56 protein-coding genes and 1 tRNA gene (2 of these 57 only partly in view) are annotated in these 57,085 nt (G+C 52.3%); 31 read left to right on the top strand and 26 right to left on the bottom strand.

Annotated features, from left to right (window positions below; translation table 11 throughout):
• Nucleotides 1–491, top strand: partial view of a hypothetical protein gene (locus tag ACR0NM_RS13815; RefSeq protein ID WP_480615578.1) — the 3' end only. 724 nt of this gene lie to the left of the window's left edge; 491 of the gene's 1,215 nt are visible here — the last part of the coding sequence; the start codon falls outside the window, past its left edge; its stop codon occupies nt 489–491.
• 119 nt (nt 492–610) lie between these two features.
• Here ACR0NM_RS13815 and ACR0NM_RS13820 read toward each other — a convergent pair whose 3' ends face one another.
• Entirely contained in the window at nt 611–1,438 is an 828-nt protein-coding gene (locus ACR0NM_RS13820; RefSeq protein WP_480615238.1) for a hypothetical protein, read from the bottom strand.
• Between the two features lie 463 nt (nt 1,439–1,901).
• Between ACR0NM_RS13820 and ACR0NM_RS13825 the strand changes: the two genes are divergently transcribed.
• From ACR0NM_RS13825 to ACR0NM_RS13850, 6 genes are all read left to right on the top strand, one after another.
• On the top strand, nt 1,902–2,723 hold the full coding sequence (locus tag ACR0NM_RS13825) for a prephenate dehydrogenase (protein ID WP_331252663.1): 822 nt from the start codon (nt 1,902–1,904) through the stop codon (nt 2,721–2,723).
• Nucleotides 2,724–2,981: 258 nt separating this feature from the next.
• Complete coding sequence (locus ACR0NM_RS13830) at nt 2,982–4,724, top strand: sigma-54-dependent Fis family transcriptional regulator (protein ID WP_170790512.1); 1,743 nt, start codon at nt 2,982–2,984, stop codon at nt 4,722–4,724.
• A 148-nt stretch (nt 4,725–4,872) separates the two neighbouring features.
• Nucleotides 4,873–6,672 (top strand): NAD(P)/FAD-dependent oxidoreductase, encoded by a 1,800-nt coding sequence (locus ACR0NM_RS13835; RefSeq protein ID WP_170790466.1) that lies wholly within the window; start codon nt 4,873–4,875, stop codon nt 6,670–6,672.
• A gap of 387 nt (nt 6,673–7,059) precedes the next feature.
• Nucleotides 7,060–8,619, top strand: a complete 1,560-nt coding sequence (locus tag ACR0NM_RS13840; RefSeq protein ID WP_480615240.1) for an acetolactate synthase large subunit — start codon at nt 7,060–7,062, stop codon at nt 8,617–8,619.
• A gap of 449 nt (nt 8,620–9,068) precedes the next feature.
• A complete protein-coding gene (locus ACR0NM_RS13845; RefSeq protein ID WP_171728211.1) occupies nt 9,069–9,326 on the top strand; it encodes a YjhX family toxin in 258 nt (85 codons plus the stop codon).
• Between the two features lie 9 nt (nt 9,327–9,335).
• Nucleotides 9,336–9,869, top strand: a complete 534-nt coding sequence (locus ACR0NM_RS13850; protein ID WP_170790463.1) for a GNAT family N-acetyltransferase — start codon at nt 9,336–9,338, stop codon at nt 9,867–9,869.
• A 73-nt stretch (nt 9,870–9,942) separates the two neighbouring features.
• Here the strand turns inward: ACR0NM_RS13850 and ACR0NM_RS13855 are convergent, their stop codons facing one another.
• The 4 genes from ACR0NM_RS13855 to ACR0NM_RS13870 form a co-directional block, all read right to left on the bottom strand.
• Nucleotides 9,943–10,512 (bottom strand): carboxymuconolactone decarboxylase family protein, encoded by a 570-nt coding sequence (locus tag ACR0NM_RS13855; RefSeq protein ID WP_142639617.1) that lies wholly within the window; start codon nt 10,510–10,512, stop codon nt 9,943–9,945.
• A 137-nt stretch (nt 10,513–10,649) separates the two neighbouring features.
• The gene (locus tag ACR0NM_RS13860; RefSeq protein WP_170790462.1) at nt 10,650–11,135 is read right to left on the bottom strand and encodes a YHS domain-containing (seleno)protein; all 486 of its coding nucleotides are present in this window, start codon (nt 11,133–11,135) and stop codon (nt 10,650–10,652) included.
• Between the two features lie 48 nt (nt 11,136–11,183).
• Complete coding sequence (locus ACR0NM_RS13865) at nt 11,184–12,050, bottom strand: cysteine hydrolase family protein (RefSeq protein WP_171208668.1); 867 nt, start codon at nt 12,048–12,050, stop codon at nt 11,184–11,186.
• A gap of 161 nt (nt 12,051–12,211) precedes the next feature.
• A complete protein-coding gene (locus ACR0NM_RS13870; RefSeq protein ID WP_480615243.1) occupies nt 12,212–13,222 on the bottom strand; it encodes an AraC family transcriptional regulator in 1,011 nt (336 codons plus the stop codon).
• A gap of 194 nt (nt 13,223–13,416) precedes the next feature.
• Here ACR0NM_RS13870 and ACR0NM_RS13875 point away from each other — a divergent pair, with 194 nt between their 5' ends.
• Nucleotides 13,417–14,289, top strand: coding sequence for a bile acid:sodium symporter family protein (locus ACR0NM_RS13875; RefSeq protein WP_480615245.1), 873 nt, complete (start codon nt 13,417–13,419; stop codon nt 14,287–14,289).
• A gap of 520 nt (nt 14,290–14,809) precedes the next feature.
• On the opposite strand, the gene ACR0NM_RS13880 is transcribed toward ACR0NM_RS13875, so the two are convergent.
• Entirely contained in the window at nt 14,810–15,391 is a 582-nt protein-coding gene (locus ACR0NM_RS13880) for a TetR/AcrR family transcriptional regulator (RefSeq protein ID WP_480615246.1), read from the bottom strand.
• A 124-nt stretch (nt 15,392–15,515) separates the two neighbouring features.
• Here ACR0NM_RS13880 and ACR0NM_RS13885 point away from each other — a divergent pair, with 124 nt between their 5' ends.
• The 3 genes from ACR0NM_RS13885 to ACR0NM_RS13895 all read left to right on the top strand — a co-directional run bounded on the left by ACR0NM_RS13885 (nt 15,516) and on the right by ACR0NM_RS13895 (nt 18,554).
• The gene (locus tag ACR0NM_RS13885; protein WP_170806683.1) at nt 15,516–16,106 is read left to right on the top strand and encodes a YceI family protein; all 591 of its coding nucleotides are present in this window, start codon (nt 15,516–15,518) and stop codon (nt 16,104–16,106) included.
• Nucleotides 16,107–16,171: 65 nt separating this feature from the next.
• Nucleotides 16,172–16,711, top strand: a complete 540-nt coding sequence (locus ACR0NM_RS13890) for a luciferase domain-containing protein (RefSeq protein WP_254451568.1) — start codon at nt 16,172–16,174, stop codon at nt 16,709–16,711.
• A 478-nt stretch (nt 16,712–17,189) separates the two neighbouring features.
• A complete protein-coding gene (locus ACR0NM_RS13895) occupies nt 17,190–18,554 on the top strand; it encodes an alpha/beta fold hydrolase (RefSeq protein WP_170806685.1) in 1,365 nt (454 codons plus the stop codon).
• Between the two features lie 361 nt (nt 18,555–18,915).
• On the opposite strand, the gene ACR0NM_RS13900 is transcribed toward ACR0NM_RS13895, so the two are convergent.
• From ACR0NM_RS13900 to ACR0NM_RS13930, 7 genes are all read right to left on the bottom strand, one after another.
• Entirely contained in the window at nt 18,916–19,512 is a 597-nt protein-coding gene (locus tag ACR0NM_RS13900; RefSeq protein WP_171188030.1) for a hypothetical protein, read from the bottom strand.
• A gap of 195 nt (nt 19,513–19,707) precedes the next feature.
• Entirely contained in the window at nt 19,708–20,019 is a 312-nt protein-coding gene (locus ACR0NM_RS13905; protein ID WP_170428344.1) for a hypothetical protein, read from the bottom strand.
• 144 nt (nt 20,020–20,163) lie between these two features.
• Entirely contained in the window at nt 20,164–20,328 is a 165-nt protein-coding gene (locus tag ACR0NM_RS13910) for a hypothetical protein (RefSeq protein ID WP_170428341.1), read from the bottom strand.
• A complete protein-coding gene (locus ACR0NM_RS13915) occupies nt 20,321–21,379 on the bottom strand; it encodes a hypothetical protein (protein WP_170736793.1) in 1,059 nt (352 codons plus the stop codon). Before ACR0NM_RS13915 ends, ACR0NM_RS13910 begins: the two co-directional genes overlap by 8 nt.
• 3 nt (nt 21,380–21,382) lie before the next feature.
• Nucleotides 21,383–21,562, bottom strand: coding sequence for a hypothetical protein (locus ACR0NM_RS13920; protein WP_170408637.1), 180 nt, complete (start codon nt 21,560–21,562; stop codon nt 21,383–21,385).
• Nucleotides 21,562–22,068, bottom strand: a complete 507-nt coding sequence (locus tag ACR0NM_RS13925; RefSeq protein ID WP_170408636.1) for a eukaryotic translation initiation factor 4 gamma — start codon at nt 22,066–22,068, stop codon at nt 21,562–21,564. The genes ACR0NM_RS13920 and ACR0NM_RS13925 overlap by 1 nt, the downstream gene beginning before the upstream one ends.
• 19 nt (nt 22,069–22,087) lie before the next feature.
• Nucleotides 22,088–22,181: transfer RNA gene (locus tag ACR0NM_RS13930), tRNA-OTHER, on the bottom strand.
• A gap of 464 nt (nt 22,182–22,645) precedes the next feature.
• On the opposite strand from ACR0NM_RS13930, the gene ACR0NM_RS13935 reads away from it, so the two are divergent.
• A complete protein-coding gene (locus ACR0NM_RS13935) occupies nt 22,646–23,620 on the top strand; it encodes an adenylate/guanylate cyclase domain-containing protein (RefSeq protein WP_480615248.1) in 975 nt (324 codons plus the stop codon).
• Between the two features lie 85 nt (nt 23,621–23,705).
• Here the strand turns inward: ACR0NM_RS13935 and ACR0NM_RS13940 are convergent, their stop codons facing one another.
• On the bottom strand, nt 23,706–25,226 hold the full coding sequence (locus ACR0NM_RS13940) for a DUF2779 domain-containing protein (protein ID WP_170619612.1): 1,521 nt from the start codon (nt 25,224–25,226) through the stop codon (nt 23,706–23,708).
• A gap of 60 nt (nt 25,227–25,286) precedes the next feature.
• Nucleotides 25,287–26,063, bottom strand: coding sequence for a 2-keto-4-pentenoate hydratase (locus ACR0NM_RS13945; RefSeq protein ID WP_170408633.1), 777 nt, complete (start codon nt 26,061–26,063; stop codon nt 25,287–25,289).
• 123 nt (nt 26,064–26,186) lie between these two features.
• On the opposite strand from ACR0NM_RS13945, the gene ACR0NM_RS13950 reads away from it, so the two are divergent.
• A complete protein-coding gene (locus tag ACR0NM_RS13950) occupies nt 26,187–26,384 on the top strand; it encodes a DUF3955 domain-containing protein (protein ID WP_170408632.1) in 198 nt (65 codons plus the stop codon).
• Between the two features lie 713 nt (nt 26,385–27,097).
• Nucleotides 27,098–29,470: an autotransporter family protein gene (locus ACR0NM_RS13955; protein WP_480615250.1), complete on the top strand. Its 2,373-nt coding sequence runs from the start codon at nt 27,098–27,100 to the stop codon at nt 29,468–29,470.
• An 88-nt stretch (nt 29,471–29,558) separates the two neighbouring features.
• Here ACR0NM_RS13955 and ACR0NM_RS13960 read toward each other — a convergent pair whose 3' ends face one another.
• The gene (locus ACR0NM_RS13960; RefSeq protein ID WP_170682776.1) at nt 29,559–30,491 is read right to left on the bottom strand and encodes an SdiA-regulated domain-containing protein; all 933 of its coding nucleotides are present in this window, start codon (nt 30,489–30,491) and stop codon (nt 29,559–29,561) included.
• A 177-nt stretch (nt 30,492–30,668) separates the two neighbouring features.
• Here ACR0NM_RS13960 and ACR0NM_RS13965 point away from each other — a divergent pair, with 177 nt between their 5' ends.
• Nucleotides 30,669–31,427, top strand: a complete 759-nt coding sequence (locus tag ACR0NM_RS13965; RefSeq protein ID WP_480615252.1) for a hypothetical protein — start codon at nt 30,669–30,671, stop codon at nt 31,425–31,427.
• Here ACR0NM_RS13965 and ACR0NM_RS13970 read toward each other — a convergent pair whose 3' ends face one another.
• The 6 genes from ACR0NM_RS13970 to ACR0NM_RS13995 form a co-directional block, all read right to left on the bottom strand.
• A complete protein-coding gene (locus ACR0NM_RS13970) occupies nt 31,428–32,369 on the bottom strand; it encodes a metallophosphoesterase family protein (RefSeq protein ID WP_480615254.1) in 942 nt (313 codons plus the stop codon).
• Nucleotides 32,359–33,792, bottom strand: coding sequence for a hypothetical protein (locus tag ACR0NM_RS13975; RefSeq protein ID WP_480536390.1), 1,434 nt, complete (start codon nt 33,790–33,792; stop codon nt 32,359–32,361). The genes ACR0NM_RS13970 and ACR0NM_RS13975 overlap by 11 nt, the downstream gene beginning before the upstream one ends.
• A 784-nt stretch (nt 33,793–34,576) precedes the next feature.
• Nucleotides 34,577–34,750 carry a hypothetical protein gene (locus ACR0NM_RS13980; protein ID WP_480615256.1) on the bottom strand — a complete coding sequence of 58 codons (174 nt, stop codon included), beginning with the start codon at nt 34,748–34,750 and terminating at the stop codon, nt 34,577–34,579.
• Nucleotides 34,751–35,150: 400 nt separating this feature from the next.
• Nucleotides 35,151–35,765 carry a hypothetical protein gene (locus tag ACR0NM_RS13985; protein ID WP_480615258.1) on the bottom strand — a complete coding sequence of 205 codons (615 nt, stop codon included), beginning with the start codon at nt 35,763–35,765 and terminating at the stop codon, nt 35,151–35,153.
• Between the two features lie 55 nt (nt 35,766–35,820).
• On the bottom strand, nt 35,821–36,183 hold the full coding sequence (locus ACR0NM_RS13990) for a hypothetical protein (protein WP_170470484.1): 363 nt from the start codon (nt 36,181–36,183) through the stop codon (nt 35,821–35,823).
• Nucleotides 36,184–36,483: 300 nt separating this feature from the next.
• Nucleotides 36,484–36,783: a hypothetical protein gene (locus ACR0NM_RS13995; RefSeq protein WP_170337109.1), complete on the bottom strand. Its 300-nt coding sequence runs from the start codon at nt 36,781–36,783 to the stop codon at nt 36,484–36,486.
• A gap of 568 nt (nt 36,784–37,351) precedes the next feature.
• On the opposite strand from ACR0NM_RS13995, the gene ACR0NM_RS14000 reads away from it, so the two are divergent.
• From ACR0NM_RS14000 to ACR0NM_RS14010, 3 genes are all read left to right on the top strand, one after another.
• Entirely contained in the window at nt 37,352–37,867 is a 516-nt protein-coding gene (locus ACR0NM_RS14000; protein ID WP_480583560.1) for a DUF805 domain-containing protein, read from the top strand.
• Nucleotides 37,868–37,939: 72 nt separating this feature from the next.
• The gene (locus ACR0NM_RS14005; RefSeq protein ID WP_480615260.1) at nt 37,940–38,710 is read left to right on the top strand and encodes a hypothetical protein; all 771 of its coding nucleotides are present in this window, start codon (nt 37,940–37,942) and stop codon (nt 38,708–38,710) included.
• A complete protein-coding gene (locus tag ACR0NM_RS14010; RefSeq protein WP_480615262.1) occupies nt 38,694–39,230 on the top strand; it encodes a hypothetical protein in 537 nt (178 codons plus the stop codon). The genes ACR0NM_RS14005 and ACR0NM_RS14010 overlap by 17 nt, the downstream gene beginning before the upstream one ends.
• A 1,875-nt stretch (nt 39,231–41,105) precedes the next feature.
• Here the strand turns inward: ACR0NM_RS14010 and ACR0NM_RS14015 are convergent.
• Both ACR0NM_RS14015 and ACR0NM_RS14020 read right to left on the bottom strand, forming a co-directional pair.
• Nucleotides 41,106–42,605, bottom strand: coding sequence for a ShlB/FhaC/HecB family hemolysin secretion/activation protein (locus tag ACR0NM_RS14015; protein ID WP_480615264.1), 1,500 nt, complete (start codon nt 42,603–42,605; stop codon nt 41,106–41,108).
• A gap of 169 nt (nt 42,606–42,774) precedes the next feature.
• Entirely contained in the window at nt 42,775–43,074 is a 300-nt protein-coding gene (locus ACR0NM_RS14020) for a hypothetical protein (protein ID WP_480615266.1), read from the bottom strand.
• Between the two features lie 393 nt (nt 43,075–43,467).
• Here ACR0NM_RS14020 and ACR0NM_RS14025 point away from each other — a divergent pair, with 393 nt between their 5' ends.
• The 5 genes from ACR0NM_RS14025 (at nt 43,468) to ACR0NM_RS14045 (ending at nt 49,186) form a co-directional block, all read left to right on the top strand.
• Nucleotides 43,468–43,983: a DUF805 domain-containing protein gene (locus tag ACR0NM_RS14025; RefSeq protein ID WP_170515642.1), complete on the top strand. Its 516-nt coding sequence runs from the start codon at nt 43,468–43,470 to the stop codon at nt 43,981–43,983.
• 74 nt (nt 43,984–44,057) lie between these two features.
• Nucleotides 44,058–44,828 carry a hypothetical protein gene (locus ACR0NM_RS14030; RefSeq protein ID WP_480615268.1) on the top strand — a complete coding sequence of 257 codons (771 nt, stop codon included), beginning with the start codon at nt 44,058–44,060 and terminating at the stop codon, nt 44,826–44,828.
• A gap of 472 nt (nt 44,829–45,300) precedes the next feature.
• Nucleotides 45,301–45,519, top strand: a complete 219-nt coding sequence (locus ACR0NM_RS14035) for a hypothetical protein (RefSeq protein WP_480615270.1) — start codon at nt 45,301–45,303, stop codon at nt 45,517–45,519.
• A 618-nt stretch (nt 45,520–46,137) separates the two neighbouring features.
• On the top strand, nt 46,138–48,027 hold the full coding sequence (locus ACR0NM_RS14040) for an SLC13 family permease (protein WP_480615272.1): 1,890 nt from the start codon (nt 46,138–46,140) through the stop codon (nt 48,025–48,027).
• 229 nt (nt 48,028–48,256) lie between these two features.
• On the top strand, nt 48,257–49,186 hold the full coding sequence (locus ACR0NM_RS14045) for a haloalkane dehalogenase (protein WP_480615274.1): 930 nt from the start codon (nt 48,257–48,259) through the stop codon (nt 49,184–49,186).
• Between the two features lie 32 nt (nt 49,187–49,218).
• Here the strand turns inward: ACR0NM_RS14045 and ACR0NM_RS14050 are convergent, their stop codons facing one another.
• On the bottom strand, nt 49,219–50,106 hold the full coding sequence (locus tag ACR0NM_RS14050) for a LysR family transcriptional regulator (protein ID WP_480615275.1): 888 nt from the start codon (nt 50,104–50,106) through the stop codon (nt 49,219–49,221).
• Between the two features lie 104 nt (nt 50,107–50,210).
• Here ACR0NM_RS14050 and ACR0NM_RS14055 point away from each other — a divergent pair, with 104 nt between their 5' ends.
• The 8 genes from ACR0NM_RS14055 (at nt 50,211) to ACR0NM_RS14090 (ending at nt 55,504) form a co-directional block, all read left to right on the top strand.
• On the top strand, nt 50,211–50,501 hold the full coding sequence (locus tag ACR0NM_RS14055; RefSeq protein ID WP_480615277.1) for a putative quinol monooxygenase: 291 nt from the start codon (nt 50,211–50,213) through the stop codon (nt 50,499–50,501).
• Between the two features lie 26 nt (nt 50,502–50,527).
• Nucleotides 50,528–51,541 (top strand): zinc-binding alcohol dehydrogenase family protein, encoded by a 1,014-nt coding sequence (locus ACR0NM_RS14060; RefSeq protein ID WP_480615279.1) that lies wholly within the window; start codon nt 50,528–50,530, stop codon nt 51,539–51,541.
• Nucleotides 51,541–51,921, top strand: coding sequence for a VOC family protein (locus ACR0NM_RS14065; RefSeq protein WP_480615281.1), 381 nt, complete (start codon nt 51,541–51,543; stop codon nt 51,919–51,921). The genes ACR0NM_RS14060 and ACR0NM_RS14065 overlap by 1 nt, the downstream gene beginning before the upstream one ends.
• Nucleotides 51,922–52,065: 144 nt before the next feature.
• Nucleotides 52,066–52,449, top strand: a complete 384-nt coding sequence (locus ACR0NM_RS14070) for a nuclear transport factor 2 family protein (protein ID WP_170776376.1) — start codon at nt 52,066–52,068, stop codon at nt 52,447–52,449.
• Between the two features lie 136 nt (nt 52,450–52,585).
• Nucleotides 52,586–53,089: an aggregation factor core gene (locus ACR0NM_RS14075; RefSeq protein WP_170408449.1), complete on the top strand. Its 504-nt coding sequence runs from the start codon at nt 52,586–52,588 to the stop codon at nt 53,087–53,089.
• A 13-nt stretch (nt 53,090–53,102) separates the two neighbouring features.
• Complete coding sequence (locus ACR0NM_RS14080; protein ID WP_480615284.1) at nt 53,103–53,555, top strand: TspO/MBR family protein; 453 nt, start codon at nt 53,103–53,105, stop codon at nt 53,553–53,555.
• Nucleotides 53,556–53,620: 65 nt separating this feature from the next.
• The gene (locus ACR0NM_RS14085) at nt 53,621–54,121 is read left to right on the top strand and encodes a CIA30 family protein (RefSeq protein WP_480437146.1); all 501 of its coding nucleotides are present in this window, start codon (nt 53,621–53,623) and stop codon (nt 54,119–54,121) included.
• Between the two features lie 210 nt (nt 54,122–54,331).
• A complete protein-coding gene (locus tag ACR0NM_RS14090) occupies nt 54,332–55,504 on the top strand; it encodes an adenylate/guanylate cyclase domain-containing protein (protein WP_170513686.1) in 1,173 nt (390 codons plus the stop codon).
• A gap of 351 nt (nt 55,505–55,855) precedes the next feature.
• Here the strand turns inward: ACR0NM_RS14090 and ACR0NM_RS14095 are convergent, their stop codons facing one another.
• On the bottom strand, nt 55,856–57,085 hold the 3' portion of the coding sequence (locus ACR0NM_RS14095) for a phospholipase D family protein (protein WP_480615286.1). 303 nt of this gene lie beyond the right edge of the window; only the last 1,230 of its 1,533 coding nucleotides appear in the window; the start codon falls outside the window, past its right edge — the gene reads right to left on this strand; the stop codon is at nt 55,856–55,858.

Raw genomic sequence — 57,085 nt, forward strand, 5'->3', positions numbered from 1 at the left:
ATAGCGAAGTCTTGTTAAGTAAGTTCCAGTATCTGAAAAGCGACGTGGAAAGAGAACTGAGTAAAGGGCGCTTCTCAAAAGACTGGACAGCTCAGGATGTTGCCAGGGTCACTGGTTGGAAACCTCAATCAGTCGTGCACTGGTGCAAGCTTGGTCTGCTCGAAGCTCGCGAAGTTTCGCATGGTCCGAACAAGGGTTATTTGATCTCGCCGGAACAGCTAGCGCGCTTCCAGAGCCGTTTCGTCCCTCTTGCAGTTCTTGCCAAGTCGCGAAAAACGTCTTCACAAAAACTGCTCACTGAATTCTCAAACCAAGAAATCGCTACATACGGTGCGCAAGCCGAGGGTTCTGCAACACGCGGGCACCTAGTAGAACTCAGAGACTTGCTTGTGCTTTCATACGAAGGACGACTTGGAACTCAAAACACAAGCAGATCAACTAGGCAGCATTCTATCCAAAAAGAGTGCCGTAGAGGCGGCAACGGGTTGTAATGACAAAGATGTTATGGAGATGTAGCTGAAGACTCATTGCAAACAAACGTTTCAATAATTGTACATCTCAGTGTCAGATCGCCATCGTTCTAAAGAAACACTTTTGGACATAGTGGAAGCTACGTTACTGCTTGAATTCGTGCCAAGACCTCGCCAGCTAGCTTGTTCCGGCCCTCACCATTATTGTGGTAGTGAAGGTAGCGTATAGAGCGCAGATCGAACGGAACGTCTTCGTGCGATTGCGTAATCAGTACAACTTCTTTCCCGAGCGTATGGGCTATTCCAGCTTCGTAAAAAACATTGGGATTCTTGTTTGAGAGGTCGCAAACGACAACGGCAGATGTGCATATCAATTCTATGATGTCGGTCATAATGTGAGAGTGTACCCACATGTCATCTGCCCGTTGGCACTGGTATCCGTCTGCCTGAAGGACATCCTTTAATTCTTCATAGACGGATGAAAAAGATCCTGAAAAGGGCATCATGAAAGATATCAGGTTCGATTTCACTGGCTTTTCGCTTAACTGGAAGACAGTTGGCACAGGGCGCGAACCTACTTTCTGACGGTACAAAACTTGAAACAAGTCTGCGTCTTTGATCGCCCAGTGGTTTCGATTGAACTCAAACTTTTCAATATTTAGTTCAGACGCCAAATTAAAAACTTCAGCATTAGTCATATTTGGAACGTCTGGATCTATCGCGTAATGCAGGTGATAGTCGGTTCCCTTAAGTTCAACTCTCGTAAGCTGTCCGAATCTCGCAATCTCGTCACTTCTACCTTCTTCCATGAAAAGCGTAGGAAGAGACATAACACTCAAAACATCGAGTTTACCGCCTGGCATGAACTTCGCTTCAAGTTCGTCCGAAGTAAACTCCAATACACGGTCGGCCATAATTGAACCGCGGCGGTCGTTTTCTAAGCCTCCTGAAACAATAAGATTGAACACGGTTTTCCTCTTCTGCTGCTTCGAATGCCATAGCTGAGAGCAGGAATTTTACTCAACTGCAAGATGTCATTTGGGGAGTGGGGGTCAAAGTACTTGCGCAAGTATTGATCACGCGGTGTTGGGTGAAACTGTCGGAAATTCGCACCGGCTTTGCGACAAAAAGCCGGGATTTCGAGATTTAACATAAGTCGCAATTATACAGCGTTTGCAGTCTCGCGATCCGAAGCGGCAATTCGTTCAGAAAGCGACACATGTTCGGATTGAGCCCATTCCTAAAGAGTGCTGCATCATAGCCTATAGGCAGCAATATCGTTGACTCTGCGCTCTTGGGTGCCTTATCGCTGACCTCATGGTGAAATCGTTCTTCGCATCGCAGGACTATTATCCTCAGCTTCGATAGCTGCGGGCAATTTATCATTGGTTTTCCGCTGCCCCTGACAGCGGTCAACATGCAAACGACCTTGTGCCGGGCGGCAAATTCAAAGGTCGCAAAATGAACAACAACAGCAGTAGTCAAAATACGTCGCTAGGCATCGTGGGGTTTGGTGCGTTCGGACAACTTGCAGCACTTCATCTCGGACAGCACTTCGAGATATCGGCCTACGATCCGTCGCCGGACCTTGCCAAGATCGCAAAGAAACTCGGCGTGCGTCTATCATCCTTGCACTCAGTATCGCAGGCTGATGTGATCCTCATTGCGGCACCAGTGTCCTCTTTCGAGCCGGTTGTCAGAGAGATCGCGGTTGCTTGTAAACCCGGCGCGCTGATTGTCGATGTTGGCTCAGTTAAAGTAATTCCCGCAGAAATCATGCGGCGGCTGATGCCGAACCATGTAGACATCGTCGCAACCCACCCCTTGTTTGGTCCTCAAAGTGCCGCGACAGGTATTGAGGGTCTAAAGATCGCGGTCTGCCCCATTCAGGGAAACCGGCATACAAGGCTGGCTGCGTTTTTACGCAAAGCGCTCGGACTGACCGTCATCATGACAACACCAGAAGATCACGACCAAGAAGCAGCAGTTGTCCAGGGACTCACGCACCTCATTGCCAAAGTGCTACTGAGAATGGGACCGCTGCCAACGCGCATGACAACGAAAAGCTTTGACTTGTTATCTGAAGCGATTTCCATGGTTCAACACGATGCGCCTGAAGTATTCGAAGCGATTGAGAAGGCCAATCCTTACGCCGAGACCGTGCGACGACAGTTTTTCGATTTGGCCGCAAGTTTGAGTGTCGAGCTGGATACAGCATCGACGACGCTACCGCACACCGAAAACGGAAATTGATGGAGCAGCATCGAAGGGCAGGTTTGTCCGCGTCTTATCAGTTCATGCCGCGTGCAGCGAACGTCGATCCTTATCAGACCGGCCCTTGGCGCAGATCGCGGCGAAGGTGCCAGGAGAGTCCGAAAGGGCTCAATGCTGCGCGTTCAACGAAGGTCAGCTTGACGAAGCAAAGCGCCAATACGTTTGCCAGACGAAATTTGAACATAGGCGCGAAGCCATCCTCATGCTAATTTTAGAGAGGATTTGTAGGGCGGGAAGCTGTTGGATCGCCAGCACACAAAAGAGATTGACCGTGTCTTAAGCGGGTTCGATACAGGGAGAGACCGGCTTGTCGCGGACAGCTGGCAGCGCTGCGTTGAAACCTATGGTATGGATCCCTCACGGCAGGAACCCGCGCATATCCTGCCTGACACCAAATTCCGTGAACATCTGGAGCAATCGGAACGTCTGATCACAACAGCGCGCTCGGGGCTGCAATCTTTGTTTGCGCAGGTTGCAGGGCAGAACTACGTCCTGCTGCTTGCTGATGCGGATGGCGTCTGCGTCGATTTCTTTGGCGACCGGAACTTTGAGGACGAACTCAGAACTGCCGGTCTTCATCTGGGATTCAAGTGGACGGAAGAGTTGGCAGGAACGAACGGGGTAGGGTCGTGCATCGTTACAGGTCAGCCGGTGACGATCCATCAGGGGGATCATTTTTCGATCACGCATACGCCGCTGTCTTGTACGGCAGCGCCTATTTTCGATACCAAAGGTGGTCTTGCGGCTGTTCTGGATGTTTCGTTGTTGCGTGGCCCTTCGCCTAAGGCGTCGCAGAATCTGGCCATGACATTGGTGACGAATTCCGCCCGTCGCGTCGAGATGGCAAACCTGATGGCATCGACCAGGCGCGATTGGGTCCTGCGCTTTTCAGCTAGCCCCGAATTTCTTGAGGTCGATCCTGAAGCGGCGGTTGCAGTGGACGGAAGCGGCAAGATCATTGGTATGACCTCGGGGGCCCGACGCGCACTGGACCCGGACGGTTCGGGCCACCTGATCGGGTCGCAATTGCAGGACTGGCTTGAAATCAGTGTTGATGACATGCCCGAATTCATGCGCGGCAGGCCCTCAGAAGACCGGGTATTGCGCCTCAAGGACGGGCGCGCGCTCTATGGTCATGCCGTTGCGCCACAGACGTCGCAGATGACAGCGGCCCTGCGCAAGCGAGAACAGGTTCTGCCCGGAGCCCTTGGCAGTTTTGCTGGGCCGGATGCGGACCTTCAGCAGCTTTTGAACAATGCTGCACGTCTTGCACCGACCAGCCTGCCGCTTTTGCTGACTGGTGAAAGCGGCACGGGCAAGACCAAACTGGCGCGTGCGATCCACATGGCCGATCCTGCGAGACAGGATTTCCACACAGTGATCTGCTGCGATACCGAGACATTCGATTTCTGCCAAACCATCGACCCCGGCACGCTGTACCTGCGCGGTGTTGAAGACCTGAGCGAGCCTGCACAGGCCTCTCTTTTAGCAGTGCTTGAGCGGCGGGCTGATCTGAGGATCATTGCCTCATGTCGGCAGCCCCCGGCGGGATTGCAGGGCGGTCTGCGTGAAGATCTGCTGCACCGGATTGCGGGGGCCACATTTTCTCTGCCGCCTTTGCGCCACCGAGCGGATCTGGATTGGCTAATTGATCGCCTGCTTCGACGGTTTGCAAGCCATGATATTCACCTGTCGACAGTCGCGCGCGCCGATCTGAAATCACGACTATGGAGCGGCAATATTCGTGAACTGGAACATCTGCTGCACAGCGCGGTCGCCCTGTGTCAGGACAACATCATCGACTTGACGGATTTGCCAGCCCCGGCGCTCGCCCCTGCGCAAAAGCTGGACTCAGATGATCTGGAAGCACTGCTGCGTGCTTGCGATTGGAATATGTCTCAAGTGGCGCGACGCCTTGGCGTGAACCGGTCGACAATCCTGCGCCGTGTGCGAAAGGCCGGGCTTATTCCACCTGCATAAACGCACATGCCTTCGTGTTGCGCCCTTGTTGCGCGCGCAACAAGTCTTGGGTTTTTTGGCCGAAGTCAAGCGTTGAGCCGCCAAATCGACTTGCCCGAAGGGACGCGGATTTGTCAGCCTTTTGCTCCGTGGAGATAGGGAGGATGACATGCTCGACACAACACTCTCGGATCAGGTGCAGGGGTTCCTGGATGACTTCGGTGCGGCTTTATCCCAAGGCGATATCGATGCCGCCTGCGATATGTTCCAGGACGATTGCTATTGGCGCGATCTGGTCAGCTTTACCTGGAATATCAAAACGGTCGAAGGCAAGGCGCAGGTGGCAGATATGCTCGCGCACCAGTTGGCCACAACAAAGCCGAGCGGTTGGAAAATAGCTGAAAGTGAAGTGCCCACTGAAGATGGCGGAATAACCACCGCATGGATCAAGTTCGAAACCGAAGTGGCACGCGGCTTTGGGTTAATCCGCCTCAAGGATGGCAAGATATGGACCTTGCTGACCACGATGGTCGAGCTGAAAGGTCATGAAGAGCCCAAAGGGTTCAACCGCCCACTTGGGGCCAAGCATGGTGCGGGTAAACACAGGACCACATGGGCGGAAGAACGGGCCCAAGAAGAGGCTGAACTGGGTTACAAAACACAGCCCTACTGCGTCATCATCGGCGGTGGTCAGGGTGGGATCGCCATGGGCGCGCGGCTGCGACAGCTCGGCGTCCCGACAATCATCGTTGAACGGAATGACCGGCCTGGCGACAGTTGGCGCAATCGCTACAAATCCCTCTGCCTGCATGATCCGGTCTGGTATGACCATCTGCCTTACATCAAGTTCCCGGAAAACTGGCCCGTCTTCTCGCCCAAGGACAAGATCGGTGACTGGCTTGAGATGTACACCAAGGTGATGGAGCTGAACTATTGGACGCGAACGACGGCCAAATCCGCCACGTTTGATGAAGACAAGGGCGAGTGGACCATCACGGTGGACCGGGACGGCGAAGAGGTTGTACTGCGGCCCAAGCATTTGATCATGGCGACCGGGATGTCCGGCAAGAAACGCATGCCTGATTTTCCGGGTATGGATGTTTTCAAAGGCGAGCAGGTGCATTCCTCGGAACATGAAGGTCCCGACAAATGGGCCGGTAAGAAGGTCGTTGTGGTGGGGTCCAACAACTCGGCCCACGACATCTGCGCGGCGCTTTGGGAAAACGATGCCGATGTAACAATGGTGCAGCGGTCATCAACACATATCGTCCGCTCGGACACCCTCATGGAAATCGGACTGGGCGATCTCTATTCTGAACGTGCGGTGCGTTCTGGTATGACAACCGAAAAGGCCGATCTGATTTTTGCATCGCTGCCCTATCGCATTCTGCACGAATTCCAGATTCCAGCCTATGCCGCGATGAAAGAACAGGACAAAGAGTTCTATGATGGGTTGGAAAAGGCCGGGTTCTGGCTGGATTGGGGCGACGACGACAGCGGGCTGTTCATGAAATACCTGCGCCGCGGATCAGGCTATTACATCGACATTGGGGCCAGCCAGTTGATCATTGATGGTGAGATCAAGCTGAAACGCGGTCAGGTCACTGCGCTTGATGAAACCGGAGTTATCCTTGATGACGGAACGCATCTGGATGCTGATCTGGTGGTCTATGCGACCGGGTATAATTCGATGAACGGCTGGGTTGCTGACCTGATGGGTCAGGACATGGCGGATCGGCTTGGGAAGTGTTGGGGTCTGGGCTCTGACACAACCAAGGACCCGGGGCCTTGGGAAGGCGAGCAACGCAATATGTGGAAGCCGACACAGCTTCCAAACCTCTGGATGCATGGTGGTAACCTGCATCAGTCCCGACATTATTCACAATTCCTGTCGCTGCAAATAAAGGCCCGAATGGAGGGTGTACCAACGCCGGTCTACGGCATGCAAGAAGTGCATCACCTCAGTTAAAGCATGTGCCGCGACCGAGAAGCAGACTTTCAATTTATTCGACTGAAAGTCTGCTTTGGCCGCATCTTGCCAGTTCGTGCGCCACGCCGCGAAAGGCGCTCCTTCCCGAAGCCGTCGTTCATGGATCTCGCGGCGAATGTGCCGGGAGAGCCCAAAGCGGGCGTGCTCGCGCGGTGTCTATCTCACCAAGTGTTTGACTGCTTTCGCTCTAAGTTTTGGCCCCGCCAAAAGGCACGGTCTTAAGTCCGGTGACTGCTCCACGTCGCGAGCGGTTGCGGTGCCATGCGTCGTAAAGTGTAGTGTCGAGAGGAAAATATGTTCAGAAAGAAGGTCTTTTCGTGCGAGCATTGTCATCAAATGATCGCTTGAAATCAGGCTAGGGTTAAAATGAACGGCGCTCAATCACTCGTAAAAACCCTTTTGAACAATGGCGTGGATACAGTCTTCGCAAATCCCGGCACCTCTGAAATGCACTTTGTCGCTGCCTTGGATGAACACCCGGAGATGAATTGCGTTCTTTGCCTGTTCGAAGGAGGAACGACAGGGGCGGCGGACGGATATTTTCGCATGAAACGTGATGTTGCGGGCACGCTGCTGCATCTTGCACCAGGATTTGGCAACGCATTTGCTAATCTGCACAATGCCAGAAAAGCAGGGTCCGGGATCGTTAACATCGTGGGCGATCATGCAACGCACCATCTGCGCTACGAAAGCCCTTTGAAGGGAGACATCCTCGGTGTCAGCCAAGCGGTCAGTCAGTGGACGCGAGTATCGTCTAATGCCACCGACGTAGCTAGGGATGGAGCGGCAGGGGTTCAAGCAGCCCGCGCGCGAAACGGCCAGATCGCGACCCTTGTCCTGCCTGCCGACACAGCTTGGAACGAAGCGAACGCAGCGGCAAACCGTTTGGACACCAGTGAAAGCCTCCATCGACCGTCAATGGGCGAGATAGAGGCCGCGGCAGCCCGTCTTGTAACGCCGAACGCCGCGCTGATGATTGGCGGATCAGCCCTGTTTGGACCACAGCGTGAACTAGCGGGACAAATTGCTGCCGCGACGGGGTGCCGGTTGTTGGCCGATACTCTGATACCGCGCATTTCCAAGGGCGCAGGAACAGCAAAGCTAGATCAACTGGTCTATCCGATATCGCCCAAGATCGCTCAGCTTGATGCAACGTCTTCGATCACTCTGCTTGGCACAGACAGGCCAGTCGCCTTTTTTGCTTATCCCGGGAAACCAAGCGTACCCGAACCTCCGTATTGCCCCATTACCGACTTATGTACGCCCACAGATGATATCGAGTGGACGCTGCGAGCGCTCGCCGACGCGGTCGGGGTCACAAGCAAAACGGTGGCAGAAACCCATCCGCTCGATCTGCCGGACATTCCCAGCGGGCAGTTGACCCTCGAAAAAGTTGGTTTGGCGTTGGCAGCACTGATCCCGGAAAACGCGACCATCTGTAATGAGTCCGTGACGTCCGGGTTTCACGTCATTCCACCGACAGCCACCGCTCGACCGCATGACCTACTCGCAGGCACCGGCGGCGCGATTGGGTTGTGTTTGCCTTGTGCGACGGGTGCGGCTATCGCCTGCCCCGACCGAAAAGTCATCGCACTAACCGGCGACGGGTCCGCCATGTATACTCTTCAATCATTGTGGACCATGGCCCGCGAAAATCTGGACGTGACAATCGTTGTGTTTGCGAACCGCGGTTATCAAATCCTGCGCGATGAACTCACAAATGTCGGTGTGGCGAGCTATGGTCAGAATGCTCAAGCTATGTTTGACGTGGATAACCCGACACTGGACTGGGTATCTCTGGCGAAGGGCCATGGTGTTCCGGGGACACGCGCAGATGACATGGACAGCTTTGCGAAGGCGCTCTCTGCCGGTCTCTCCAGCGACGGGCCATCTCTGATCGAAGTTGTGTGTCCCACGCCAGTATGAGTATTGTAACACGGAACCTGAAGAGCAGATGAGACTAGGGGTGCAAATTGCGGATCAGTTTAATGTGATACTGTGAAATGACTTTGCGATGGACCGAACGGCGGTCAAATTACCGCTTTCTACACAATGCAGTCAATCACACACCGCACAGCGAGCGACTGGAACGAGCCCATTCCTCCCACAAACGCGTGTCGCGGCGAAAGACTGCATTGAAACACGCCGCCTCCCCAAAAAAGGCCGCCGTCCATATTGACGCGACTCGTTTGAATGCCTATTTGACCGTCTCGTCTGAGGCGTAGCGCCTCGCATTATGGAGATTTTATGAAAGAGTCCCGGGCCTAACGCCCGTTCCTGGCGAAGCAAATTCAGGAACACCAACATTGATAGGCACACTCAAGCGCAACGCTGAGTGCCCTGTTTCTGTACTTTCGTAAAATCGAGACATCCCAATGAACATCTCAAAGCACGAGCAACGTGTTTTGCATGAACTCGCCCTTGGCGGGTCCATCCAATTTGAACACCAGCCGAACGGCAAAGTACATGATGTCACCTGCTATACGCGCAGCGGTCATGTGTTGTCTGACTGCACCCTCAATATCTTTCAGCGCCTTCTTAAAAAGCGCCTGATCCGCTCGAAAAACGGTGCCCCCTATCGCGCGTCTGCGCTGGGGATCAAATCCGTACGAGCCCAAATGAATCAACGATAGGAGAACACTATGAAACAAACAGACATCAACGCCATTCTGGGCATCCACCGACAGGCCTTTGGTCAAGCGGATGGAGAAGCTGAGGGAGAGGCGATTGCACAGCTTGCCAAAGCCTTTCTCGACAATCCAGACACAATCTCGATCAGTGTTGAACGAGAGGGGAAACTAGCGGGCAACGTGCTGTTCACGCCATTTGTCTTTACGGACCACCGCGACACCAAATGCTACCTTCTGGCCCCGTGCGGCGTGTCACCACACCATCAGGGTACAGGTGTCGGGAAAGAATTGATGGAGACCAGCATCGGGCACCTAAAGTCTATCGGGGCTGACGCCGTGTTCGTGTTGGGTGTCCCGACCTTCTATCCCCGCTACGGGTTTGTCCCAACCGACAAGCATACGCCTTACCCCGATCTGTTGACGGCACCCGAGGCATGGATGGCGCTTGAGTTGACTGAAGGCACCGTCGGGAAACTGAGCGGTAAAACGCAGGCGATCCCGCAGTTCATGGATGCGCATTGGTGGGATACGTCGCAGCACGACTGATCGAATAGCGTATACTCAACGCAAAAACTGAACCAGACATTCGCCTCGATTGGAGAATGTCTGGTTTGGTCCGCTATTCAGCCACTGCCGCGACCGAGGCGATCCATGCATTTGGCACAAAGGCATCATCCAACGCGGTTTCCGCCACATGGTTCGTATAGTTCGACAGGGTTTTCAACGCTGTGCCGAGGATGACTTCCAGCATAGATCGGCGTGTGTAACCAGCCGTCAGAAACGCCTCGACCTGTGCGTCGCTGGGCCAGCCTCGGCTTTCGTTGATCACGATGGCGAATTTGCGCAGCGCTTCCAATTTGGGGTCGGCGATAGGGCTGCCATCGCGTAACGCTGCGATCACGTCTTCGGGGACACCGGCCATCTGTGAAAGAGTGGTATGGGCGGCCATGCAGTACTTGCACCCGTTCAACCGGTTGTTAGTCATAAGGATGATCTGGCGCTCAGTCTCTGACAGGCTGGTCTTTCCAAAGATGCTGGAAAGTGTCGTATAGCCTTCCAAAATTGCGGGCGCTTCGGCCATGGCCGCATAAAGGTTGGGTACAAAACCATATCCTTTCAGCGATGCTTCCAGAATTGGTTTCGCGGCATCAGGGGCTGAGGCGATTGTATATGTCTCAAAATCAGTCATGTCTGGTTTCCTTTGGGAAGAGTTTTCGACACACGCGAATTGTCATTGCGGACAGGGTGTCTTGGAGAAATGCCGGCCTTTTGGGGAGGGGAGAGGCAGCGGTGGCTCCGACCGGCAAAAGCCACCAAATTCCTCGATCAAAGGCTGCCGACAGGCGTGTGGTGGATGTCTGCCCACTTGGCATGGGCGCCTTGGATCACGGTCTCTTTGTCCTCAAGGTACTTCTTGAAGATTTCCTCATTCACAAAGAGATAGAGCTTGTCGTCCACGATATCGGCATACCGAACATCGCCATCAAGCTTCTTGCCTACATAGACGCCAAAGGCGCAGAACCCGCCGAATTGAGGCAGATGTGCCGTCGGATCCGCCTCGAATGTGGCTTTCGCTGCCTGCGACGCAAAATAGTAGTCCACTCCATCATGGGCCGATGTAAAAGTGGCGTTGCCCATTTCGGGTATTTCGGCTTCAAACATCGATACAGGATCGACGCCATGCATGCCGAGGGGCTGCCCAGTCAAGGTAAGACTGTTCGAAACGTTGTATTCATCGTCAGCCAATGCCGCCGCCGCCAGGGCGAGAGTCAACGCTGTTGTAAGCGCGGGAAATGTAAAGATGCGTGTCATGATATGTCCTTTCAGGATGCTAGGATCAAATTTGAAGATCGATTTGGGTCAGGCCGATTGGCCAATGCGCTCAACCGCGTCGTCGGTCCACCAGACGCCGTTGGCGACCATGCGGAAGTTGATGATGGCGGCGAGATACCCGTCACCTTCAGGCACCTTGGCCCCGGCTGTGGCATCGCGAACGACAGCGACTTCGTAGCCCAGCTCCAGCAGCTCGTAGAGATGCGCCTGCGTACACAGGTTCGCCGACATCCCCGCGAGGATCACCTTGTCGATCTTGCGTTTACGCAATTGCAGGTTCAGGTCATTCTGAGCAGGGCTGTAAACCTTGTGTGGCGAGCAAATGATGGTTTCGCCATCCTCGATGTACTTCTTGTATTGCGGCATCCAGTCGGCACCTGAGCCCTCGAAGTTGTCCAAATTGAGCGGTCCCAGGCGGTCAAACATGCCGATGCTGTGCATCGTCGCTTCCAGAGTGCCCTCGAACTCCCACTTGTGGTCATGTGGGTAGTAATAGTGGGGCGAGATGAAGACCGGCATCCCCGCAGCCTTGGCGGCAATGAAAAGCCGTTCGATATTGTCGACCGTGCCCTGTTCGGTCACGCTTTCGCCAACGACGCCCCACGTCACACCGTCCTCTGACAAAAAATCAATCTGGGGGTCGGTCACCACAAGCGCAGTACGCCCCGGTTCGATGGTCATGTCGATTTGGGGAAGGCCTGGATTTTCCGGGTCAGCATAGTAGGCGCGTGCTTCGCCGGTCGCGGCAAGGGCCTGCCCGCCAGCCACTATTGTTGTACCTGCCGCGGCCGCACCGGCGGCTTGTTGCAAGAGTCGCCGGCGCGCCATATCAACGCGTTCGGGCGTGACGTCGCAAGCGCAGCTTGCTCCATGTTTGTGGTCATGATTGCTCATTGCAAATTTCCTTTGTCTGAGAGGGGCAAATGGGTTTGCTTTACTCGGCGGCGCCCCAGGTGGATCTGACAAAGAAGAAGCTATGCACCACATCGATTGAGGTATCGGCCCGCCCTGCCAAGGTTTTGGCCGAACCTGCCATGTGGTCTTGAGGTGTGTGCCTAGTCGGAGGTCGCTTGCTGCCTGAATCGTGCCGGAGCCTGGCCAACCCAGCGCTTGAAGGCGCGGCTGAACGTGCTCTGTTCCGAAAACCCGGTCATAAAGGCGATCTCGGCTATGGAAGCCTTACCGTCACGGAGCAGGTCACGAGCAAGTGCAACTTGTGCCTGACCAAGAACGTCGCGATAGGTCAGCCCTTCCTCGGCCAACCTGCGGTAAAGCGTGCGCTCGCTCATTCCCATCTCTTGTGCGACATGCGCTGCTTGCGGCGCGCCGTTACTCAGGGCCGGTGTAAGCCGGTGGACAATTGCTTGGCTCAGTGAGGTGTCGTCATCGCGAGAGTTGAACTCCTCATCCAGGTGCTTCGTCATGAAATCTGACAACCCCGGATCGCCAAGACGATTTTCGCTTTCCAGCATAGCAGGGCGCATAGCAATGGCGTTGTGGGCGCTCCCAAATCGAACCGGGCACCCGAAATATTCGGCGTAACGCTCTGGTTCTTGTCTGCATGGATGCTGAAACGAGACATATGCGAGCGACAACCCATCGCCCACAAACCGATACATGTTCCTCGCAAAGGCCGCAAGCGCGCATTCGTTGCGCAGCTCCAAGGCAGCGCGATGTGATGTTTGTCCCTCAAAAATCCAAAGGACCGGATCGCTGGTTTCATCAAGTCTGTAAACTGCGGTGTCCGTGACGAGACGAAAATAGCGCTCGATCCGTTGCAATGATTGCCGCAAGGTCGGAGCTGTCTTAACGGCCAGGCCAAGTACGCCGAGATCATCGGTCGCAATCGCGTTTGCATAGGCCTCGACCAACGCGGCCTCGTCCGCTTGTTGCGCACGAATCCAATCTATCAAATCGAAATACGCATCATCCGCCAATTGGCCGTCTTGAGCTTCTGGCAAACGCAGCACGACAGCGCCATTCGAAATCAGGGCGCCATCGTCGTTCAGCGTCATCCCGGCGGCGTTGGCCATCGCGCGGGCGAATGCGTAAGTTACACTTGCCATACAGTGAGATTAGCACTGGAAAGCTCTTTCACACCAGATCGTCCAACCCTGTGATAGGTATAATAAATAGAGACAGCCTCGATCTTCGGGCGCTTGAGGATCAATGCGCCAAACTGATAAAACTCGTCATCAGGTTTTCTGAGCGGTATCGTCCGAAAGCGTGCGGAAGCATGCAGTCATAGAGGTCATGGTAGATGGGCGAAATTTTTATATCTGTGCTGCTGCCGCTCGCAGTTGTTGTCATCATGTTCTGCCTTGGCCTCGGACTCACAGCGGCTGACTTTCAACGCATCGGACGACGTCCACGGGCCTTTTGCGTCGGGGCTCTCAACCAGATCATTTTGCTGCCTTGCATCGCTTTGATAGTGACCTTTATCTTTGGGATTTCCGCCGAGACAGCCGTTGGCATTATGATTTTAGCGGCCTGTCCGGGCGGGGCGATCAGTAACATCGTAACCAAGCTTTCGAATTGGGATGTTGCTTTGTCCGTTACTCTTACAGCAGTCTTCAGTCTGACTTGTGTCGTTACCGTACCGCTTATCCTGGAGTTTTCGATGCAGATGTTCATGGGGGCAACTGCGCCCGCTATCGACATCTCTTCGACGGCTTTAGCGATGTTTTTTTTAACAGCTTCTCCAATCCTAGTCGGGGTGACCGCGCGGTCATTGGCGCCGCGGATTGTAGCCGCGGTCGAACCAGTCTTTAGCAAGGTCTCTATGCTACTTTTTGCGATGGTCATCGGAGGCGCGATCATTTCAAACTGGGTGGTGGTCGCGGATAACTACCTTAGGCTTGGACCCGCACTTTTTGTTGTAGGTGCGTCACTCACGTTTATTGGCATCATGAGTTCAGGGATGCTCGGATGCACAGACATCGAGGCGAAGACGATTTCAATTGAGACCGGCGTTCAAAACGGAGCTTTGGGAATCGCAATTGCCACTTTGCTGTTGCCTAACACCAATGGGTTAAGCGAATATGCCATACCATCCGCAATTTATAGCGTGGTCTGGATCGTAACAATGTTGCCTGTCTTCGCCCTACTTGCGCGAAGAAGCCCAATTTCATGATCCTGACGCCTATTCTCTAGCTTTGGTTATGCGCTGAGCCAAGTCCCTTCGTTTCCATGCCAGAGCGCCGTCTGGTCAAAGAGCGATCAAGGAGCTCCAAAGCCCGTTGTGGAACGGCCGCTTTGGCGATTTTCCCTGTTGAAGGGAAGAGCTGTTGCTGCCAGTGCGGTGGATCCTGCGTCAGCGAAGGTGTAGACGCCAAGGTCAGTTTTGTCCGCAAGTCGGAATTGCAAAGTCTTGGATTAAGTGTCCGGATTGGGCTGGACCTGCCAAACATGCAAGCCGCGGAGAATGGCCGCATCGAGCCCACTTTGGCCGATGCCGCGCGTTGCCCGAACTACAGAAATGCGCAGAACGCGGACTTTGCAAAATTCGAAGAACGATCATTGCGAGTCTTTGCCGAGACCTTTTGGAGCAACCGCTATTGGGAACTAGCTGGATATGCTTTTGATCTAATCTGCTGCTCTGCCGAAATCTCGCGCCTGTTGCAGGTCGCTTTGATTGCAAAGTCAGGCGATGGTCACTGTCCCGAATTGGTTTTCGCGATACTGCAAAGCAGATCAACATGTCGATCCAACCAATCCTCGTCCAAGGCCTCGTGACGTATGAGCTTGCGGAAATAAGGTGCCGCGACTGCTAGTTCTATAAGCTGTTCAACCGGAACATCCGCGGCAATCTCACCGCGGTCTATTGCGGCTGCAAATACTGCTTCAACACTTGCGAACCTGTCTTTCATGAATTCCGTGATCACCAGCCGTGCTTCTTCATCTGTGGACGCAGCGGCGACCACCTGAGGCGCGATTTGGCCCCATGGTGTGTCATTCAAGGCCCCCATCAATACACCGAGTAACCAGCGCAGGTCAGATCGTAGCGGGCCATCGGTTTTGGGCGGTATGTTCGGCGGTGTTGCGATGCGCCGGAATGCTGCATCACGCAGACTACGCGCATCTGGCCAGTGCCTGTAAAGTGTACTGCGCGAAATGCCTGTTGCCTTTGAAACTGCGCCATGAGTTACGTGCAGCACGCCTTCATCCATCAGTATCTTTTGCGCAGCATCAAGCGCGGCCTGCCGTGTGGCGATCAGCCTAGGATCTTCTTTCAATCGCCCCTCCTATAGAACATCTTGTTGCGCTGTAGAACATTATGTTCTATAAGTATGGCCAGCTAAAAACTAAAGCTCAATACTCGATTCCGCGAACACGTCTTGTCAAAATGGGAGCGTATCAATGTTCAAAGTGGCAGCAACCCCGCTGGCGGTACTCTTATCGATGGGCGCGACAAACGCATTGTCCGAGAGTGGCACCTACGAGCTGGATCCTGGACATAGCCAGGTATTGTTCAGCTACGACCACATCGGTTTTTCAGAAACATTTGGAATGTTCTCAGGTTTTAGCGGTGAGATAGAGTTCAACGAAGATGATCCGTCATCATCATCTGTCTTAGTGTCTATGCCTGTAAAATCCATGATCACGGGCTGGGACGCCCGTCTGCAACACTTCATGTCCGATGACTTTTTTAGCGCGAGTGACAGTGACGTGGTCACATTCGCCTCGACCAGCATTGAAGTGACCGGAGACAATACCGCGAATATTTCTGGCGACCTGACCATGAATGGCATCACCAAACCTGTTGTTTTGGAAACAACGCTTAACAAGTCAGCTCCATACCCGTTTGGCCCAAAAGAGGGCACGCCGACCCTGGGCCTGGCAGCCACGGCGACCATCGTGCGGTCTGAATTCGGACTTGGGGCATTTGCGCCAGCGGTGAGCGACGAGATAGAGCTCTTGATCAATATCGAAGCGTTAAAGGCTGAATGATGTGTGCAAGGGCGCCGATACTGCGCTGAACGCTCATTCCTTGATTTTGGCGGATGGTCAACACGATGAATGAAATCCTGAGAGCATTGGCGGTTGCTGCAACGGCGGTGGCATTGACGTGCCCCTTGGCATCCGCACAAGAGCGTTCCTTGCCGGAGCGCACCTCACCCCGTCCTGAAACGACAAGCGGCGTACCGCATACTCAGATTGGTGTCGAAATTGATACCGACTTGGCCAAGCTATTGCTGGAGCGTGTTGCGCAACTCCCAGGGGTCACACTTGGCCCGACACGCATATCGCTTCCTGGCGCGATTGGTTTTCAGCTTGATCCCGACATGCTGCTGTCTCAACCGAACTCTATCGTGGGTGGGTTTGAGTTTGCGCATATGCATCCTGATGGCAGCTTGCACGCGTCGCTGCATCCGGCAACGGCGCGACGGGCAATTGAGGCTGGCTGGGCCGTAGCTCACCCTTGGGCCAAGCAACGTCCTGGGTGGAGCGGCTTTGTCATGATATATACACCGACCACACCAGAAGAGTTGGATGTCGTCATCGATCTGGTAGAAAGCTCGTACACCTTCATCACCGGCAACACCTTGGGCTAAGCTCGAATTGCGCGAAAGTGTGCGGGGACGCCTGTTTCCTGTCAGAGAGCAGTTTCAGCCACCTTGTTTCTCGCAGTGACTTTTTCTTAAATTGTCGCCGTGGCGAAGCGCTCGATACCTTCAAGCCTTTCGCACCAATGGTAGCTGCCGTCCGCTTTTTAGATTTTGCAAAGCTCAGAGTCGAAGTTCCGCTTCGGGCTGCCATCGGTCACAGATGAGAAGAGCTACGGACTGACACTTTTAGAATTGATATTTCGAAGTGAACCTTAGTTAACAACGCGAAATGCGTTAATCATTCACCTTAATTCTAGGTTTCGCCAGCCAATAAGACATTTTGCTCGGCTGTGTGTTTCAACGCAACTTTGGGAACTTGCAGGCTTAGCAAAATACCCAGGCACAAGTTTTGGTCACAAAAATCTATTCGTCTGTTAATTTTGGTTCAGAGGAATTGGTTTAGCTAAAAGGATCACATCGACTGATGAAGCGGAAAATTGCTGCGATCCTAAGCCTCGATGTCGTCGATTATACCAAGCGCATGTCAGAGGATGCTGAGACCACGCTGAACACTCTACAACGCATTTTGGACGATGTGATCAGACCGTTGGTCCATGAAAACAAAGGACGAATATTCAAGCTGATGGGAGATGGTGCTTTGGTTGAGTTTGTTGCAGCCACAGACGCAATTAATGCTGCCAGCCAGATTTTCAATCAGATGAGAGATGAAGACGTAACACTTCGAGGAGGTCTCCACGTTGGCGACGTAATGCCAAATGGCACAGACTTGTTCGGAGAGGCCGTGAATGTTGCGTCGCGCCTTCAGTCCAGCGCGCATATTGGAAGTTGTCTCGTCAGCAAGACAGCTGCTGAAGTTGCGGGAACTTCGCTGGCGGTTGCTTTGCGACCAGAAAGCTCGATACGGTTGAAGGGAATTCCAAATCCAGTTGAAGCCTACTCTATTGATTTAGATGGTGACAAAAGACGCGCAAAGAACAAGCTGCTGGCTAGCTCTCAAGACGTCCGCTTTGCAAAATCAAAAGACGGTACAACGCTTGCCTGGACATCCACTGGAAGTGGTAGAAAGTTACTGGTCACACCAAACTGGCTTAGGCATCTGGAATACGATTGGACGATGAACACCATCGCCGGGTGGTTGCCGCTGCTTTCTGAAAATCACTGCCTTTATCGGTTTGATGGTAGAAACAATGGCTTGTCCCAGAGGGGCGTGCAGGATGTGTCTTTGAATCGGATCGTCGAAGATGTTGAGGCCGTACTGGACGCAGCCGGGATCGAAAAAGTTCCACTGTTTGGCATTTCTTTTGGGGCAACCATTGCCGCGGCTTTTGCCGCAAATAATCCTGACCGTGTTTCGGGGTTGGTTCTACTCGGTGGATTTGCACAAGGACTCGCGGTGCGTTCACAGCCCGGAATTGCCGCGCTTGGGCAAGCAATGATGGATATGAGTCTTGAAGGCTGGAACGATGAATACCCTTCTGCAAGAGACTTGATGGCGCAATCATTTGCTCCAACCGCAAGTCCGCATGACCAGCGCACTTATGCAGAATTTATGAAAGTGGCAATGGACCATCAGGATTGGCTCAAGATTGGACCACTGGTCGCAGGGGTCGACGTAACCGATCTACTTCTGCGGATCACCTGTCCGGCTCTGGTTATGCACGCTAATCGAGACAGGATGCACAGTGTTGAACAAGGTAGGATTTTCGCCTCCGGCATCCAGAAGGCGCGCTTTATTGGCCTTGAGACAGCAAACAATACGATGCCAGAGTATGATCCTGCCTGGCCTAAAGCCCTAGTGGAAATAGAGCGTTTTTTGAATTCAATTTGAGCAGTGTACGTTGTTCATCGCCAAAACTTTGTTGTTCGAAGGTAAGAGGATGCCGTGCGCCCTTCGATTTTCGATACTGGAATTTAAAAACTCTAGGCTTCTCGTCATCGACCGCTTTGTCCTGATCTCGGAAATTGCAAAGTCTTGTTGCGAATGTCCGGTTTGGGCTGGTTGCGGTCAACCATGCTTATCGTAGAGACTGGTAGTACATGGTTCCGCAGAGCAGTGTTGGGGAAATGCTTATCCGGGGCGCTTTGGTTCCTAGCAGGAGAGGCGCTAAGAAGAAGCGCGCACTACTACAACGACAGTCGCCATAGACTTCTTATGTTTAATTTTGGGTAATGGCGGCAGGTAAGCTGTACTAGCGGTCTGGGTATGTATCGAGTTTGCCCCAGAGATCATCAACCAGATCTGAGAAGCCATCATTCGAGGCCTCCTTGTGCAGTAGACCAGCTCTTCGCCGGCGTTCGACCTCGGCCATTAGTTCTTCCTGTGTGGCTGTCTCAACCACATCACATCGAAGAGCTTCAATCTCGTCCGCTGTCCACGACTCAAATTTGTCAGCGTAGAAGCCCAGGGAATACGGCTCGTCATCAGAAATCTGCTTGATCACAGCATTCCAGTCTTCGCTCTGGTTCGATTCCTTTTCGACCCTCTCATCTAGTTCGCGGATAGACTTGCGGATCATCGGCAGCAGCTCTGCCTCAACGCTTTCTTCGCCCGCGCCGGTCCCCGCAAGCCAAAGGTCTGCGATCTTGCGGACGAGCCTCCAGACCGTCTGATTTCGAGGGTGGCCCTTAATCCGGCCGCCTAGACCTTTTTCTTGAATGCCAAACCGCTCGGCAGCACGTTCGTTCATCCGGATATTGTAATCGGACACGTCCGCGAGTTCTGAATCGTTCTCAGCCACAGCTCGGGCGACCTCTTGATCACCAACATAGACAACCACCTTCAACATCCCGCTACCCCTTCCTTCGCCGGTTCATCACTCGGTCCAGGTGGCTGTAGTCCAGATCTCGCATGATCCTTTGCACTCGCTCTGGATCGACTTCGCGATCTTTTCCAGCGGTGTAGACGATGTGTCTGACGTAGATCGCCAATGCGACAATGATCACGGCGGATAAGATCAAGCTGAAATGCTCGGGCCCCATCACTAAGTCTTCTTCCTCGGGTCTTCAATCCCGAGGTCGTCGAACACGTTGCCGCTACCATCAGTGATCTCGACATCATCGTCGTCAGTCACTAGATCCCAGGTGTTCTCTTTGACCCATTCATCCCGCCATTTGGGCGCGTCGGCCGGACGCTGTGCAAAATCGGCGATTTGCTCGAAAATCATTTTGCGCAATGCAAGCCAGACCTCCGGACCCTCTTTGCGACGAGCTTGCAACTCTGCGATCAAGTCATTCAGAGGAACATCCTGTAACGGGCGCCCGAAGATCTCTTCTTCTGAAAAATCATCTGTCATCGCTCAACATCCTCGACACTGATCGTCAAGACTAAGATCTTGTTTGGTTTTACAGTGATCTCTTTTCATTCAATCTCTCGAAGTTTGCCGTTCACCAAAGTCTCGCAGATTACGAAAATTGGGATTTCCTCTTCTGTAGTCTCGTCACTCATCTGGCTTACCCTGCGGATCAGGCACCTTTCGAGACCGGATCTCATCCGAGGTAATCGGCTTGGTTAGTTTTGCTCGACCAGCCGCAATTTCAGCCTCCCGAAGCCTAAGCAAACGCAAGGTTTGTTCATCCAGCTCAACGTCGTCGTCATCACCCATCAGACTTCTCCCGAGTACAATAACAGTGAGAACAGAGCACTTGAGACCTATCGGCTGTCCGAACGATGTCACCAACGTGGCCACACTCTTCACACGTCACACCGCATCGAAACTTCATCCAGTCAGCGTACTCCTGAATGAGATCGTGGTATCGACTGAAACCGATGGAAATCTTGCCATCCTGGCCTTTCTTAATATCCGAGATCTGAATAGTTCCAGGGTCCAGTGCCCTGAAATCCTGACTGAAGGAAAGCTTGTGGAGTGCTTGCGAAATCATCACGAGCCAGCCCTTTCCGACAGCAGGAACAAGAGATGCGCAATCCGGAGAAACGAGGTCTGGATAGTTTTTCACAATGTCCAGCCTCAGGCTGTCGGGCCAGGATTCTTCGGCGCCCTCAAATCGCCGCCGCAGAGCATCATTGTAGCACCAGCTGCAAAGCGTCGTCACAAACCCAAGGATGGTCTGGCGTTGGGCAGAATTAGAACAACCTTCACAGGTTTGCTCAATCTGAGCGACACGCCATTGAATCTCTTCACTCGTAGCCTGGTTGCAGCCTGGGCCCTCATAGACGCGCATACCTCCCAATTTCTGTTTGATCTGAACGATGGACGGGTGTTCATCACCAAACAGGTCGGGCTGCTCGTCGATCAACCTCTTCACTTTCTCAAGTGCAAGCGTAAGCTGCTCCACCCACCCGGCACGATACTCACCAAGCTGCTTGAAGACGCTTCGATGAATATCATTCCAGTCGACAACACTGCCCATCACTGACCTCCGGGCCCGCGCCTCTTTGAGATCGTGTGAAACCTCCGCCATAGCATTCATCATACGGTCGACCACTTCGCGGTCTTCACACTCGACATGCAGACACTCCGCCGACCATGTGACGTCAGAGACGTGCGGAGCTGGGTAGTTGTGCGCCATCACCAAACGCATCTCTTCGGCGTACCAGGCGTCAAATGAGCGGAGATCATCTGGAGCTCCATGCTCCTCGATCACACCTCGAACCTTTTCCCGGAATTCCTTCCAACTCTTTTCGACATCATCCATCAGTCACATTCTCCAGAACTTGGTCTTGTTGAGATGGAAGACCCCTCTCGAGATCTGGCAAAGGGCAATCAGCGGGACATGACCGGTGGCCAGTGAGCCCGTATTCATGAGCTTCCGGGCGTAGTTCTCATCATCGTAGTCTTCCATAATCTTATTGAAGGTCACTTGTTGTTCGGCGGTCATCACCATTCCTTCTTCACGCACGCAGGGCACCGATTACGGTCATCCGTTCGGTCGATCTGACCGAAATAGCCACAAACTGAGCAGGTCATTCGATCTCGAGCAGGCTTTTTTCGAACGCCAAAAAGCCTCTTCCTTTTAGGGTGGCGCTTGCTCGCGACATCATGCGCGCACCAGCAACAAAGTGTCTTGTACCAGCCGTCCAGAAGTTGGGTCTCGGCACTATTCCCGCATCGTTCACAGCTGTGATTTGCACGCGCAATCGTCGCAGCGATCATCGACTGAATTTGTCGATCATCACACCGGTGGTAGATGCGGAGCTCGCCGATTTTCTCTTTGATCTGAAGGACAAAGGGGTAGGTGGCACCCTTCAGATCGCAGTATTCCTTAACCTCTGTGAAGAGCACCGTGACCAAGCCGGACCAACCTTCGGGTGTGCTTCCGAGGTTCTCCTCGACCGATTGCTTGATGTCGTTGAAATCAATTGCGTTCGTGACGTCGTCCGCCATGTTGGACACCTCCTGAGAATGGTAGGAGGCGTCGGAATCGAACCGACTCGTGCACTCTAATCTGGAGCAATTACAAGGATATAAGCCTCGCCCGCATACCAATGCTGCCTCCCACGGATTTTGCGTGGGTTATCGACCTCAGGCCGATATTCGATGGCAGTGGATGCGTGTGAACGTCATGTCCGCAAGCTGAACCAGTTCGTATAACCATGTCAAGACGGAGCGTGCTGTACTTAGAAATTCACCGCGTAGTTCTGGGAACCTTCTAGCTTAGCGTGTGCCCGATACACTGATGCATGTTATTTTGCGGGTCAGTACAGCATCGAGTAGCTCTCAGACAGCGAAGCGATTCGATACCCTGTGATCCGGAATCGAACTCAGAAACTCCGTCGATAGTTCGCTCTGAACCGACGCGCGTCTTTTTATCTGCGTCTAATGCGCTCCGTTCTGGAGAAATACAAAAGTCTTGATCTGACCAAACCTCAGCGGCGGCATTGACCTGCATCTTTCGAAAATGGAGATCCCGGTTGCAAGACCTTGTAAGTCTCATTCCATTTAGCGTCTCGAGTCATTTGTGATGATACGTTCCTCACCTGAACTGCTGGCAGTTTCGAGGCGTTGGTATGAAATACTCAGAACCAAAAAGAATACTGACGAGTTGCAGGATTTTCTGTCGAAGGTAGATGAACTACGGTTTGTTGGGACAGGCGAAGGAGAGTTTTGGAGTGGGCAAGCAGTTCGCGATGGGGTTAGCGGCTTTTTCGCGGAGATCCCTGCTCCCGTCGTTTTCGAAGAAGTTGAAGCTGAGGCCTTCGAAAACGGAGACACGGGATGGTCATCCTTCGTCCATAAGATTCAGTTTGTCGGCTTTGATGAAGCCGTATTTTACCGCACCGTCCTGATTTTTGTCCTGGAGGGAGCGGCCTGGAAGATCATCAATCGCCACGCTTCAGTGCCCACTCCAAATATTGAACTCGTGGGTAAGGAACAGCTAGCCATCCAAAAATTGGTTGATGCTGCGCGTGAAGATGGACCCGAGCTGGTCCAAACCGAAGGTTTGGCTTCGGTACTTTTCACTGATGTAGAAGGCAGTACAACGTTGGCGGAGGCGTTGGGCGATCAGCGTTGGTCGGTGCTGATCGAAAACCACTTCCAAGTCTTGGCGGCGATCATTGAAAAGCATTATGGCCAGTTCGTGAAATCCCTCGGAGACGGAACGTTGTCCGTCTTTCCGTCCGCGAAAGAAGCACTGACGGCCGCTATCAAGATTCAGAAGGCCATTGCATCGGTATCCGCGGAGCCATCTTTCGATGTTCGGATTGGAATTCACACTGGTGATGTCGTGCAATCTCGTGGAGATTTTTTCGGTACGGTGGTCAACAAAGCATCACGCATAACGACCGTTGGTGCGGCAGGCGAGATACTCGTTTCAGATGCGACTCGCGCTATGGTCGGAGGACGAACCGATTTCTCTTTTTCTGAAATAGAACCCAGACTCCTGAAAGGTCTACGCGGTCACCACGTTTTGTATCGGCTGGATTGGCAAGACTAAGTCTTGGGGGCGCCGTAACTCCGGCAAATCGCCTAGTCTCGTAGGGGAGCAGCACCGCCAGTTGTTTTGAGGTTCGCGCCACAGCTCACATCGCCAGCAATTCCTGATGAATTGCGACCATTGCCCAAGTGTCGCGCGTGCAATACGCCACAAGATCAGAATAGACCTTCTCGCGCGCTGGATCATCCGGTTCGGTCAGTGTTACGTCCTTCCAAAGGCGAGACGCGCTCGCCCCCTCTTTGATGTCCAGATCATCGTATGAAAGTTCTGGCAAAAACGCTGGAAGAACGGCCTTGATAGAGGCGCTTCCTTTGAACGCAGGATCGTTGATCACTTCATCCGCAAACGGCTTCATCAGATCTACAACGCGTGCATTTAGGCCTTCCAGGAACTCTGCATGCTCTGGATAAGTTTCCGCCATTTCCGTATTGCGCGATTTCTCGAACGGCGCATACCAAACCACTAAAGAGCCAACGTCTCCTATGTCCTCACGAAGCCTTTTCAGCAAGGCTGGCATCGGGTTACTGGCGTCTCGGTGGAGATACTCCCTGTGCTCAATTTCTCCGCCAGGCTCATGCTGGACATGCAAGGAATACTGGAAAGCCACTTGCTGATAGGGACGCGTTCCGTCCCAGGGTGGCAGCAAACTCTGAGACGTCTCGTAGTCAAAATAATAAACCGGATAGACAATCTCGCTCAGAAACCTGCTCAACTCCTGATGATCGATTGTGCGCCCACCATTCGCCGTGGCTCTCAAGTAGCGTTGCGTCGACTTGCCCAACACAAATGGATCGCTGATCTCGTCAATCTTTGTGATCCCATTTGCGATGAGTTCGGAGGCTTTTTCCGAATTCATGAACGGAAGGCGGTGGATACTGTCCTGCGCGAGAGGTGGGTCGAGTTTTTCGCGAATTTCCAGCCATTCACCGTAGGATTTAAGGCGCGCACGTTCGGGGGACGGGTCAGGCATCGTACCGCTGGCAACGACGCTCAATGCCTGATCGATACGCGTGCGTGTTTTTTCGAGCTGCTCAGTCACCGCATCCGTGATGTCAGTGATGCTGACAAGCTCTTGCGGATTGATTTCGCCGTTTCTGACGTAATCACGGTTCACATGTGCCACTTCGCAGCGCGCAATGGGGAACCCCGCTGCCTCAAGCACGACACGCTGGAATGCGAGATCAAAAGTGTGTTCGGGCTTTGCAGAAGTTCCGCTCTTGATCTCTGTCAGAACGTACCCATCGCCGCTGCGGCTCACGATGTCGGAGATGCAAGTTATGGTTCCATCTTCATAGCGTCCCTGAGCCACGGCGTTCGCACCATCTCTCCAAGCATCCAGAGTGCGTGCAGGCAGAGCTTGGTATTCAGAAAAATCTGAAAAACCGAGGCGAACGAGATCACCAAAAAGCTCCTCTGCATAAGGCTCAAACGCGTGCCCCTCGTCAAAGCGTGCTTGCAATGAGGGGTCAATTGGCGGCAACAGATGCCTGGCGTGTTTTTTGATCCATAGCCAGGCAGGGTGCCTGAGAAACATCATGTAATCTGATTTGGATAGCATCGTGTAATTTGCTTCCCAGAATTGATGGAACCAGTGGAAGACCATCATGGTCAGCTATTGAGAGCAACTTTTCTTTGGTGCAGTCGGCGTCACCAATCTATCAAAGCCTCATGTAAATCGTACCGATAGCTCGGTGTCCATCACGCCACTAAAACCAGCTGACCATTCTTCACCCGGAGACACTGGCCATGCGTCTGTCAAAGTACCGGTTGTAACCAGCTCGCCTCCCTGAAGCTGGTCGGCTTCGGAGAGCAGAGATACAAGATGAGCCAGGACTTCAATTGGGCCTCCAAGCGCGTTTTCACCTTTGCCGGACTCGATGGCCTCGGTGCCCTTGAACAATGCTAGTGGCACTTCGGCCAAGCCGATCAAAACATCATGCGTCGCCGCGATTTTGTCGCCAAGAACAAGGCAGCCGTGCAATCCTTGTGCTGCGATTGAATCTTCGACTGAGAATTTCCAGTCGGGATAAATCGATTGCACGATTTCAAATCCCGGGGCCACCCATTCCACGCAACCTGCCAACTGCTCATTGTTCATTTCAGCCGTCGGCGCATCGCCGAGGCCAAGTACGATTTCTGGCTCGATTCTCGGTTCTGAATACCTTGCCAAGTTTACCGGCTGATCAGTCGAAAACAGCCCATCTGAGTGAACCTCTCCCCAAATGGGTTGATCCACACCATAAACAGGCCAAATCGTGCGGTTCGTGAAGCCGACTTTTCTGCCAACTCTTTCTTTGCCCAAAATCTCGCGGACACGACTAGCAATCGAATATGCGTCATCCAGCGATAGCTGTCCTGCCTCTGAAGACAGTTTAGGTATCTGCCGGGCAGAGGTCAGGGCATCAGCGATTGTCTTAGCGTTAGCTTCAATATCTCTTGTCATATTCGCATTATACGCGCCTACGGCTGGATTGCGATGCAATCAAGGTATTGAAGAACTAGGCTCCTCAATTCACAGGTATGAAAAACGATGCTAACTATTGGCCCATTCCGTTGGAGACCTGACATGACCAAACTTCGCCTTTTTGGTATCGTCATCCTTTTCCTTGCAGCACTAAGTGGGCTTTCAGAGCACCTGTTTTATGGCGGTGTCGACCCAAACGGCGTTCTGCAAGAAAGCTTCTTTTTGCCGCTGACTTTCATTCTCGCAGCAATTGGCGTCGTTGTGCTCGTAGTTTCGTTGTTCCAATCACCGCGTGACTGAGACGCGTCCGTCAGTTAGAACGCTGTTCCAAAACGCAAATCGGGTAATCTCCAGGATGGCGACCTCCGCCCAAGTCTAGGCAGGCCTCCTCATATTGGTAACGTTCGACCGCACGTCCCGCTAGGAACATGCATAACCCGACCGTCAATACGGTGAGCGCCAACAGTATCTTCGTACTCCGTGTCATTGCTCAGTTTATTGTTTCATTCTCTTGGATTCAGTCAACCAGCTTTCAGATCTTGTCGAAAATTGGCAAACTCTGAAACTCAAAATTCAAATTGGTTTCGTCGAGTTTCTGAATAAGGGACGCGCCCTCGATAAGATCAATCTCGGTCCAGAAGTTTTGGCCTACTAGCTTGAAAAGGTGCGTATCGGCGGAGCGGTGAGCATCTGCATTGATCTTAGCTATCGACTCCGAAATCCAATGATCCATGCCTATACTCAATGGCGCTGTTCAGCACCCGTCAAGCTCGGGAAAATCGTTTCAAGGCTTGACCTTTTGCGACGGCTTCTACGCAAAGGTGCGTATGGTCGGAATGCAAAACCCGGCTTGTCTTGCCTCGCAGTAATTGCACGAGCAGGTCTGCATTGGGCAGACCTTCCCGTGTTGTGAGTTTGCTCATATGCCACAACAAAAAATCCAAAAAGATAAACTTTGTTTTTCAAGTCCTAAGTTAAGGTAGCTTCGCTTGTACTGCGAGAGGAGAAAGTTGGTGACAAACAATAGGCCGTTCCCACTAAGTCGAATTGCTCAGCTCATCACTCTGGCGAATATCGCATTCGTAATTTTGGCTTATTTGATGTCGCCAACCAAAGCACAAGCCCAAAGCTCACAGGCCTGCGTAGAATTGGGGTCTCCTCGAATAGAGTATGCTTCTGGATCTGAAAGCACTCGCGTTAATCAAACAATCTCAACGACGGAACGCACGTGTCTGCCGATCCCAAACGGACCCATAACAGGACTTACAATTGGTAACTCCTCTATCACGTCCTCAGGTGAAATTGAGTTGTATGTTCCTGGCCAAAATACCGTTCCAAGCAATGCTTCAGTTTTAACTCTTCTGAATGTTGATGTCGCCGCAGGCAGCGGAGACTTTGTATCCCGGGAAGCATTGGCAACAAACATCAACGGGAAGCTCAGAGTGAACCTCATTGGAACTTCGATTGGTTCCGGCAGATCAATGACGTTCGTTCCGTTCAACGGCGCGAATATCGACCCCACTGAAGTTTACTTCCAGTCAGACCGACCGTTAACCTACGACAACCTGACCGTTATGGGGGCTACCGAAGTGGTTTTCGGGGCGTACTATATCCAGACCCGGGTTGCCGAGGCTTCTGATTTCACACTGACGAATAGTTCGATTTCTTCAACCAGTGACATGGCGATAGCGGCAGGCACGACCGTTCGGCTCGATGCAGCAAGCAGTTTGAACACCGTAAACTTTGAGAATTTTGGCACGCTGGCCGGAACGGGAACCGTGAACGCATTCAACTTCACAGTTAAGAACGGAGGGGTGCTTTCGCCGGGCTTTTCAATTGGTACGCTTAACAATAGTGGCGGTATCGCCTTTGAAACTGGGTCAAGGATCTTAAGTGAAGTCGATCCGACGGCCGGTCAGAAAGCCGATTTGGTGTCATCCAGCGGGCCCGTTACAGGGATTAACCGCGCCACTATACAAGTCGAAGCCGCTCGTCCCGGCCTGACTGCGCAGGACTATGCTGCTGGCAACGACTACACGGTTTTTCAAGCCTCGCGTTTCGATGGAAACTCCCCAACTCTTGTTGCCGGAGGATCTCTGCCCGCCCTATCCAGTCTGAGTATCTCAAACACGCCAACCGCGGACGGTAGAATCGACATAGCGTTTTCGACCCTCCCCGTCTCGAGCTTACCGCAGCATCCAGCAGTTGTAGGATCACCCAATGCAAGCAATCTCGCTGGTGCGGTGGCCAACACTGCAATCAAGTCACCTGGAACCATTCTGACCAACGGCACAACCTTGGGCAATGCAGTTAACACGCTTACCAATTCAGGTTTGGCTGGGTTTAATCGTGTGCACGCAGAGCCCTATTCCTCCAATTTGACCGTTGGGCTTGAGCAACTTGACCTGATAACAAACACTGTGCTGAGCCATGCTGACTGCCGCAAGTATCAAGCGGTTGGCTTCAGCAATGCGGATCAACCCGTTGCAGAAGGCGACATCGACTCGGCCCAGAGCCCAAGCGGCGCAATAGACTGCTCTGATCGGCGCTGGTGGATCGACACGGCCTATGTGAGCGGGGACGTTGATGGAAGCAATGGCCTTGGGACATTCGACTATTCGCTGGGCACGATTTTGGTCGGAGCGGATGTCGCAAGCACCGATAGAGGTGTGGTCGGCGTGTACGCAGGTTTTGGGACATCCTCCATGGATGTACACGATCAAGTCGATCAGGACTTTTCGACCGACAGCTATCATGTGGGCGTCTATGGGCGCACAACAACCGGAACTTGGGAGTTCTCCGGGCTGGTCGGTTACATGTTCGGTGAAACCGACGCCAAGCGAAATAACCCTTCTGTTGATGGCTTTACGGGAGGCGAGGCTAAATCGGATTTGGACCAAGAGGGCATCCATGCCGGTATCCAGGCACGGAAGCTGTTTAACCTGGACAGCGGTGCAAGGGTTTCTACGGTTTTTGGATTGAACTACGGGCGAATCCAACAAGGTTCAGGCACAGAGACGGGCGGTGGTGATTTCAATTACTCGATTGAAAAAGCGAACGCAGAATCGCTGGTCGCTTCTATTGGAATTGACTACCAGCGGGATTTCTTGACAGAGAATGGTGTGCTAACCCCAATCGCTTTTGCTCGTTACGAGTATGATTTTTTTGCCAACAAGGACAGTGAACACGAAATCACTGTCACGAGCCCGATATTTGGGACATTCACGCAAGTCGGACAAAACCGAGGCGCCAATGGTTTCGTTCTTGGGCTTGGACTGGGCTATCAGATTTCTGATCTGGCGAGACTAACGGCAGGATATGGCTATTCAGTTCGCTCCAATGGCCAAGAACATGGCCTGGGTGCCAACTTAAGTGTTCGGTTCTGATTAGGGTGGACCAACGAAGAGGAGTGGTAAGCTAGCTGCAACAACTTGCGTCAGCTATTGTGGCGATGTGAGCTTCATTCTCTAGCGATCAAAATTTGGGGATATTAAAAACATAAAGCCGTGATTTCTTGGCGTCGTCTGTCAGGATGTAGAGAAGCCCTTTGGTCTCATCGAGAGCGATTCCTTCGGGATGTTTAACTTCCTTTTGTTCGCCATCTTCTGTGAACGTCAAACTGATAGACTTTACTGACTTGGATTTTGGATTGTAGACGAAGATCTGACGGCTTTTGTCACTCACAATCCAAAGAGAACGCGAGGACCGAGACCATGCCAGGCCACTCAAATCCAGTTCATCATCATCTACACGCTCGGAGATAAAACCTGCATCGCGGGCTAAAGGAATGATCTCAATAATTTCGTCTAGCTCTGGCGATAACACCATTAACAACCTTGGTTGTCCCTCAATGCCAACGAACACCCGCCCGGATTTCGGGTCAACGGCGATGCCTTCGGGTCCTTTGTTCAAAGGGTTGCCGACGAGTAATGCAGCGGCGGTCGGGTAACCTTTAAGAGATGCGAGAGGTATTGTCGTCAGTTGAATGGGGTCAGTTGGGTGAACGACTAGGATTGATCGGTCAGTTTCTTGAAGCACCAAAACAGACCCATCCTTTCGAGGTGCAACACCCTCCAAATCTGATCCTGCCAATCCTGGCAACTTGAAAGAGTTTCCTAATACCCCGTCGACTCCGAGTAGGTGCAGTTTAGGTTCGGCATCACTTACAGACCACAAAAAGCCTTCAGCGTTAGACATTGCCAAGCCGGAAGGCTCTGAAAATCCCTCTGATTTGTCTGCCACCTTGAATTTATCGACCAGAACCAAACCAGCACTTTCGGCGTAGGCAAAATCGGTCCAAGGCAAGAAGGCTGCCGCAACCAAGCTGGCCGTAAAAGCGAGTCGTCTAAGTTTGCAGAAACACCGTGAAATTTCAGCTTTTGACGAAAACACTCTGTTTTCTGTCATTGGATTCTCTCGCGCTTGGACCACATCCCTGTATCAGCGTTCGTATCACAGTCCGGATACGATGTCCGAAGAATGCACTGTAATCTCTTTACCTGATCCCGCCTGTTGCGATTGAATTGGACAAGATGTGCCTTTGGCGGAACGCAATCTGCTAGAGTAAGCAGGAAGGAAGTTAAGTTGAACAAGACTTTCCCCCTTGTGGCAGGGTTATTGATGGTGCTGTTGCCAAGTGCTGCGTTGTCACAAATCGACCCCGCGACCATGTTAGCCGGTACTTCAGAGTCGGAAATACTTATCGAACGACGTTGGACGCAGTTTCGTGGTAAACAGGAACTGTATTTTTTTACTCTCGACGTCATCGTCACTGTCATTTTGACTGGACTGATCGTTTATCACCCTGTGAGGCGGAGAGCCCGCAGAAGTGTCAGTGATATCATGATGCCGAGGCTGTTCTTCCTATACGCGCTTGTCGGCATGGCGGTTGGATTCTTGGTAGTCCAGCACGGATCAATGATCGGGTTCGTGATCTTTGGAATAGGAGCCCTGTTGAGGTTCCGATCAAGTATGGATGACCCGGTCGACACGGTGGAAATGATTATAGTGACCGTGCTTGGGCTGGCGGTAGGGCTGGGCTTGCCCTTGATGGCCACATTGGTGGCGGTTGTATGTTGGTGTTTCATTTGGCTCGGTGGGCGAAACAAGGGCGTGGAAATTTCGCTCAAGGCTTCAGACGAAGAGCACTCATTGAAAGTCAGCGGAGCCATTGAAGCCATGGCCGCAGACGCTGGCTGGAAGCTGGTCAGAAGACACCACGTTCCCGGCAAATCTCGCGTTTCATTGCTTTTCATTACCTCGGGTGGATTGTCGGAAGCTCGGATCGAAGAGATGATAAACGATCTGGTCCCTGAAAAAGTTGAGTTGAAACTCAACCTCTAGTCATTTCACAAGGTCTAAGCGTTTCAGCACCGCATTCGGGGATCTGATCTCTTTCGGGAGCGATTTGAAGTTTACTGACCTCTCGAAATCAGGCCCTCGATATACTGCTATCCCAAACTCTCCACTTGGTTGGAACGTAACATGAGTGAAGCTGTGAGGTGATTTGACATTGTCACCAATAAGCCGTCGCGGGCCACCTCCCAAACAAGCTTGGGAAACATAAGCCACACCGTCTTTCCAGCCTGGGTAGAAGGCATGATGGTGGCCTGACAGATGCAGAACGACACCGCTTTCCAAATAGATTTTTTCAAGTGTTGGGTCACCGATGATTTCGCGTTCGCGCTGGATCGCGAAGGGCCAAAGTGGGAGGTGACTGAAAGTGACAACCGGATTTCCATTTGCACCCAGTTCCACAAGTCGGTCCTGCTGATCACCGGATAGCGGCCCTAAGGTCGTAGCATCCAAAGATGCAAACGTTACGCCCTGCATCTCAAATGCGTAGAAGAACGGGTAGTCATCCGAAACCAGGAAGTCGACGCTTGGTTTTCTCGGAGTCCATTCCTCTGCGTATATTTTTCTTTCACGCTCGAACCCTCGGTAGGCGGAGGCATCATGGTTTCCTGGTGTGACCGCAAATGGAATGCCGGCAGCCTCTAAAGGATCTGATACGGCCTCGTGAAACGCCTTCCACATCTCTCTGACCTGTTTGTCTGACAAGTTGGGAATGCGCTGTCCCGCGACCATATCGCCCGTCGAAATCACCAGATCTGGATCAATCTCGACTATCCGCTTAATCGCCTTGTCGACGCGGGCATCGTATTTCACCGAACCATAGCTGCCGTTCAGATCCGATATGACGATAACATCCAATGCCGCCGCTTTGCAGGCGATCAGAGTGGTCCAAATGAACGCCGCGAAAAGCGTAGAAAGCCTACGGGTCATTACAATCCACTGTCTCTACCTCGGTGTTGTTTCTCAAAAAGAATGCGACAGGATCCAAGTCGAACATCAAATCGCCATTTGAGCAATTGTCCTGGAGAATGGACGTTGCCAGCTCGGTGTTTTTTACAACTTGTGCAATCTGCCTGTCTGACAACCCAAGGCTTTGCGATAGCCAGCCGTAGACGGGACCTTGAGATTGAAGATCACTATTCAAAGCGACCAAGCGCCGATACACGCTTGGAGAGAAGTGCCGCATTTTCTCCAGCATTTGAGTGGATTTCGCGAAGTTGGCATACTCGACACGCCCGCCAGCATCGTTGTCGTTTAGATTGCTGCGACGGATCAATAACGCGTCGGCGGGAACGTCTCCATCGTTTGGCTCATGGTGCTTGGCTTTCTTATGCTTCAGCTTTCCGTCTTCGACCCAATACCAATAGGGTGTGAAGTCTATGTTTCCTACGCGGTCCTGCTGGCTAAAGATGAAATCGAGGAGTACAATCTCGGTAAGTTCTTGCATCCAAAATGCCATCTGTTGGTCGCTGACATCGGGACCGAGATCCTTGTTGATCATCCGGTCTCTTCGACCTTCTCCGACGCCCACTACAATGGCCTCTGGCAAGGGTTTTGAAGAACGCAAAGCCAAGAAAGCAGGAGTTTCCTGAAAATCGCGGTTCTGACCTTTTCCCCAACCAGATTTACGGGTGCCGTTGATTTCCGAGCCGTATCGATGCCCAGGGCTATCAAGCAGCACACCGAATATTTGCGTTCGATCTGCGGTGAACAGATCGTCGGTTGGCTGGTATGAGTTCGGGTCAGCATCCGCAGCTGCGAAGACCCGCCAGCCTTCGTGGTTCATGCGCCCGCCATGAGAGCCACCAGAAATCGCAAGGCCAGGCTCGGCGACCTCGGAAAAATGCGCCTGGGCGTCCATGCTACGCCAAACGGCGACTGGAACTTTTACAGTCGCGTCGAAATATCTGGAGAAATGATAGTAAAGCAGTGAAGACGTGGAAAAGGTTCCACTGGTGCCTTTTTGGTTCATGGTGGACTTGAATTTAGCCACCCTGTCCTTAGCCAGATCTTTTGCCGCCTTCCCCTCTTTGCAAGCGTTTCTCTCGAATTCAGAACGGTTCCCCACGTAAGGTCCTTCCGAAATATCGTAGACTGCCATTCCTGGGCTGGTGCTCCAGGTTTTTGGGCAAATAGCAATTTCGGAGGCATAGAAATCGATCTCGCAATAGGCCGTTTCTTCCTCAAGATCGCTTTTCTTATACTCGCCCGATGGAACTTTTTCGATCCGAATACAGCGTTCAGTAACGCCGTTGGGACTATCAAATGTCGTGGCTTCACCGAGAACATCGTCGTTCGCCCACAAGACAGTGGGTGCAATTAAAGCAAGTGACCCCAGAAGATTGAACTTCATTTGGATAGTCCTCCCAATATCATTTGGGGCAAATCGCTGCCTGTTGCTCGTTGGAGATCTTCAATTTTGGGTCGACACTGAAGTTGGAAAATTTTGAGTCAATCCACTGGTCGCACCCGCCTGAACAAGGGGCTCCGTTTCGGGCATCATTCCAATATTCCTTGGCCCTTTCTTCTGTCCAACCGCAAAACTGAACGAGCGCCATCGCCGACAATGCACCTGAGGAATGAACGCCCCACATGCAGTGCACCAGGACAGGGCCCTTTCCTGGGTTTTCAATCACCTCGTGTATGGACGCCATGACAGCACCGGGTCGGGAGGATCTGGCGCTTTGATAGACAAACGATCCGTTTCCGCAACTGGTGCGACCGTATTCAGTGTTTTTGCCGAAGTCGGCATAAAACCCGGTTGAAAACCCTTCACTGCACAGAGTTTCGCGTTGACCGTCACTTAGGCCTGTTCGATCCTTGTCGCCGCCCTTGAAACCGGATCGATACAACACTCCGCTTAAGACTGGGCGAAAGAAAGCGACACCATCAACGCCTCCATCACCACCCTTTGAGAGCATTTGACTGTTACTTGGACCGCCATTTCGACTGGTCACGTCAGAATTCGCAGCGGTTGCGAGAACACCAATGAATATGAGGGACATCAAAAACCGCATGCCAGCTCCTTCCTATTCTTGAGCACTTGATGGTTACACTCTTCCGTCCTGATAAACTCTCGGAAGGGCTGGTTCACGATAACCATTTCAAGTGGGCGGTTAACTTAACGTTGTGAAACTTTAAATGGGCCACACCAGGTTGATGATAACGACGACCACGAAGTAGGCTAGAACAACTTTCCAGTTCCATTGGTGCTTGTTTTCTTCGTTGATCACGCCAGCCGATTTCAATGCCAGGTTAGTGATGATTAACGCGACAACGATGACCGCCGCGTGTACCAGGTCGAAATGCAAATGTGAGCTCCTTCTTTCAGATTTGGGATCGATGGAAATGTGTCAGCAGTCACCTGATGGCAGCATAGCTACATCTGAGTACCTTCCCTCGGATGTCGTGATCCGAGCACAGGCACCGCTTTCTTTGTTAAACCAGTACGAGGTCAGCCCTTCGCTTCGGATGAGTTCAAACCCGAGACTTTGAATACCCATTTCAGCTTGGCCCGCTCTTGCCCCTTCAAATGAAGAAAGATCGCTAGAGCTGCCCACAGTAGGTGCACTTGCATCTACCGAACCGCTGCTCTCATCGCATGCTGCAAGCGCAGAAATGCACATTGTGCCTATCACCAATAGCACTTTGGATTTCATCTGTTTTTCCTAGCATTTTGGGGGATACGTTTTGGGGTTTCTAGTCGATCACTTATTCAATTCCGAAAATTACGTTGTAGCTGACGGAAGAGTTGCTGCGATTGATAACCTCCACAACATGATCACCAGATTGCCAAAGCTGTCCTCGATACTCCTTGTCCGCCGACATCAATCCCAACAATTCAGAACCATCGGGGTTACGAATAACGTAGTCCAAGGAGCCATTTCGCGGAGCAACGCGGACGTAAAGAAACTGTTCGTTTTTTGCCCCGAGAACATATTGCTGTGACGCTCCGGGCGCGAGTTCACCAACGAGTTCGGCGCCGGTGGAACCAGCATCGAATTTGACACGCTGGCTACCAGTAGACCCGGCGGCGCCTGCCATGGCTCCACCGCCATCATCCATCGCTTCGACAACCGACATCTCGCCGATGCTACCATCCTTGTACGCGATGCAGCGCCAAAGTGTTCCGCCTGCGTCTCGTAGCATGACGAGCGTGCCCGCTTCTGAGAACTCTGAGCTTTCAATCGTACCTGATTGACCGTCTGGTCCTCCAACCTGTCGCAAATGATCGATACACGCGTCGTCTGCTTCAGACATTGCAAAAGAAGCCGTGCCTGCGATTGCGAACATCGGTGCGAGGATTTTGAGTACAGCGAATTTCATCAGATGGTCCCTTGCTGGCTGATCCTTAGAGTTTTGTTCCGTACAAAGCGGAACCTCACTTCGCGTCTCGTAACTTTGACAGAAATTCATCGCATGCCTGCGCGCTGCCGACGATCTCGTCCGTCGTTTCAATTCCTTGCAGTGACGCCATTTCGGAATTTACGCGGTTGAGGATCTGATCCGCTTGCTCGGCGGTGATAAGGTTCTCAGCTTGTGCTCCTTTCAATGTGGTGCAGACACCGGCGGACAAGCCTGTCGCAACGCCGACACCCACCGCGGCCCCGCCACCCAAGGTCATCGCCCCAACCACGCCGAGGACGAGCCCGATCACAATTCCCAAGATTACTTTTCCCATGTTTTCCTCCCTTTTGGTGAGAAAGAGTTCAGCCACCACTACTGGCGCAATCTGCGTGCCCATCTGCAAATCAAAACCAGCGCTAACAGGTTGAGCGCCGGAGCAATCGCCGCGAACCACGGCTTGGCGGAATCCGAAAATAAGTCCGCCACAAGTATCCAAGGTAGTCCCAACGGCAGCAGGAACACTCCGGACAAAGGGTCTCGTTCCTGTCCCAACCAGCCAAATGTGCCCGTCAAGAATGCAACCAACGCCAACAGGTACATGACCGCGAATACGATGATGGTGGTTCTACAAACCAAGTCGAGCCTCAGCAGATCAAGCCAGTGCTGCGCAGCCGTTTTCAGCTACGCAGCAGACAGGTCACAATGCGCCTTCGTCGCCCAGGAACTCGATACCAGCTGTCGCGCCATCACTGTAAGCAATGCAATTCCAAGGAGCACGATCCTCGCCAACGCCGACTGTGACCTGTGTTCCCGCCTCGCTAAACGCGGATGAGAGCACCACAACTTGCGAATTGTTCGTCGTGTTAGCTACATCTCGCAAACACGCCTGCTGAGCCGGCGTGAGCTCGGCGGACGCGCTTGATGTACTCGTATCGTCGCAGGCCGCAAGCAGTGCGAAACATGTCGCGCCTGCAATCATCACCATCTTGTTAGACATTTTCTTCTCCCTCTGGTTCCCTTGAAATTAGTGAAATTGGATGCGCTTGTTTGAAGCTCCCGCGTCTGTGCAGCCAATTGAACATACCTTGATCCTGTGACTACCATTCCCAAAACTTGCCGCGGGGGGCTTGGTCGGCGGGAAGATATTTCGTTGACTATCGGGGCCGACAATAACGTGTGAAGGCCGAATGACGTCACTAGCAAATGCTAGAGCAAACTCTGGACAGAGGGCGAGTACGTTAAGTCTAAGCATCGCGTCCTCCCAGCGCTCAATCATTGTAAAGTGCCTTCCGACCGCCAGCACTCACTCCAGCAGTCGGAAGGGCTCGGCACAGCGAGCAGCAACGACAACAACGGAGGTAAAATAAAGTTGTGTCGAATTCGCATGTTTGAATCTAATTTTTGATAAATCAATATATTTTCCGCGCGTAAAATTATTTACGCTCTCTTGCGATAGGCTTCTGCTTTCAAACAAAAAGGTAAGAGGGAGCATCCTTAGGGGCGAGTGCGTTCTCCTGAGCGGCAAAGCGTTTGAGACCGCACAGAAAGTAAGAAAGGAGTGAAATATGGGATTTGGTGAAGCAGTTAAAACGTGTTTCTCGAAATACTTCCAGTTCTCCGGTCGGGCTTTACGCTCAGAATACTGGTGGTTCTTCTTGTTCGTGGTTCTCGTGAGTGCTGCTTTAGCTGTGCTGGATACGATCATATTCGGGACCAACCCAGAAACTGGGCAGGGATCTCGCGTCATGTCCTCTGTTTTCCAACTGGCTGTTCTCATACCGATGCTGGCCGCCGGTTGGCGGAGGCTGCATGATACAGGACGACCTGGCTGGTATTTGCTGCTGCCGATGGCGCTCAGCATTACAACGCTTTTTGTTATGCTGGGTGGGGTGGCGTTCTTCTCGGTGTTGGAGCAAGGGACCGAGAACCCTGACGCATTGCGAGGACCTGCGGCAGTCCTGGGCGTGACCGGTATTGTTGTTGTCTCAATTCTTCAATTGGTTCTGTCCATTCTGATGATCTGGTGGTTGACGCGCCCTTCGGAAGAAGGCGCAAACGAATACGGCGAGCCTGTTTCCTGACCTGGTTGTCCAGGCAACAAGCCGGAATTCCTGCTGAATGAAAGTCCGAACCGCAACACCATGGAGATAGAAATGAGTTTCAAAACGATTTCCATTGGAGCGTTGATGATGGCAATGGCGACCACTGCATCGGCGGAGTGGTCGTTCAGTTCCGGGCCTAATCCCAATGCATTTATTCAGACTGAAAGCATGACACTGGAGCTTCAGTGCAACCGTATCCGCTTTGCTCCGGCTGGATACGAGGACAGCCAGGACATTGTGGATAAGCAGGGGCTTTCCATTCGATTTTTGAAGAACGGCACCACCGAAGTTGGCGCATTTCAGGTTGGCGCAGAAAACGCTGCCGTGCAGATCGTCGACAACTATCCCGTCGAGGTCAGTTTCAATAGTCAGCCGGACTATGGTTTTGTTCTGGACCAGCTTGCGGCCAATGCATCGGTTAATCTGTCGATGATTGATCAAGATGTCAGCTACGGAATTTTTGACTTGAAAGGTTCCAGCGCAGCAATTCGGTCCCTTCGTTCTGCGTGCGATTCAGAAGTTAGCCAAGAGACCTCCTACGAAGCGCCCGAAGGCATCGTCTATTGTGGTGGCGGAGCGGTGAAACGCGTGATCGAACCCGTAATTTTGGACAATCCAGAGGGGGAGTGGGACGCGCGAGTAGCGGTTAACGGCGATTCGATCAGAGCCATGACGGTCTACAGTTACTTCGGAAACTCTGAGCCGCCGGCGGGATTTGTTGTCGCCCTGCTTGGGGAAGACAGGTCCGAATTTCTGATTTTTAACGAAGGCGCGGCAAACTGGCTGGAATACGGGGACTACAGGTATGAACAATGCAACTGAAGCCACCTTCCAACCGGCTTCCCAATTGGCAAGCTACTTGAAACGTTTGGTATCTGCGATCCTGCTTGGTTCGGGCCTGGTTTGGACCTCACCAGTTGTCGCGGCTGACGTTTCGCAACTTCCAACCGGTTTGCGAGCAAAGGTTGATCTGGCGGCGCAGGCATGCGCGGAGTTCAACAACGGTCAGTTTGACTTAGATTGGGGCGCGGTTGAAAGGGTCGATCTCGACGGAGATCTACAACGCGACTGGGTTTTGAATGAGTCTGGTTTTGCGTGTTCGAGCGCCGCATCTCTTTACTGCGGAACTGGCGGATGCATGTCGCACTTCTTGATTGAAGAGGAGGTTCAATCCTTGCTCAACCAGGGCTGGACGGTTGTTGATTTTGGGCGTCAACGCGTTGTTGTTGCGGATATTCATGGATCCAATTGCGACGGAATAAACCCAACGCCTTGCGTCACCGCCAGTGTTTGGGATGCGGACGCTAAGACGTGGCGCTCGTCTGCTGGCGATTGGGAATAAGTTGCATTTGAGAATTGCAGATAAGCCATAGGAGCTGGTTTGTTCGATGGGTTCTCTGTGGCACGCAAACTTATGGGCAAATCGTGCAAAGTTATGCGCAAATACCGCGCAGAGTTATGGGCAATCTTCCAAGATTTTCTTCAATGAAATCAATGTTGGGAGTGCAGCGTTATGAGCGCACCTACACGGTTGTAGGTTTGCGCATAACACTTCGCACACCCCATAAATTTGCGCAGTTCGCCCACAGTTTTGCGCTGCGCGATTGTCGGCATTGGCGACGAATTCAATCAGTTTTGGCCTAGTCGTTGTGGTTTCGACCCTTTGCATTTCTCAATCCCGCAAAGGGCCACTCTAAGGAAACTTGGATTCTCGCGAAGGTCTGCGATGCGCAGAAAGCTGACATTGCAAAGTTGCCGTTCAAAGTTTCGCTTGCCCGACCTGACCGTCCCAGATGGTCGGAGGCTCTTCTTGGAAGTGCGGCACTTTAGATTGTTGGCCTAATTGAGGCAAATTTAGGTACAGAGCATTTTTGGGCTACGTCAGCCAACGTAAAAGCCAGGGAATATGGGCAATACGAAATCCAATTATCCAGATGACAATTGACGAACTATTGGTCGACTAATCTCATTGTCCGAGTAAAACCTACCATGCGAGCCTCAGCGCTGCTTTCGTTTGACCGAAATAATGCATCCAGAATGTTTTGGATGCCTTGCAGGCACATCCCTTGCCATAGCGTCCACGTTTCCGAGGTGCCGCAACGCTCCGTTGTTCAGCAATACGCCTCGCCCAGCATCATACCGGCGCTGTCCGAATCCGCTGGCTACGCATTCCCAGTCTTCCTTGGCTGCCGCGTCGCGGAATCTCGGTAGGTCATGCGGGTCATGTCGTCCAGGTGTTGATGCGACGTGATCGTGTTTCTTCGCATTACTTTGGTGGGTTAAATGGTGGGTCACTTGTGTTGTGCTGGGTTGCTGGACACTACCGGTTGTCGGCCTCGGCTTGGGGCGCATGATTGTCACGACGCCTTGAGGTTTCGGATGTCCTGGGACGGCCACGTGAGTTGCCGTCGGTTTCGGTGTCAACTGTGGAACCTGGCCAGGAACCGCCGTGGGAACCTGATTGGGGGTTGCGGTTGGGACAAGCGGGGGTGTCGCCGTAGTACCGCTGGGTTGCGGAACACGGCCGGGCACTGCGACCGGAATCTGGTTTGGTGTTGCAGTCGGGACGAGCGGTGGCACAGCAGTTTGTCCAGTGGGCTGAGGTGGGACCTGACCAGGAACTGCGACTGGTATTTGGTTTGGCGTTGCGGTTGGCACAAGTGGCGGTACCGCTGTTGGGCCGGTAGGTTGAGGCGGAACCTGGCCAGGGATAGCTATCGGAACTTGATTAGGAGTTGCAGTCGGAACTTGCGGCGGCACCGCGGTAGGACCGGTAGCCAATGGTGGAACTTGATTGGGAACGGCTGTCGGAACCCGGTTTGGTGTCGCGTTTGGCGCCAAAGGCGGAGTTAGCGTCGGCGCTACTATCGGTGTGGGAACCTGACCAGGAACCGCTATTGGTGTCGCAATAGGAACCTGACCGGGAGTTGCGTTCGGAACCGCGCCCGGAGCAAGGACTGGAACAGTAACGGACGTGGGTGTTTGCTGCGTTCCCTTAGGCGGCAACTGATTTGCCACCGGCTGAGTTGGGCCAGTAACTTGATTACCTGCCCCTTGCCCACCAGCCTGCCCGCATCCTTGGCTCGACTGGTGCGGGTTCCCTACGCCTCGGCACCACCCGTAGTGATTTCCGCGGGCAACGACCTGAGTAGCGGCCAGTTCTGCAATCAAACAAGCTGCAGTAAGTAAAACAATGCGGTTCCGTTTCATAACATCCTCACCAACTTGTTGTCAGAGCAAGATACGCGCCAGGATCGCCAGATTCGGTTAAAGGGCCGTCTCTCAAAGGGACACCGACGTATCCGGACAGAAATAGGTTTCGCTTGAACTCGATGTCCAAACCCAGACCTGTGGATGCCAGTGTAGCATTATCAACTTCAAAACTCGCAGGGTCATTGTTCGAGATGTAACCCACGTCGAAAAAGGCAAAGGGCGTTAGCCGATGAATGCTCTGAGAGCTGGGGAAGTAGGAGTGAGATATTTCGAATATCGCAGAAATCCCGGAATCACCGTCTACTTCGTCAAACCGATATCCGCGCAAAGCGTAACGATCACCAAGGAAGTACTCTTCAACAGAGGGCAGCCGGTCTGTTGTGTACTGCCCCCAGATCTCGGTGCGCCAAGCTGTGTTGGGCGACAAGCCCGTAAGTGGGCTTTCGTATCCGACGCCGCCTCGTAGATGCCAGAAAGAAGAGTCCCCGTCGTCAAAACTCGCGTCTGTCGTGTCGTTGTCATTGTCACCAAAAGATAAGGTTAGCCCCGCTTCCAGAGCTTGTCCCTTTGGATAGTTTTGCCCGTACAGATAGGTAAGGCCAACAACACTTGCGTCACTGGACAATGGAACGCCACCGCTAACAGAATCCGATTCTGAAAGGCGATAATCCAAAAGCAGGTATCCATAACGAGCAACATCGCGGATCACAGGATAACCCATCGCAACGGTGAAGTTCTCGCCGTCAATATCTGTTCTGGCAAAGTCCCCTGAAATGTCGCGTTTTGCGTTGACGTTCCCATAAAAAATCTCACCGTATAGACCATTGCTGTTCAGCGGCGTGCGATAGGTAAGAGCGCCCCACAATGAGTGTTCATCGTCTTTGTCCCAATTGTAATTGCCTGATCCCTCAAATCGCAGCAAATCTCCGACGGTCAGCGTCGAATAAAACTCTTGTACGACATAAAAACTAAGCGCTTCTCCAAGCTCACGCGGAGGGTTGTCGAGTGTCGCACTACCGGCTTGTTTTCGCAGTGGCTCTCCCAATACTCTCAGCCGAGCACCAGTCTGATCCGGGTAATCAAGTTCGGTCGACAATTCCAAGTCAGGTATGTCCTCGGCCAGCATCACTGCCCGCTCAAATCGTTTCAGCGTTATGGGATAGGAGGTGGTGAGGGGCTGAAAAATCTTCTCTAGTGTTTGGAATGTACGCGTATCTACACCTTCAATTTCGATGGTTTGAATGCGCCCTTCATTAACAATTATGCTCTGTCCATCAGGACCGGGCCAGGCCTCAGCCAAAAAATAACCGTCTTCTCGGTAGATCTGAGTGATCGTTGATGCGACGTCCACCGCTGTGATGCGCCCTGACCGATCAAAGGCCAACTGACCGGCAAAAGTTAACAGCTCATCCGTATCATACACCGTTACGCCGTTGACCGAGTGCCGTGATGCTATGTCCCAGGTTTGTGCAATGCTGTATTTTGGAACCGAAACAATGGCCACAAAAGTGCAAATGATCGCAATTACAACTGAGTTGGTTACGGGCATTTTCTACAACCTTTGCATGATTGAGAATGTTAGAGCCTAATCCTATTACGAGGTTTGAATGTCTGAGCTTGCCGTTATTCAAATTTGATCACGACTGGTGCTTTCGAGATACACAGCAAACAGACTACAATGTGCCTTCGTCGCCCAGGAACTCGATACCAGCTGTCGCACCATCCGTGTAAGCAATACAATTCCAAGGAGCACGATCCTCACCAACGCCGACAGTGACTTGTGTTCCAGCTTCGCTAAACGCGGACGAGAGCACAACCACTTGCGAATTGTTCGTGGTTTTGGCCACATCTCGCAAACATGCCTGCTGAGCGGGTGTGGGTTCGGCGGACGCGCTAGACGTACTCGTTTCGTCACATGCCGCAAGCAATGCAAACAAAGTTGTGCCTGCAATCATCACTGTCTTTTTGGTCATTTTCTTCTCCATCAGGGTCCATCGAATCTAGTGAAATTGGATGCTCCTTTTTGAAGCGTCCGCTTCTACTCAGCCAATTGAGCACAGCTCGATCCGGTGCTTACCTATCTCAAAGATTTGTCGCCAACGGATTGGTCGGGGGAACGATATCGAGTTGATTGCCGGGGCCGATAACAACGTGGGTCAAATAAAGCTTAGTCGAAATCGCATGTTTGAATCTTATTTTTCATAAATCAACATTTTTCCCGCGCGTAAATTTCGCTACCTTTTTGAAAGATAGGTTTTTGGCGTTCAAACAAAAATAGAAGGCGGGAAAACCCAGAAGGGCGAAGACGTGCTTTTGGGTCCGCGAGGCGTTCTGAGGCCGCACAGAAACTAAGAAAGGATTGAAAAATGGGATTTGGTGAAGCCGTTAAAACGTGTTTCTCGAAATACTTCCAGTTTTCCGGTCGGGCTATACGCTCAGAATACTGGTGGTTTTTCTTGTTTGTGGTTCTCGTGAGTGCGGCTTTAGCTGTGCTGGATACGATCCTATTCGGGACTAACCCCGAGACAGGGCAAGGATCTCGGGTTCTGTCCTCTGTTTTTCAACTGGCTGTTCTCATACCTATGCTGGCCGCCGGTTGGCGAAGGCTGCATGATACAGGACGACCTGGCTGGTATTTGCTGCTGCCGATGGCGCTCAGCATTACAACGCTTTTTGTTATGCTGGGTGGCGTGGCGTTCTTTTCGGTATTGGAGCAAGGGACCGAGAACCCTGACGCATTACGAGGACCCGCGGCAGTCCTGGGCGTGACCGGTATTGTTGTTGTCTCAATTCTTCAATTGGTTCTGTCCATTCTGATGATCTGGTGGTTGACGCGCCCTTCGGAAGAAGGCGCAAACGAATACGGCGAACCTGTTTCCTGACCTGGTTGCCGGGGCAATTGGCCGGAATCTCAGGCTGAATGACAGTGCGAACCGTAACACCATGGAGAGAGAAAATGAGTTTCAAAACGATTTCCACTGGGACGCTAATGATGGTTATGGCGACCACTGCATCAGCGGAGTGGTCGTTCAACTCTGGGCCTATTCCCAATGCATTTATTCAAACCGGAAACATGACGCTGGAACTTCAGTGTAACCGTATTCGCTTTGCTCCGGCTGGATATGAGGACAGCCAGGACATTACGGACAAGCAGGGGCTTTCCATTCGTTTCTTGAAGAACGGAGCCACCGAAGTTGGAGCATTTCAGGTTGGCGCAGAAAACGCTGCCGTACAGATCGTTGATAACTATCCCGTCGAGGTCAGTTTCAATAGTCAAGAGGACTATGGTTTTGTACTGGGCCAGCTTGCGGCCAATGCATCGGTTAACCTGTCGATGATTGATCAAGATGTCAGCTACGGAATATTTGACTTGAAAGGTTCCAGCGCGGCAATTCGGTCCCTTCGTTCCGCCTGCGATTCAGATCCTAGCCAGCGGTCCTACTACGAACCCCCCGAAGGCATCGTCTATTGTGGTGGCGGAGCGATAGAGCGCGTGATCGAACCCGTAATTTTGGACAACTCGGGGGAAGAGTGGGACGCGCGAGTAACAGTCAACGGCGAGTCGATCAGAGCCATGACTGCTTACAGTTACTTCGGAAATTCTGAGCCGCCAGCCGAATTTGTCGTGGCCCTGCTTGGGGAGGACAGGTCCGAGTTTCTGATTTTTAACGAAGGCTCGGCAAACTGGCTGGAATATGGGGACTACCGATATGATCAGTGCAATTGATACCTTGTGCCAACCAGCTTTCCAAATAGCGCGTCAGATGAAGTGTTTGGTCGCCGGGATTGTGCTTGCTTCGGGCCTTGTTTGGACCTCACCAGATGTCGCGGCTGATGTATCGCGCCTTACGCCCGGTTTGCAGGCGAAGGTTGATCTGGCGGCACGAGCCTGTGCGGAATTCAACGACGCTCAATTTGACTTAGATTGGGGTGCGGTTGAGAAGGTCGATCTCGACGGAGACCTACAACGCGATTGGGTTCTGAATGAGTCCGGTCTTGCGTGTTCAAGCGCCGCCTCTCTTTTTTGCGAAACGGGGAGTGCATGTCGCACTTCCTGGTAGAAGAGGAGGCTCATTCCTTGCTCAATCAAGGCTGGACTGTTGCTGATTTTGGGCGTTAACGCGTTGTCCTCGCAAACGTCCATGGATCCAATTGCGACGGAATAAATCCCACGTCATGCGTCAGCGCCAGTGCTTGGGATGGCCAAGCAAACACTTGGCGCTCGTCTGCTAGTTATTGGGAGTAAGTTGCATTTGGGCATCGCAGATAAACCTGAGAGCCTGTTTGTTCAACGAGTTCTATGTAGCATGCAAACTTATGGGCAAATCGTGCAGACTTATGCGCAAATACCGCGCAGAGTTATGGGCGAACTTCCAAGATTTTTTAATGAAATCAATGTCGGCATTGCAGCGTTATGAGCGCACCTACAGCGGTTTGTAGGGGTGCGAATAGCTTTGCATTTCGTCTAAAGAATTGCGTATTTGGACCAAAGCCTAGGGTGCAACAGCCACCCATTGAATTTGGCATCCAAAGATAATTCCGCACAGTGCAAATTTTAGTTGGATTCATGCCATGATCGTGGCTCACGTGAAGCTTGAAGTCTGCCGCTTCCAGCTCAATGCAGCCTTTCGCGGTGCGACCCGCAACAGTATTCCGCAGTAGAGAAGATCAGGATCGTGCTGGACGGCCTAAAAAGCGAGGACAGCAATGCAGAGCTGAGCCGTCGTGAGGGCATCGCGCAGAGCGTTCCCTACTTGGCAAGTAAAATTGACTGAATATGAATGATAACGATACGGAAAATCCATATGTGTGTATTTTAGAAAATGTGAAAGTTCATTTCGCATTGTGATGCTTAGATAGGCTTATGAATTTGTCATCTACCTCTCTTTGGGTTGGCAGAATCCAGGTTTCAGCAGATTTCTCGTCCGAGAAAACAGCGGCGTAAGCAGGCCCGATGTCTATTGGCCTTATCTGCGGCGCGGAGTTGGTCCTTCGTATTTGCTGCTAGTCAGGTAACGTTAGGTTGGGAGTACGATATGGAATTACCAGCACTGACGTACGAAATGATAGCCGTACTGAGTTTATTGTCTTTTACCGTCTTACTTTTTGTTACCGAGATTATACGGATTGATGTCGCAGCAATTCTTGTAATGGTGCTGCTTGGTGCACTGAGCTATCTCCCTGGGCTGGGTAATCTAGCCGATGTATCTAAGCTCTTTGAAGGTTTCTCCTCCAACGCTGTGATGTCCATCATCGCAGTTATGGTAATTGGGGCGGGGCTTGATAAGACTGGACTTATGTCAAAGGTTGCGGCCTTGATCCTCAAGAATGGTGGCACGACAGAGGCCCGGATAATCCCCATAATATCAACAACGGTTGGTGTCATCAGTTCCTTCATGCAGAACGTGGGAGCTGCTGCGCTTTTTCTGCCTGTTGTCAGCCGCATCTCAGCACGTACGGAAATCCCGATGAGCAGGTTGCTGATGCCCATGGGGTTTTGCGCGATACTGGGTGGTACCATCACATTGGTCGGGTCGTCCCCCCTCATCCTGTTGAATGACCTGATTGTTTCGGCAAACTCATCCCTTCCTGCTGACCAGCAAATGGAGACATTTGGGCTGTTTTCAGTCACGCCGATCGGTGTGATGCTGGTGCTGACTGGGGTGCTTTACTTTGTGCTCTTTGGTCGTTGGGTTCTCCCTGCGCAGCGGGAGCGTGGGGAAGACGCAAGCTCAGCGCGGTCCATGCAGACCTATGTCGAAAACACCTATGGGCTAAGGGCTGATATGTTCGAGATACGTGTCCCGGAAGGCTCGATCATCATTGGGCAAACGCTCGCGGATCTAATGGTAGCCCATAACATGTACATTCTTGGCACGTCCTATCGTGGCCACAAGGTCATCGCGCCGATGGCTGATACCAAGATCGAAGCCCCGGCGCGGCTTGCAGTACTTGGCCTGCGTCGGGTGGTTGAGCAACAGTTCGCTGAGCCTTACGGATTAGAGATCCTACCCCAACTAGATGTCTTTGCGGATGATTTCGCCGCGACGCAGTCTGGGGTGGCCGAGGTTGTTATTCCGCCCGGTTCTTCAGTGATCGGCCAAACTCCGATTGATCTGCGCCTCCGTCAGACACATGGTTTGTCTCTTTTGGCCATTCAGCGCGGCGAAGAAACACTGAGCCATGTAGAAACCGAAGATCATTCAGCAACGCATATCGGACAAGTCCCTTTGCAGGCCGGTGATACGTGTGTGGTGCACGTGCAGTGGGATCGTCTGACACGACTGAAGTCAGACAGGGATTTCGTCGTTGTCACCTCGGACTTTCCCCAGGAAGAGTTGCGGCCGCACAAGGTCGGCTGGGCGCTTGCCTTCTTCCTAATAGCGTTGAGCCTAATTCTGTTTTCCGATCTGCGCTTGTCATTATGCCTGTTGATCGGCGCTATTGGGATGGTGTTGAGCCGGGTGCTCTCGATTGACGAAGCCTACGAGTCGATAAGTTGGAGTACAGTCTTTTTACTAGCTTCGCTGATCCCGTTGGGCCAAGCAGTTCAAAACACCGGTACTGCGGATTGGATTGCCGCGCATGTGTTGGCCCTCCTGAAGGGTTGGCCAATCTGGTCGCTGCAAGCAGGAATAGCCATTTTGGCAACGGCATTCACGCTGGTGATGTCCAATGTAGGCGCTACTGTTCTTTTGGTGCCCTTAGCAGTTTCTATTGCCGTATCGGCGGGCGGTAACCCGGCCGTGTTTGCTCTCACTGTGGCAATTTCAACGTCCAACTCATTTCTGATCCCAACACACCAGGTGAACGCGTTGATCATGGGACCAGCAGGCTACCGGGTGGTCGATTTTGTTCGTTCAGGCGGAATCATGACACTACTTTTCTTGGTTGTCTCAATGTCCGGGCTTGCTCTCTTCTTCTGAGCAGTTTCTCGGCGATCCCGCAGATGTGCTTAGGTTCAGCTCAAAAAACTCACAAAATAAGGTTTTAGAGACCAAACTTATTGTTGGAGTAGCTGATTCAAGACGTCTGAAATAGGGCCTCTGCCGCATATGAGCGAAGAAATACGTCGAACTCTTGCAAACCTGAAGTCGGTAAACGCTGGAACTGGACCGTTTTAGGTTTATCGATCACAGTTGCTTGGCCTAGACCGTGGGTATTTTGGGAGAGTTCACAATGAAGTTCCTTCGTACACCGGACCATTGGTTTGACGGGTTGCCGGATTTCGCATTCGACCCGAATTATCTTGATGTGGATGATACCGAAGGCGGTCGTCTCCGAGTGCACTATTTGGACGAGGGACCGGAACATGCACCGCCCGTATTGTTGATGCATGGAGAGCCAACCTGGTGCTTCCTGTATAGGCACATGATTCCGTTATTCAAAGATGCGGGCCATCGAGTTCTGGCTCCTGATCTGATTGGGTTTGGACGGTCGGATAAACCAACAGAGCGATCCAATTACACTTACCAACGCCATGTAGACTGGATGTCCGAGTGGTTGCGGAAAGTTGACCTGACGGGCATCACATTGGTTTGCCAGGACTGGGGCGGTCTAATAGGCTTGCGGTTGGTTGCGAGTATGCCCGAGCGGTTCTCGCGCGTAGTTGTGGCAAACACGGCCTTGCCCACCGGTGACGCACCCTTGAGTGAGGCATTTCTTTCATGGCGGGAATACTCGCAGTCCGTGCCTGAATTTAATTCGGGACGCATTGTATTCGGCGGCACATCATCCAAGATTTCCGATGAAGAAGTCGCAGCATACAACGCACCGTTCCCAGATGCGCGCTATCTGGCAGGCGCTCGAGAGTTTCCAGTGTTGGTGCCCGACTCGCCCGACAATCCAGCTTCAGAAGCCAACCGAGCCGCATGGAAAACCTTCAAGACCCTCAACACTCCGTTTCTGACTGTTTTTGGAGATGATGACAGGGTCATGGCGGGAGTAGACAAACTGTTCCAAAAGTCGATCCCTGGGGCAGTTGGTCAAAATCATACAGTTGTGCCAAAAGCCGGGCATTTCATTCAAGAAGATGCCGGCACAGAGCTAGCACATGCGACTTTGAAATTCATTGAGCAGACATAGCAGCCATCAGATTAGTGTCTTCCCCTGCGGCCTCAACTCACACCAAATTTGCGACGCAAATGCTCAGCTATGGCTGTTATGCGACGTGGTTGGGCCCGGCTCGGTGGAAACATCATTTGCAAAGGTTTCGGCGGTGGGAGGAAGTCGCGCAAGACAGAAACAAGTCTGCCAGATCGAACATCGTCGCCGACATCCAGCTCGGACTTCAATACGATCCCATGGCCTGCAATCGCCCAATCGCGGATGAGTGAACCATCATTGACTATTCGATTTCCCTTTACCGATACGCGCTGGGCATTTGGTCCTGATCCAAACTCCCAAACGTTGTCGATCATGTCGCCAAACCTCATGATCAAGCAGTTGTGGTTTAATAGATCTTCTGGTTTTTCAGGCGTTCCAAATGAGGCCAGGTAACTTGGGGACGCACAAACGAAACGTTGGTAGCTTCCCAGATTTCGCAACCTGAGCGAGCTGTCTGTGATGTTGCCGAAGCGAACGGCGAGGTCAAAACCCTGGCCTACGAGGTCGACATAACCGTCCGATAGGGACAGTTCGATTGAGACGGCAGGGTTCTTTTCGGTGAATTCGGCAATAACCTTGGAGACAATGCTCCGTCCCAAGTCAATGGGCGCGCTTATGCGAATTGGACCAGACAGAGTTTCGGCGCCGTGCCGAACAAGTGTGTCCAGGTCCGCAACCTCACTGAGAACGTTTCTTGCTCCATCAGCGAGTGTCCGACCTTCTTCGGTCAGGCTAATGGAACGGGTGGTGCGGTTGAACAAAACCACGCCGTAATGTGCCTCCAGAGCCGCGAGCCGCTCGGACACTGTCGTGCTCGACATCCCTGTCTCGCGCGCCGCGGCCACAAGACTGCCTTTCTCGGCTATGGTCAGAAACAAGCGAAGATTGTCTAAAAGCATTAAACGGAATTTCCGGATTATATGTTCGATCTTTCCCTGTTTATCCCGAAATGACTGCGGCGTAAATCTAGCGCATCGCTCAAGAACACAAGGGACCTATTCCAATGGCCAAGCTGACAATCGTCGCCAACATCAAAGCCAACCCCGACAAGATCGACCTCGTAAAGGCTGAGCTTATGAAGCTCATCGACATAACCCGTGCCGAAGAGGGTTGCATTAACTACGACTTGCATCAGGACAACGACAATCCGGCTCATTTCGTGTTCTACGAAAGTTGGGAAAGCCGGGAGCTTTGGCAAACCCACATGGGTGCTCAGCACCTTGCGGCTTACCTGGAAGCAACAGAAGGCGCCGTTGCAGAATTCACGCTAAATGAGATGACAGTCATCGGTTGATAAAGAACCGGACAAAGGAGCACGTTATGAAAGCCGTGGGATACCTTAAGACAGGATCGATTGATCGGGCGGACGCCTTAATCGACTTCGAGGCCGACAAACCGACGCCAAAAGGGCACGACTTGTTGGTGAAGGTGCAGGCCGTGTCAGTGAACCCAGTCGATACGAAAATTCGTCAAAACCGTGCTCCTGCAGGTCCAGCACCAGATATTCTAGGGTGGGACGCAGTAGGGATCGTCGAAGCCGTTGGCGAAGCGGTTGAGACTTTCAGTCCGGGAGATACAGTTTGGTACGCCGGGGCAATAAACCGGCCGGGAACCAATGCCGAGTTTCATCTGGTGGATGAACGTATCGTCGGAGCTGCGCCAAAATCGATACCTGCAAAGGCAGCTGCGGCGATGCCGCTAACGACGCTTACTGCCTTTGAGATGCTTTTCGACCGCTTGCGAGTGCAAGATGCCGTTTACGGCGGAACCAATACGTTGCTGGTTATTGGTGGCGCAGGTGGTGTCGGGTCAATCACGATTCAATTGGCGCGGGCTCTCACTGAATTGACAGTGATAGCGACGGCGTCCCGACCCGAGACACAAGACTGGGTTCGAGAGCTTGGGGCACACCATGTCATCAATCATGCGGAACCTTTTGGCTCACAACTCGAGGCGCTAGGTATCGAAAGCGTGGATTTCATCTATTCAACAAACCAGTCCCAGCTGTATGCTTCCCAAGCTGGAGAGGTGATGACACCTCAAGGTCGCTTTGGGTTGATCGATGATCCTGAAACCTTCGACATCGCGCCGTTCAAACCCAAATCGATCTCATTGCATTGGGAGTTCATGTACACTCGGTCGCTTTTTGGGACTGAAGATATGAACCGTCAAAGCGAAATCCTGAATCAGGTCGGCGGTTTGATAGACAATGGAAAGATCAGATCCACAGCGACCGATACACTTGGTAGGATCAATGCTACAAACTTAATGAAAGCGCATGCTATCCTCGAAAGCGGAAAAGCCAAAGGTAAGCTTGTGCTTGAGGGTTTTTAATGAGAATTGAACGGCTGGATCATGTGAATATTGTGACGACTAGGTTGCCTGAGATGGTTACTTGGTATGAAAATGTCCTGGGTTTGAAACCCGGGGCCCGCCCCGATTTTCCGTTTCCCGGAGCATGGTTGTATACGGGTGATGACGCCGTGGTTCATCTTGTGGGTCACGAAGGAACACCTAACGTTGGCTCCGAAGTGAAGCTCAAGCTCGAGCATTTTGCGCTCTCAGCCACGGGGTTGAGCGCATTCGAAGAAAAACTGATCTCGAGTCAGACCCAGTATCGCAAAACTGAAGTCCCTGGGACTCGGATGGTCCAAATCCACGTGGCCGATCCTGATGGGAATCATATTCATATTGACTTCGATGACACCGAGTAATTGGCCAACTCTCGAAATAGTCGGAGCACAAAATCAAGCTCGCAACTTCTTGTCGATTAGTAATTGAGATTCTTGCCGGGTTGCTCCCCGGAATTGCGTGGGCCAACATTTTTGGGTGGTACAAACGTCGATTTGGAGATCAGTATGCCGGACCTCAAAACTAACAAGAAAAACGTCATCGCTTTCTACGAAATGATGTTCAACGAGTGTCGACCTGCCGAGGCCATAGATATCTTTGTTGGGGAAACCTATACGCAGCACAACCCGCATGTTGGCGACGGCAAGCAAGCTTTTATCGAATATTTCGAGCGCATGGCCGCCGAATACCCGGGAAAGCGTGTGGACATCAAACGTGCGTTTGCTGAAGGCGATCACGTTATTCTGCATTGCCATCAAATCTGGCCTGATGGTCTCGAGTACGCAGGGATCGATATTTTTCGCCTGGATGCTGATGGCAAGGTTGTCGAACACTGGGACGTTCTTCAGGAAGTTCCAGCAAACAGCGAGAATGACAATGGTATGTTTTGACTTCGTCGTTCTGACAGCGGTGCATGGAACTTCGAAAGGGCCTGTCAGCTAAACCACCATAGTCAAAGGGCATAAGTCTGATCCAAGAGATCCGCCGAAGCGTATCTATCAAGAACCAATAAGGAAGGAGATAAATATGCTCCCGAAGAGTATTCTTGCGGCGACCCTTGGACTATTTGCAGCCACTTCGCTTCAAGCCGGAGTTCAAATTCGCTTCATAGAAGGCGCACCCAAAGACCGTTTTGTTCTGACAAATGTGGGAACGTGCGAAGTAGAAACCTCGACCGTTAAAATTGACTTGTCGCAATCTGCTGGACGTCTGATTTTCGACGTTACCGAAAAAGGCGCGGGTGTAGAGGTATTCCAACCGCTCGAATTCGTTGAGGGTGCGGATGCACTGCGTCAATTTCCTTCGGTCGTGGACGGGCAGAATACAATTGAACTTGAGATCGTTTCCCTCGCAGCCGGGGACAAATTAGCCTTTACCATCGATGTGGACGACACGATCGGGCAACGCGAAATCACCGTAACGGAGTCGGAGATCGAAGGCGCCACGGTGTCATATACCGACGCGGATGAGACCAGTACTGCGACCTTCTCTTCCGAAGCGCTTGTCAACGTGACGACCAAGGGCTGCTGAAAGCTATCCCACAATGTCGAATTGGATGGTCCGCATAGCATTTCTTGCGCTCGCGTTGGGAGGCGGCATCCTGATCGGGATATTTACCGAGCCCGGGGATTGGTATGCGCAGCTTTCTAAACCTGCTTTCAATCCACCAAATTGGATTTTTGGGCCGGTTTGGACGGTGCTTTATGTTTTGATAGCCATGGCGGGTTGGCGTCAGTTTGAAACAGACCAAAGCTCGACGCCCATGAAGCTGTGGTGGGTGCAGATGGGTCTGAACTTTTTGTGGTCCCCAACCTTTTTCGTAATGCAACTACCGTGGATTGCCTTTGTGATCATTGCCGCGTTGCTGGCTGTCATCGTCATGTTCATCGCTCTGGTCAGGAGCTCGGATCAGGTTTCCGCACTAGCCTTCCTGCCGTACTTTGCATGGGTCGCATTTGCCACTGTCTTGAACCTTTCTATTGCAATACTGAACTGAGAAAAAACGATATGCGTGGAAACTTCGCTGGGCTTGTTTCAGGTCTTGTTATTATCGGATCTATAATGGCACAGGCTGATGAAAATCTTGCAGAAGACTTCTCCAAGTCTCCGGAGACGAGTTGGGACTACGTTGCCGACACCGTCATGGGAGGAGTTTCTTCAGGACAGGTGCAGTTTCGTTCGGAACGTGATGTTGCGTTCGCCCGGTTGACCGGAACTGTCAGCACAAAAAACAACGGCGGCTTTATCCAGTTCCGACGCAAGTTGTCTGATCGACCAGATGAGGGTGTATCGGGCGTCAGGCTGTTGGTACGGGGGAATGGCGAGCAATACTTCGTCCACCTCAGGACACGTGGCACGGTGCTTCCATGGCAATACTATCAGGCCGCGTTCGCAACTTCTGACAACTGGACCGAAGTCTGGTTACCTCTCCCAGGCTTCAAGGCTTCAGGTGCCATGTTGCGCGCTATTCCCGTTGCTGACGAAATCACCTCAGTTGGAGTTGTAGCCTACGGGAGAGATCACGAGGCCCGCGTAGATGTCAGCGAGATTGGTTTCTATTGAAGGTTTCCCAAGAGAGGGCTGCAATCTTCAAATAGGTCTGTTTGGAACCGCGCGGGATCTAAATTTACAAACCATCTTCCCGATGGAATACATTCCGTTGATGCCCGAGCATCAATTTGGACAGGTCTGATCAGGCTGCTCAACAACAGCAACCGACATTGCCAATCCAATTGTCTTTGCTCATCGTTTCCAAGCGACTAAATTGGGTCCATGGAAGAAGTCACTCGACTGACCGAATGGATGATTACAGAAGGTCGTCGCTCCGGTGATCCTGTAAAGGTGGTGTCACAGTTTTGTTCCTCCTTGATCGAAGCCGGAGTGCCGCTATGGCGGGCAAACATTGGCCAGCGCTTTGCCAACCCATTGCTTATTGCCTGGGGGGTAGTTTGGACGCCTGAAGGCACCGACAGCTACGACGTCACGCATGAGACGATGTTGACAGATGGTTATGTCGGGAGTTCATTCGAGTATATTCTTGCGAACAGAAAGCCACTTCACAAAAGTCTTCGGCGACTGGACTTGGAAACAGAGCATTCATCCTATCTTGAATTTGCAGAGCAGGGCGGCACAGACTACTACGCTACTTTGCTCTATTACGGCGATGGATCGCTGCATGGATGTACGTTCGTTACTCAGGCAAAGGATGGATTCTCGCCCGAACATCTTAGGCTGATTGAAGCGGCCTTACCGGCCCTTTCTTCCGCCTTGGAACCTGTCACGATGCGAAAATCGTCTAAAGGTCTGCTTCGAACTTATTTAGGAGATGGACCTTCCGAGGCCGTCTGGAGCGGCAATATAAAGCGCGGAGAGCGAACAACTTTGGATGCCGTGGTGATGTTCTCTGATCTGCGAGGCTTTACAGCACTTTCCGAGACCTCTCCGGAAGAAGATATCTTCGACACGCTTAGCGACTATTTTGATCTGGTGGTTAAAGCCGTAGAGGACAACGGTGGAGACGTCCTCAAGTTCATGGGCGATGGCATCCTGTCGATCTTTACTATTGAAGCGCAAAAAGACCATGCCGACCGCTGCAGAATGGCGGCTCTTGCAGCGCAGAGTGTGCTGAGTGGTTTGAACGATCTCAACACCAGACGAGACGGGTTTCAAAAACCGCCTTTGGATGTTGGTATTGGAATTAACGTCGGGCAGGTCAGCTATGGTAATATCGGCAGCCCCGGCAGGCTTGATTTCACAGTTCTGGGCGGGGCGGTGAACGTTGCAAGCCGAATTGAAGGTTTAACAAAATCAACTGGTCGGAGAGTGTTGGCGACGTCAGCCGTTGCAAGTGCTGCTCCGAACATGTTCGTTAGCTGTGGGGATCACGAAATACGTGGCCTTGCGCAGCCCATTGAGTTGTTCTTTCTCACTGAAGATGCACAATAATCAGCTATAGTTATTCAAAACAATCTACCTTCGGCATCTTACGAGATTAGACGATCGCTAGAAATGAAACACAAAGCGCAAAAATTCACTAAGGCGCGGCAAGCTGAACCTAACTGTTCAAGTAACCGGATAACGGGACTTGCCCGATAACGTTCAGCTTCCCTGGAATGATAAACATGTCCATTGACTTTGGTAGCAGGCATTATCCCGCCAGCAGTTGATAAAATGAATATCTAGTCTGTATTAAGAATTAGATATTGGGAAATATCTGCGACTGATGACCTATGTCTTTTTTGCTGCCATCTTCGCAGGCGCCGGTGACGGCCAAGCGATCAGGTAGTTTGCAGAAACCTAAAGCTGGGACCCAATTGGTAAAATACTTAATAGCCCGGCAACTATGTGATCCCAGGCCGATCCTGTCGGCTCGAATTGGTATTCAAGAATGGTGCCATCATTGGCTCTTGTCGTCCATTTAAGCTGGCCAGCTTGCTCGAGCGTCACGTTATATGTGTATGCGGGTAGTGCGTCGTCCAAGGCTCCCATCGTCTGCGCAGTCAATGCTGGCGAGTCAATCAGAATTCCCATCTCGGTGTTGATGTTGACAGATCGCGGATCCCAGTTGAATGAACCCACGAACAAGTACTGGTCATCAATTGCAAATGCCTTGGAGTGCAGGCCTGACCTGGACTGAGCCCAGTTAATACCGCGGCGTTGGACTTGATAAGCGTCGGGTCGCAGCTCGTAGAGTTCTACTCCACCGCGTAGCAGTGCTCGGCGTTTCTTGGCGTAGTGTGCGTAAACGGGTGCGACGTCGTTAGATGCAAGTGAGTTGGTTACAACCTTTACGTCGACCCCACGGTTCTCGAGTTCGGTCAGCCATTTCACACCGTTGTTGCGCGGCACGAAGTAGGCGGACACGATGTTCACTTCGCTGCTGGCATTCTCAAAGTACGGAAGCAATTGAGATGCTAGAACGGGACCTGAGTTCTCGAGGCCCGCGGCCTTTGAAGGCGGATCAGCATAAAGTTTCGCTGGCAGCCAATCCAGTAACAGGGCGCCATCCGCGAAGTTCTCTTTTGCCGACTTTCTGAGCGCTGCGCCGTACTGCGTTTGCTTCGCTTCCTCGACGAATTCATTCAACCTGCTGCGTGCATCGCTCAGGTCAAATTCTTCGGGTTCTCCGACAACCACGCGAGCCGGAACAGCGAAATCGCTGTTCCAGTAAGCGTCAAAGCTACGTGACACTTCGCGTACAACTGGGCCTGCGGCCAGCACATCCAGATCAGCATAGTTCATTTCTTCCCGCGCCAAAAAATACTCGGCACCGATGTTTCTCCCACCTACAATCGTGAACACGTTGTCTGCTGTCATGGACTTGTTGTGCATTCTGCGATTGATGCGTTTGAAATCAGTCAGACCCGCGATCAACAGGCTCTGATCTCGCCAGAACGGGTTGAACAGTCTTATTTCAATGTTTTTGTGATTGTCCAACGCAGCGGTCATCGCGTCGTAGCCGGACGTATCCATATCATCCAACAACAGCCTGACACGAACACCTCGATCCGCCGCTTGCAAGAGACT

It is taken from the genome of Ruegeria sp. AF2 (assembly GCF_056542025.1).

Bases quoted from the DNA above. Each gene is read 5' to 3' on its own strand.
- ACR0NM_RS13835 (WP_170790466.1), top strand. From the start codon at position 4,873: ATGCTCGACACAACACTCTCGGATCAGGTGCAGGGGTTCCTGGATGAC.
- ACR0NM_RS13840 (WP_480615240.1), top strand. From the start codon at position 7,060: ATGAACGGCGCTCAATCACTCGTAAAAACCCTTTTGAACAATGGCGTG.
- ACR0NM_RS13845 (WP_171728211.1), top strand. From the start codon at position 9,069: ATGAACATCTCAAAGCACGAGCAACGTGTTTTGCATGAACTCGCCCTT.
- ACR0NM_RS13850 (WP_170790463.1), top strand. From the start codon at position 9,336: ATGAAACAAACAGACATCAACGCCATTCTGGGCATCCACCGACAGGCC.
- ACR0NM_RS13855 (WP_142639617.1), bottom strand. From the start codon at position 10,512: ATGACTGATTTTGAGACATATACAATCGCCTCAGCCCCTGATGCCGCG.
- ACR0NM_RS13860 (WP_170790462.1), bottom strand. From the start codon at position 11,135: ATGACACGCATCTTTACATTTCCCGCGCTTACAACAGCGTTGACTCTC.
- ACR0NM_RS13865 (WP_171208668.1), bottom strand. From the start codon at position 12,050: ATGAGCAATCATGACCACAAACATGGAGCAAGCTGCGCTTGCGACGTC.
- ACR0NM_RS13870 (WP_480615243.1), bottom strand. From the start codon at position 13,222: ATGGCAAGTGTAACTTACGCATTCGCCCGCGCGATGGCCAACGCCGCC.
- ACR0NM_RS13875 (WP_480615245.1), top strand. From the start codon at position 13,417: ATGGGCGAAATTTTTATATCTGTGCTGCTGCCGCTCGCAGTTGTTGTC.
- ACR0NM_RS13885 (WP_170806683.1), top strand. From the start codon at position 15,516: ATGTTCAAAGTGGCAGCAACCCCGCTGGCGGTACTCTTATCGATGGGC.
- ACR0NM_RS13890 (WP_254451568.1), top strand. From the start codon at position 16,172: ATGAATGAAATCCTGAGAGCATTGGCGGTTGCTGCAACGGCGGTGGCA.
- ACR0NM_RS13895 (WP_170806685.1), top strand. From the start codon at position 17,190: ATGAAGCGGAAAATTGCTGCGATCCTAAGCCTCGATGTCGTCGATTAT.
- ACR0NM_RS13900 (WP_171188030.1), bottom strand. From the start codon at position 19,512: ATGTTGAAGGTGGTTGTCTATGTTGGTGATCAAGAGGTCGCCCGAGCT.
- ACR0NM_RS13905 (WP_170428344.1), bottom strand. From the start codon at position 20,019: ATGACAGATGATTTTTCAGAAGAAGAGATCTTCGGGCGCCCGTTACAG.
- ACR0NM_RS13910 (WP_170428341.1), bottom strand. From the start codon at position 20,328: ATGGGTGATGACGACGACGTTGAGCTGGATGAACAAACCTTGCGTTTG.
- ACR0NM_RS13915 (WP_170736793.1), bottom strand. From the start codon at position 21,379: ATGGATGATGTCGAAAAGAGTTGGAAGGAATTCCGGGAAAAGGTTCGA.
- ACR0NM_RS13920 (WP_170408637.1), bottom strand. From the start codon at position 21,562: ATGACCGCCGAACAACAAGTGACCTTCAATAAGATTATGGAAGACTAC.
- ACR0NM_RS13925 (WP_170408636.1), bottom strand. From the start codon at position 22,068: ATGGCGGACGACGTCACGAACGCAATTGATTTCAACGACATCAAGCAA.
- ACR0NM_RS13935 (WP_480615248.1), top strand. From the start codon at position 22,646: ATGATACGTTCCTCACCTGAACTGCTGGCAGTTTCGAGGCGTTGGTAT.
- ACR0NM_RS13940 (WP_170619612.1), bottom strand. From the start codon at position 25,226: ATGATGGTCTTCCACTGGTTCCATCAATTCTGGGAAGCAAATTACACG.
- ACR0NM_RS13945 (WP_170408633.1), bottom strand. From the start codon at position 26,063: ATGACAAGAGATATTGAAGCTAACGCTAAGACAATCGCTGATGCCCTG.
- ACR0NM_RS13950 (WP_170408632.1), top strand. From the start codon at position 26,187: ATGACCAAACTTCGCCTTTTTGGTATCGTCATCCTTTTCCTTGCAGCA.
- ACR0NM_RS13960 (WP_170682776.1), bottom strand. From the start codon at position 30,491: ATGACAGAAAACAGAGTGTTTTCGTCAAAAGCTGAAATTTCACGGTGT.
- ACR0NM_RS13970 (WP_480615254.1), bottom strand. From the start codon at position 32,369: ATGACCCGTAGGCTTTCTACGCTTTTCGCGGCGTTCATTTGGACCACT.
- ACR0NM_RS13975 (WP_480536390.1), bottom strand. From the start codon at position 33,792: ATGAAGTTCAATCTTCTGGGGTCACTTGCTTTAATTGCACCCACTGTC.
- ACR0NM_RS13985 (WP_480615258.1), bottom strand. From the start codon at position 35,765: ATGAAATTCGCTGTACTCAAAATCCTCGCACCGATGTTCGCAATCGCA.
- ACR0NM_RS13990 (WP_170470484.1), bottom strand. From the start codon at position 36,183: ATGGGCACGCAGATTGCGCCAGTAGTGGTGGCTGAACTCTTTCTCACC.
- ACR0NM_RS13995 (WP_170337109.1), bottom strand. From the start codon at position 36,783: ATGTCTAACAAGATGGTGATGATTGCAGGCGCGACATGTTTCGCACTG.
- ACR0NM_RS14000 (WP_480583560.1), top strand. From the start codon at position 37,352: ATGGGATTTGGTGAAGCAGTTAAAACGTGTTTCTCGAAATACTTCCAG.
- ACR0NM_RS14005 (WP_480615260.1), top strand. From the start codon at position 37,940: ATGAGTTTCAAAACGATTTCCATTGGAGCGTTGATGATGGCAATGGCG.
- ACR0NM_RS14010 (WP_480615262.1), top strand. From the start codon at position 38,694: ATGAACAATGCAACTGAAGCCACCTTCCAACCGGCTTCCCAATTGGCA.
- ACR0NM_RS14020 (WP_480615266.1), bottom strand. From the start codon at position 43,074: ATGACCAAAAAGACAGTGATGATTGCAGGCACAACTTTGTTTGCATTG.
- ACR0NM_RS14025 (WP_170515642.1), top strand. From the start codon at position 43,468: ATGGGATTTGGTGAAGCCGTTAAAACGTGTTTCTCGAAATACTTCCAG.
- ACR0NM_RS14030 (WP_480615268.1), top strand. From the start codon at position 44,058: ATGAGTTTCAAAACGATTTCCACTGGGACGCTAATGATGGTTATGGCG.
- ACR0NM_RS14035 (WP_480615270.1), top strand. From the start codon at position 45,301: ATGGCCAAGCAAACACTTGGCGCTCGTCTGCTAGTTATTGGGAGTAAG.
- ACR0NM_RS14040 (WP_480615272.1), top strand. From the start codon at position 46,138: ATGGAATTACCAGCACTGACGTACGAAATGATAGCCGTACTGAGTTTA.
- ACR0NM_RS14050 (WP_480615275.1), bottom strand. From the start codon at position 50,106: ATGCTTTTAGACAATCTTCGCTTGTTTCTGACCATAGCCGAGAAAGGC.
- ACR0NM_RS14055 (WP_480615277.1), top strand. From the start codon at position 50,211: ATGGCCAAGCTGACAATCGTCGCCAACATCAAAGCCAACCCCGACAAG.
- ACR0NM_RS14060 (WP_480615279.1), top strand. From the start codon at position 50,528: ATGAAAGCCGTGGGATACCTTAAGACAGGATCGATTGATCGGGCGGAC.
- ACR0NM_RS14065 (WP_480615281.1), top strand. From the start codon at position 51,541: ATGAGAATTGAACGGCTGGATCATGTGAATATTGTGACGACTAGGTTG.
- ACR0NM_RS14070 (WP_170776376.1), top strand. From the start codon at position 52,066: ATGCCGGACCTCAAAACTAACAAGAAAAACGTCATCGCTTTCTACGAA.
- ACR0NM_RS14075 (WP_170408449.1), top strand. From the start codon at position 52,586: ATGCTCCCGAAGAGTATTCTTGCGGCGACCCTTGGACTATTTGCAGCC.
- ACR0NM_RS14080 (WP_480615284.1), top strand. From the start codon at position 53,103: ATGTCGAATTGGATGGTCCGCATAGCATTTCTTGCGCTCGCGTTGGGA.
- ACR0NM_RS14085 (WP_480437146.1), top strand. From the start codon at position 53,621: ATGGCACAGGCTGATGAAAATCTTGCAGAAGACTTCTCCAAGTCTCCG.
- ACR0NM_RS14090 (WP_170513686.1), top strand. From the start codon at position 54,332: ATGGAAGAAGTCACTCGACTGACCGAATGGATGATTACAGAAGGTCGT.